Here is a 56,627-nt window from a genome sequence, read left to right on the forward strand (position 1 = left end):
ACGCCAGCGCGGACTGGCCGGACCGGCTGCACGGCGGCCTGGTGCTCGGCCCCGGGCTGGGCATCGGATTCTGCGCTCCCGGGCAGTGCGCCACCTGGCAACTGTGGTGGGCGCTCGCCCTGCCGCTGCTGCTGGCCATCGCCGCCGTCACCGCCTGGCGGGCCCTGCGTACCGGCGAACCCGATCTCGCCGGCTCTGCCGCTGCCGGCCCCGACACGGTGTCGCCTCGGGTGGCCGCGGCGGCGCGGCTGGCGCTCGTGCTGGCCGCGGTGGCCACCCTCGGCGCGTACACAGTGAGCAGTTCCGCCGGGCTCACCCCGGTGGAGAGTTCCCGCTACCTGTCCTGCCTGCTCATCTCCCTGCCGGCGCTGCTCTGGCCGGTGTGGACGGTGGCCCGGCACGGGCTGCGTCCGGCGGCGACCGGCCGACGTGGCGTCGGGCCGACGCTGGCCCGGTCGGTGGCGGTGGTGGTGCTCGCCGCCACGCTGGGCACCGCGGCCCACGCCACCTGGTGGGCGGCGGAGACCGTCCCGGCGACCCGGGCCGCCGAGTCCCGGCACACCGAGCTGGTGAGCACCCTGCGTCAGCTCGGCGTACGGCACGTGCGCGCCGGCTACTGGACCTGCAACCGGCTCACCTTCGCCAGCGCCGAGCAGGTGGTCTGCGCGGTCGTCGACGACACCCTGCGCCCCGGTTTCGACCGCTACCCCGCGTACCGGCGGGAGGTGGACAGGGCGGCGGCGCCGGCCTGGGTCGCGCCGGCCGGCTCACCCCTCGCGGAGGTGCTCGACGAGCGACAGCGAACGACGCCGGGCAGCCTCGACCTGGTCACCATCGAGGGCTGGCGCATCTACCTGCCGCGCTGACCCCGACGGCCCACGTCAGCGCGGCGGTCCCGGCGCGCGCCAGCGCGGCGGTCCCGGTGGGCGGCCTGGCGGTCCCGGTGGGCGGCCTGGCGGTCCCGGTGACGCGGTCCCGGCGCGCGTCAGCGCGGCCCGGCGGCCTCGGTGAGCAGGCCGAGGCGGTGGGCCAGGGCGGCGGCCTCGACCCGGTTGGTCACACCCAGCTTCGCGATGATCCGGGAGACGTGCACGCTCGCGGTCTTCGGCGAGATGAACAGCCGCTCCGCGATCCGGCTGTTGCTGTGCCCCTCGGCGACCAGGCGCAGCACCTCCCGCTCCCGGGCGGTCAACAGGTCCGCTCCGGCCCCGCCCCCGGCGCGCAGCCCGACCCGCCGCGCCAGGGTGGCGGCCGCCTCGACCAGCGGGGTCGCGCCCAGCCGCCGGCCGATCTCGGTGGCCTCGGTGACCGCCGCCGCCGCCTCGTCGCGCTCCCCCGCTGCGGCCGTCGCCTCGCCCAGCGCCAGCAGCGCCCTGCCCAACGGGTAGGGCTGCCCGTCGGCCCGCCACGCGTCGACCGCCGCACGCCACGCCGGCAGCGCCTGGTCGCCGACCGCGAGCAGCGCGGTGACCTGGGCGGCGTGCGCGCGGGCGGCCGGGTGCCGCGCCGGCAGGTCGGTGGCGAGCGCCGCCACGGCCGCGGCCAACTCCCGGTCACTCACCCGCGCCGCGGTACGCGCGGCGGCGCTGAGCACCGGCCAGCCCTCCCGGGGCAGGCGCGGCAGGCTCTCGTCGGCCACCGCTACGCGGGCCGCCCGTACCGCCTCGACCTTGTCGTCCGCGGCCAGCGCCGCCTCGATCGCCAGCTCGCGCAGGGGCAGGCGGTGGTTCGGCCACAGGTACGGTCGGTTGAGGAAGGTGAGCGCCCGCTCGACCAGCTCGTCGGCGCCGGGATGGGCACGGGCCAGCCGCAGCCCGGCGCCCAACTGGATCCAGTGCAGACTGGTGACACCGGACAGGTCGATCCGGGCGGCCTCTCCGCAGACCGCCTCGGCCTCGTCCCACCGACCCAACGCGATGAGCGCCTCGGCCCGGTTGGAGAGCAGGTACGCCCCGGTGGAGCGGCTGATCCCCACCCGTCGCGCCTCGGCCACGCCGGCCTCGGCGGCCTGCGCGGACTCGGCGTAGCGGCCCAGCTCGCACAGCACGTCCGACTGGTACACCCGGGCGAGCACCAGAGCCGTGGAGTCCCCGGACTCGCGGACGACGGCCTCAGCCTGGCTCAGCTCGGCCAACCCCCGCTCCAGGTCCCGCTCGCCGTGGCAGAGCAGGGCGATCCGGGTGTGCAGCAACGCCAGGTCCTCACCGAGCGCCCTGCCGTCCACCGCAGCCTCGGCAGCCACCCGGGCCGCCTGTCCGGGGTCGATCTTGACCATGTGCGCGGCGATGTCGGCCAGCAGCCGAACCCGCGCCACGTCACGGGGGCCGCCGGCCGCCAGCCGGTACGCCTCTTCCAGCTCGCGGCGACCGTCGCTCTTGCCGAGCAGGGCCATCAGCCGACCCCGCTGGTTGAGCAGGCGGGCGGCGCGCAGCGGTGCGGCGTCGGTGTCCACCTCGGCCAGTCCGGCCCGGGTCAGCGTGATAGCCCGGCTGAAGTCGCCGGCCGTGACCGCCGCGGCCAGCGTCTGCTCCAGCAACGCCAGATGGTCCATGCCGAGTAGATCGGCGGCGTCCGGCACCAGTTCCCACAACTCCAGCGCCCGCTCCAACAGTCGACGCTGCTCGGCGTACGCGTAGCGGTCGGCGGCGGCGCACGCGGCGGCTCGTGCGGCGACGAGGGCGCGCGGGTGGTCGTGCGCGGCGTACCAGTGGTGGGCGATCTCGGCCGGGGCCCGGCCGGCGGCGACCAGATGCGGTTGGGCCTCGATGGCGGCGGCGAAACGGGCGTGCAGCCGGGCGTGCTCACCGGGCAGCAACTCGTCGTGTACGGCCTCGCGGACCAGCGCGTGTCGGAACTCGTAGTCACCGTCCCGGTCGGCCACCACCAACTGGGCGGCGACGGCGGCGCGTAACGCGTCCTCCAGCTCGGTTTCGGGCAGCCCGGCAACCTCGGCGAGCAGGTCGTGGGCGAACCGGGTGCCGCCGGCGGCGGCGATCCGCAGCACCCGCTGCGCCGGCTCCGGAAGCCGGTCCACCCGGGCCAGCAGCAGGTCACGCAGCGTCTCGGGCAGCGCCGCACAGCCGATAGGGTCACCGGCGACGGCCAACTCCTCGATGAAGAAGGGGTTGCCCTGGGTGCGGCGGTGGACATCGTCGACGGCCCGGGCGAGCGGCTCGCCGCCGAGCAGGTCGGCGAGGATCGCGGCGGTACCGTCGCGGTCCAGGCGGGCCAGCTCGACCCGCTCCACACCCCGGGCCCGATCCAGCTCGGCGAGGAACGGGCGCAGCGGGTGCCCGCGCTGCAACTCGTCGGTGCGGTAGGTGCAGACCAGCAGCAGCCGGCCCGGCCTCGCCGCCCGGACGAGGAAACCGATCAGATCTCGGGTGGAACGGTCGGCCCAGTGCAGGTCCTCGATGATCAGGACCAGCGGGCGCGCATCGGCCAGCCGCTGGAACAGCTCGGCGACCAGGTCGAACAGGTAGCCGCGCGGGGCGTCGCCGAGCGGGACCGCGCGCGGGGTGGTCAGCGCCGCGGAGGCACGGCCCAGCTCCGGCAGGAGCGGAGCGAACTCCGCCTCGTAACCGGCGAAGACCTCGGGGCCGTCGGCGCGGAGCACCGCCCGCAACGCGGCGGCGAACGGCGCGAACGGCAGACCCGCCTCGCCCAGCTCCAGGCACTGACCGACGAGCACCCGCGCCGCGCCCTCGGTGGCCCAGCCCGCGAACTCCTCCAGCAGCCGGGTCTTACCCACCCCAGCCTCGCCGCCGACCAGCACGGCGGTCGGCTCCCCGGCCCGCGCCCGGCCCAGCGCGTCTCGTAGTGCCACGGTCTCGCGGTGACGCCCGACGAGGACGGAGCTGGCGGCGCGTACGGTCACGTGTTCGAGCATGCCATGACGGCCCGCCCCGCCGGCCCCGCCGATCGGCCGGCGGCCGGGCGGCGGGGTCGGGTCGGTTCGAGCGGCCAGCCCGACGGGCGCGGTAACCGTGACGGCCCCGTCGGGCGCGGTAACCGTGACGGCCCCGTCGGGCGCGGTGGACGTGGCGGCCACGCCGAGCGCGGTCACCGGCGGGCGTCGCCGGTGCGACCGGCCTGCCTGCGCCGGCCCAACCACCCTCGGCTGATCGGACGGGACAGGGACCGGGCGAGCCGATCCGCGGCAGCGTCGGCGCGCAGCTCGGCGGCGTGGGTACGGTGCAGGGTGAGCAGGAAATCTGCGTCGTTGCCGAACATGTCGGGCTCCTTCGTGGCGTCGTCGTCTTCTGCTGACGACTCTTCGCGCGAAGGCCCCACCCGGGCATGGGCACGGTGCCTCATCTTCCGCGCCCACCGCCTCCTTAGCCGGCCACTCAGGGCGCTCGCGGCGACGTAAGGTACTCAGCTGCCCCGGCACCCGGACGCGGATCAACCGGGCCGGCGGCGACCACTAGACTCTGCGGCATGGCAAAGCCCCAGGAGAAGGTCTCGTTCGGCCAGCGGCTGAAGCAGATCGGGATGGTGTTCCAGTTCACCGCCAAGCAGGACCGGTGGTTCGCGCCGTTGGTCGCCGCCGCGGTGCTGCTCCCGCTCGCGCTCACCGTGGTCGCGGTCATCCTCTGGGGCTGGATCTGGCTGCCGCTGGGCATCCTGTTCATCCTGCTCGCGGTGCTGATCGTGCTCAACCTGCGGTCAAACAAGGCGATGATGAACGCCGCCGAGGGGCAACCCGGCGCGGCGGCGCAGATCATGGAGAACATGCGCGGCGACTGGCGGGTGACCCCGGCGGTCAGCTCGACCACCCAGATGGACATGATCCACCTGGTGATCGGCCGCCCGGGCGTGATCCTACTGGCCGAGGGCAACCCGCAGCGGGTGCGCGGCCTGCTCGGCCAGGAGAAGCGGCGGCTGTCCAAGGTGATCGGCTCCGCTCCCCTGCACGACTACGTGATCGGGCAGGAGGAGGGCGAGCTGCCGATCCGCAAGCTGCGGACCACGCTGCTGCGCCTGCCCCGCGCCCTCTCCGGCAAGGACGTCAACTCGCTGGACAAACGCCTCAAGGCGCTCACCGCCCGGCCGCAGATGCCCAAGGGCGCGATCCCGAAGAACATGCGGCCGCCAGGCGCCTTCCGCCAGTCGCGGGGCCGCTGACCCCCGAGGTGTACGCGTAAAAGAGCCGGGCCCACACGGGTCCGGCTCTTTCGCGTCTGGCGTCGAACGCGCCCCGCCTATCCCGCCCGGGTGCCCTTCCAAGATCGTGCTAGATCTCGACGTCAACCCGTTGCGTCAAACGGAGCGACCCTGCATTCCCACGCCCTGCCCCGTCGATCATGGAGTTGTGGTGGGTGACAAAGTGCCTGCCCCAGAGCAAACCGGGCACCGCAACTCCATGATCAACGAGGCCCAGCTCCCCCTCCTCCGCGATCTTGCACTTTCTATTGCGACATAGGCGGGCATCTCGTGCATATCGGCGACAGGAATTGCAAGATCGACGCAGGCGAGGGGGGGTTCCGGAGTGGCGATCCTGGGTTCGGAACTCGCCGTGTCACCTGGGCCAGGGGTCGATTGCGATCTTGCCGGGAGCCGTGGTGGCGGGAGCCGTGGTGCCGAGAGCCCGGTGGCGGGAACCGGGTGGCGGGGTGGCGGGGTGGCGTGGAGCAGGCTCGGCGTGGGTTGGGTCAGGCGCGGGGGGCATCGACGATGACGGAGCCGGCGATCCGGTCGTGCAGGCCGCGTCGGTGCTCGTCCATGATCAGTGCGGGGACGACGAGGGCCAGCAGGAGGCCACGGATCAGCCCCCGGAGCACCCCGATCCGGCCGCCGTCGTGCCAGTTCACGCAGCGGACCTTCGTGATGAACATGCCCGGAGTCTGGGCGAACAGGCCGAGGAAGATGCCGTACACCAGGACCAGCACCAGCACCGGGGCCCAGCCGTCGCGTACCGGGTCGGCGAAGAAGTTGGACACCAGCAGGCAGAGCACCCAGTCGATGATCAGCGCTCCGAACCGCCGACCGAGGCTCGGCGCGGTGAAGCTGGGGTCGGTGGCCGGCGCTGCCGGGAGGTGCGGATTGGTCACAGCGGTCAAGGGTATCCGCGCCGGGATGAGGGCTTGCCGGGTGCCGCCGCCACTGCGTGCCGATTCAGGCCAAAGCGATCAGATGTTATTACAATGGCACAGTCGGTACGGCGTCCCTGGCGGGCCTGAGGCGTGGACGGGGCGTGCCTGACGCTCTGCGAGGGACGTAACACGGCAGAAACAACGGAGACACGGCCGGGCAACCCCCCGGCCCTAGCGTCGCCAGAAGCCTAGCCACCCCGTGGACGTGCCAGGAGGATGTGTGTTCGCCAATCCCGAGGAACTGCTGCGATACCTCAAGAACGAGGACGTGAAGTTCGTCGACGTTCGTTTCTGTGACCTGCCCGGCGTGATGCAGCACTTCAACCTGCCGGTCGAGTCCGTCAACGACGACCTCTTCACCGACGGCCTCGCGTTCGACGGTTCGTCGATCCGCGGTTTCCAGGCGATCCACGAGTCGGACATGCTCCTGCTCCCGGATGTCGCCACCGCGTTCATCGACCCGTTCCGCGCGCAGAAGACGCTCGCGCTCAACTTCTTCATCCACGACCCGTTCACCCGCGAGGCCTACAGCCGCGACCCGCGCAACGTGGCGAAGAAGGCCGAGGCGTACCTGGCGGCGAGCGGCATCGCCGACACCGCTTACTTCGGCGCCGAGGCGGAGTTCTACATCTTCGACTCGATCCGCCACGAGACCTCGGCGCACCAGTCGTTCTACTACATCGACTCGATCGAGGGCGCCTGGAACACCGGCCGCGAAGAGCCGGGCGGCAACCGCGGTTACAAGACCGCGTACAAGGGCGGCTACTTCCCCGTCCCGCCGGTCGACCACTACGCCGACCTGCGTGACTCGATCGTGCGCCGCCTGGTCGACACCGGCTTCAACGTGGAGCGCTCGCACCACGAGGTGGGCACCGCCGGCCAGTCCGAGATCAACTACCGGTTCTCCACCCTGCTGCACGCCGGTGACCAGCTCCAGCTCTTCAAGTACATCGTGAAGAACGAGGCCTGGGCCAACGGCAAGACCGCGACGTTCATGCCCAAGCCGCTGTTCGGCGACAACGGCTCCGGCATGCACACCCACCAGAGCCTCTGGCTCAACGGTGAGCCGCTGTTCTACGACGAGACCGGCTACGCCGGCCTGTCCGACATGGCCCGCTGGTACATCGGTGGTCTGCTGCACCACGCGCCGTCGCTGCTGGCCTTCACCAACCCGACGATCAACTCGTACCGTCGCCTGGTGCCGGGCTTCGAGGCGCCGGTCAACCTGGTCTACTCGCAGCGCAACCGGTCCGCCTGCACCCGCATCCCGGTGACCGGCGCGAACCCGAAGGCCAAGCGCGTCGAGTTCCGCGTCCCGGACCCGTCGGCGAACGTCTACCTGGCCTTCTCGGCCATGATGATGGCCGGCCTCGACGGCATCAAGAGCAAGATCGAGCCGCCGACGCCGATCGACAAGGACCTCTACGACCTCCCGCCGGAGGAGTGGGGCGACGTCAAGCAGGTGCCGGGCTCGCTGTCGGCAGTGCTCGACTCGCTGGAGGCCGACCACGACTACCTGCTCGACGGCGGCGTCTTCACTCCCGACCTGATCTCCACCTGGGTCGACTGGAAGCGCGCCAACGAGGTCGACCCGGTGCGTCTGCGCCCGACCCCGCACGAGTTCGCCATGTACTACGACTGCTGAGCAGTCGCTCGAAACACCGGCCGGGCCGGCTCCGCTCACCGCGGAGCCGGCCCGGCTCGCTGTGCGCCACCCCCGACATACCTTCGCGTCCGATATATTGCTCCGGTGGACACACCTCTACGCGAACCGACCTTCCTGATCCTCACCGCGCTGGCCGCCCAGCCGATGCACGGCTACGGGCTGATCGGTGAGGTCGCCGCCCTCTCCGACAACCGCGTGTCGCTACGCCCCGGGACGCTCTACGGGGCGCTCGACCGGCTGGTCGACGCCGGCCTCGTCGAGGTCGACCGGGAGGAGGTGGTGGACGGCCGACTGCGCCGCTACTACCGCCTCTCCCCCGCCGGTGAGACCACGTTGAGCACCGAGACCGAGCGGCTGCGCCGCAACGTCGAGGCCGCCACCGCCCGGCTGTCCAAGCGGACTCGCGCCGCCCTCCCGACCACCCCGCGCACGGCCGGAGGCTTGGCATGAACGACCTGGAACGCCGTTACCTCCGGCTGCTGCGCGCGTACCCCGCCGACTACCGGCGCGCCCGCGGCGCCGAAATCGTCGGCACCTACCTCGACCTGGCCGCCCTCGGCCAACGCTGGCCGACGCCGGCGGACGCCGCAGACCTGGTGCGCGGCGGCCTCCGCCAGCGGCTGCGGGCCGCGGGCGTCACCGACCTGATCCCCGGGGTACGCCTCGCGGCGCTGCTGGCCCTGGTCACCGCGAGCGCTCTGGCCGGAGTCTGGGGTACGGCAGAGCTGCACCCGCCGCCCGTGGAGTGGGGCGTCCCCCACGTCGGCCCGTTCGTCTCGCTCGGTGTCGTCGTGTGGGCGGCATGGCTGCTGGCGGCGGTGGTGCTCGCCGTCGCGCCGGGTCGGGTCGCCCGGTGGGCCATCACCCTCGCGCTGGTGCTCACGATCGCGTTGCCACCGGTGGCCGCAGCGCTCGACGCAATCCGACCGCCGCTGATGGTGCTGCTGCCGCAGGTGGTCCTGGGCCTGCTGGGGCTCGCCCTGCCCGATCGACCGTCCCGGGCGATCCGCCTCGCGCCGGCGCTGTCCGCACTGTTGGCGATGCTGGGAACGGAATTCCTGGTCGGCTTGGACCCGGTTTTCATCTACTACGGTGCCGCCATGGAAGTCTTCCTGCCCACCGTCGGTGGACTGTTACTGGCCGTCGGGGCCCTGTTGGCCATGGGGCTGGCACTGGGCGGGGACGCCCGCGGCGGCTGGGCGCTCGTCACGCTGCTCACTCCCGCCGGCTTCCTGGCGGTGCCCGGCCTGGCTGACAACTTCGGCGCGGCACGAGGCGCCGTCACCTTCGCGGAGCTGGCAGTGAGCGCTGTCGCCGTCGCGCTCGCCGGTCCGGCCGTACTACTCCTGACCGTCCTGTTCCGCTCGCGCCGGACCTCCACTCTCAAGCCCTCAACCCAGCCCTGCCCCACCTGCGGCGCGCGAGCCTGACCCCCACCCCCTGACCCCACCGCCCCGCCCCGCCCCGCCCCGCCCCGCCCCAAGATCGTGCTCGATCCTGGATCGAGTGGTCTCAGTCTCGTCGGAGACCACTACATCCACGTTCGAGCACGATCTTGCGCAAAGGACGAGGGCAATCATGAGGTTGGCGAGGCGTTCCGCCCGGATTGCCCCCGTCAACCTCATGATCAACGGCGTCAGGGGCGTCAGTGGTGGACAGCGCGGGCGGCATGGGCGGCGCGGAAGGTGCGGATGAGGACGGTCAGGAGCAGGGCGGTCATCGCCAGGGCACCGGGTGCCTTGGTGACGCGGGCCAGGTTGGTGCCGTCGGGCAGGGCGAGGAAGGCTGCCGCAGCGGTGGGCAGCATGAACCAACTCGTGCGGGCGGCGGTGAGCGCGAGCAGCGCCAGCGGCCAGGTCGCGTACCAGGGGTGGAAGACCGGGGACAGGACGACGGTGGCGACCAGCGCCAACGCCGCGCCGTGCAGCGCCACCCGGGATCGCACCACCGCAGGACGCCCACCCTCAGGGCGCGCGAGCCCCGAGGGTGCGCCACCACCGGAAGACGCCCCCTCGCGAGCAGCCACCTCGCGACCCGCGACCCCGCACCGCCCCACCTCGCGACCCGCGACCCCGCAACGCCCCACCTCGCGACCCGCGACGTCGTTCAGCTCGCGGAGGGTCTGCCAGGCCCGCCACCAGAGCACCAGCAGGACCCCGACGAGCAGCAGCAGCGCGACCGCTCGGACCACCGGCACCGCCTGCGGGTCCCGGCCGACCAGCGCAGCGGCGTAGTCGACCACGAAGCCCACGGCGGTGGGTGGTGACGTCCACTGCTCCGAGTCGCCGCTGTGGGTCAGCCCGCCCACCCAGCCGAAGCCGAGGCCGGACACCGCAGCGGTGACCAACAGCGCGGCCAGCAGCCCGCCGGCCAGCCAACCAGCCTGGCGCAGCAGCGCCCGAACGGTGTACTGGTCGGGCATCCCGGCCAGTACGGCGAACGGCACCACCACCACGGCGCTGGCCTTCACCGTGACCGCCAGCCCGAGCAGCGCTCCGGCCAGCAGCAGCGCCGCCGGCCGACCTGGTCGCCGGACCACTACCAGCAGTCCGCACAGCAGCAGGCCCAGCATCACGGCGTCGTTGTGCGCGCCGGCCACCAGGTGTACGCCGACCAGCGGACCGGCCAGCGTCAACCAGACCGCCCGTCGGGCCGGCACCCCGGCCGCCCGGGCCAGAGCGGGCAGGCAGATCGCGGCCAGTAGCAGCCCCGCCACGGCGATCACGCGCAGCGCCACGATGGTCCCGGTGAGCCCGCCGCCGAGGCCGACGGCGAGGGCCGCCAGCAGGACGAAGACCGGGCCGTACGGTGCCGGGGTGTCCCGCCAGATCGGTGCCACGGTGTCCAGCCAGGGGCAGCCCGCCGCCGCCACCCCCACTGTGTACGGGTCGACGCCGTGCGCGTACGTCCAACCCTGGCAGGCGTACGAGTAGACGTCCCGGCTGCCCAGCGGTGGCGCGAGCAGTAGCGGTAGCGCCCACAGCCCGGCGGTGACGTACGCCCACCGGGTCGACGGCACACCGTCGCGCAGTGACCACCACGCCCCGACCAGCAGCACGGTGCCGATCAGCCAGCAGGTCAGCGTCGCCGGGCCGTCCGGGGTCCGCCAGATCGACGCGGGTGTCACGCCCAGCGGGGCGTCGGGCAGCGCCCCGCCGAGGTATCCGGCCACGGCGAGCAGAACCGCCCCGACCAGGCCGGCGTACCGGGAGCGAGAGGCACCGGGAGCGGTCACCGGCGCACCTTCCCTCAGTCGGCGGCGACCGGCTGACGGGCCGCCCGAGCCGACCGTACCAACCGGATGACCAGCACGATCACCAACAGCGTCATCAGCGGCGCCCCGACCGTCTTGGTGTACCGGGGCAGCCCGGTGCCGTCGGGCAGCACCAGGAACGACGCGACCAGGGCGAGCACTGTGAACCATCTGGTGCGCTGGGCGGTGGCCGCCAGCACGGCCAACGGCCAGATCCAGTACCAGGGGTGGAAAAGCGGCGCGAGGGCGACCGTGGCGGCCAGCGCGAGGCCGGCGTGCCAGAGCGGGTCCCGGGTGCGGGCTCGCCACCAGAGCCAGACCAGGAGCAGTGCCAGCACCGCCATGCCGATCCCCCGGGTCACCGGCAGCGCGTCGATGTGCCCGCCGAAGGGCACCGCCAGGTAGCCGATGGTCTGCCCGACAGCGGTGGACGGTGAGGTCCAGGCGATCACGTCGCCGCCCCGTTCCAGCCCGCCGACCCAGCCGAAGTCCAGCCCGGCCGCGTAGGTCACCCCGGCCACGACGGCGACCGCGCCGCCGACCACCCACCCGCCGTGTCGGATCAGAGCCCGGATCGAGTACCCGCCAGCGATGGCGGCCAGGGCCGCGAACGGCACCACGACCAATGCCGTCACCTTGATCGCAGCGGCCAGCCCGAGCAGCATGCCGCCAGCGAGTAACGGCCCGGGGCCGCCGGGCCGGGAGGCGATCACCGCCAGCCCGGCGACCAGGAGCCCGACCATCAGCGCGTCGTTGTGGGCACCGGAAACGAGGTGTACGGCGACCAGCGGGCAGCCCAGCGCCAGCCAGACCGCCCGACCGGCGGGTACGCCGGCCCGCCGGGCCAGCACCGGCAGGCTGACGGCTGTCAGCGCCACCCCGGCCACCGCGATCAGCCGGAACGCCACGATTGCGCCGGTGAGCGAGCCGGTGGCCTTGACGATCGCACCGGAGAGCACCACGAACAGCGGCCCGTACGGTGCCGGGGTGTCCCGCCAGATGTACGAGATGGTGTCCAGCCAGGGGCAGGGCAACGCCGAGACGCCCTGCTCGTACGGGTTGATCCCAGCGGCGTAGCTGGCTCCCTGACAGGCGTACGCGTAGACATCGCGGCTCGCCAGCGGCGGCGCGATCAGCACCGGCAGCAGCCACAGCCCGACGGTGATCAGCGCCCAGCGGGTCGACGGCACCTTGTCCCGCAGCGACCACCACGCGTACGCCATCAGCCCGGTGCCGACCAGCCAGGCAGCGATGACCAGCGGTCCGTGTGGGCCCTGCCAGATGCTGACCGGGGTGGGACGCAGGGGTGACCCGGGGAGAGCGCCGCCGAGGAACGCGGCGACGGCGAGCAGCGCCGAGCCGGCCAGTCCGGTCCAACGCGCGAGGTGGTGAGGCACGCCGGACATGCTGCCAGTACGGTGGTCGCGGTACGGAGGTGGGCATGCGGCGCAGTCGGGTGGTGGCGGTGTCCACCGGTTCCGCCATCGTGCTCAGCGCGCTCTGGCTGGCCCTGCCGCTGATGGGCTCGGACCTCTCCGCGCAGGTCGCCCGGGCGGGCTTCTTCGCCGCCCACGGTCCGACGCCGGTGGACCTGCGCTGGTACGGCGGGGTACAGCAGTTCGGCTACAGCCTGGTGTCCCAGCCGGTGATGGCGTTGCTCGGCGTGCGGGTGACCGGAGCGTTGGCTCTGGTGGCGTCGGCTGCCGCGCTGGCCGCACTGTTGACCCGCAGCGAGGCGCCCCGGCCGCTGCTGGGCAGCCTGGTCGGGGTGGTCACGCTCACCGGCAACCTGGTCTCCGGCCGGGTCACGTACGCCCTGGGGGTGGCGTTCGGGCTGGCCGCACTGCTGGCGCTCACGCTTGGCCGCTCCGACGCGTACACCAGACAAGGGCGGACGGACGGACGGACGCTGCTGCGGCTCGGGCTCGGCGCGGCTGGAGCGCTGCTTGCCTCCGCGACCAGCCCGGTGGCTGGCCTGTTCGTCGGTCTGGCCGGCGTCGCGCTGCTGCTCAGTCGCCGGTACGCCGACGGCCTGGCTCTCGGCATCGCGGCGGCCGTGCCGCTGGCCGTGACAGCCCTGTTGTTCGGCGACGGCGGTTGGATGAACATCAGTCGGACCGACACGCTGCGCGCGGTGGTGACCAGTCTGGTGGTGGCCGCGCTGGTGACGTACCGACCGGTGCGGTTCGCGGCGCTCCTCTCCGCCGCCGGGGTGCTCGCCGCGGCGCTGGTGCACACCCCGGTGGGTTTGAACGCGACCCGGCTGGTCACGATGTTCGCGCTGCCGGTGCTGGCCGCCGTCGCCTGCCCGCCGGCCTGGCTCACCACCCGGATGGCTCACCGGTCCGCCACGCTCGCCGCGCCGTCCGGCGGCACCCGTCGCGCCCGGCTGCTGGGCGGGTTCGGCTTGGTCGCGCTGCTGATGGCGGTGTGCGTCTGGCAGCCGCCGGTGGTCCCCGCCGATCTGCGCAGCATCGGCGACCCGACCAGCGCGCAGGGCTACTACGCGCCACTGCGCACGTTCCTGGGCGAGCAGCGGCTCACCGGCAGGCTCGAGGTGCCACCGACGCGCAACTACTGGGAGGCAGCCCGGCTCGGTGAGGTGCCGCTGGCCCGGGGTTGGCTACGGCAGGCCGACATCGAGCGCAACGCGCTGTTCTTCACCACCGTGCCCGGCGCGTCCGGCACCGGCGTACCGCTGAACCCGGCCAGCTACCGAGCCTGGCTGAACGACAACGCTGTGCAGTACGTGGCGCTGCCGGACGCCCCGCTGTCCTGGGTGGGGCGGGCCGAGGCGGCGCTGGTCGAGAGCGGGCTGCCCTACCTCATCCCGGTCTGGTCCGGCCCGCACTGGCGGGTCTGGGCGGTCACCGACCCGACGCCGCTGGTCGGCGCCCCCGCCGAACTGGCCCGCGCCGACGGGGCCTCGGTGACCTTCTGGAGCCCTCGCGCCGCGACGGTGGCGGTACGGATCCGGCACAGCCGCTGGCTGTCCGCCTCGGGCGGCGCCACGGTCGCCGCCGCCGGCGACTGGATCACGGTCACCGTTCCGCGCCCCGGCGAGTACACGATCGGTAGCTGACGCCCCGCCGGGAGGACGCCCTACCCCTCCAGCATCCGCTCGGCGGCAACCCGGGACCGCCGGCCGGCTTGCCGTCATGACCCGGAGGTGAGACGACTCGGGCGGGCGCGTCAGGGCTGTGGCTCTACTCGTCCGGGGGCGGCGTCGGAGTGGCTACCGCAGAGAGCGGCGACTGCCCGAACAAACATCGACGGGCTTGACACATAAATAGCTCCTCCCGTAGGGTCAAAATCATAAAGCAGTTACACGGGGGTAAATGCTTATCGCCTTCCTGGCGGGTCGCTGAAATCGTTGCGATCCGGCATGGCGATCGCAGCTTACGCGCCCATGGCAGCACATCGAGTTGCTGCCCCGGGCGGGCTGGCCGCGCCGACTGTTGTCGGGCGCGCTCCCCCTGTCGCTGCGCACCCCACAGGAAGGAAGACCATGCGACGGATCGGAACGACGCTGGCCACCCTCGCCCTCGTCGGCACCGCGGTGCTGACCGGCGCCCCTGCACACGCCGCGACCTCCTCCACCGACGCCAGCCTGGCACTGAGCTGCCCCTCGTCGGGGGCACTGTGCCTCTACAACAACATTGGCCACACCAGCATCCTTGAAGTTCTCAACGGCAGCGCCAACCTGACCGGCCTGTACTCCGACGACAAGACCAGCTCCGTGCGGAACCGCTCAAGCTGCGCATACAGGCTCTACCGGAACAGCGACCGCTCGGACACGCCCATCACCGTGGGTCCGCGGACCGAGATCAGCAACCTCGGCACCTTCTGGGGCCAGCAATGGCAGGACTCAATCAGCTACGCGCAGATCTACTGCTGATTAATCGCCGAGCGGGGCGAATAAACATTTGACGTTGCCAGCATTGACAATTCTGTCAATTCTTGTGGCCGCCTTTTGGCAGCACCCAGTCCTCAACGCCGGTGCGCTCACGCATCGGCGTTGAGGACCCGCTCTGCCGCGGCTCGGGAACGGCGGCCGGTGCGCAGGTATTCGTCGAGGAACTCCCCCGGGTCGTCGCGGCCGAGCAGCCGGGCCACCCCGGCCAACTCCACCCCGTGCCGGGGCAGTTGGTCACCGGCCCGGCCTCGGACCAGCATCAACGCGTTGCGGACCTGCGCGGCCAGGGCCCACCCGGCGGCCATCTCCGCGGCGTCCGCCGGGTCGATCAGGCCGGCCCGCTCGGCCGCCGCGAGGGCATCGAGGGTACGCGTGCCGCGCAGCTCCGGGATCGCGCCGGCGTGCCGGAGCTGGACGAGTTGCACCGCCCACTCCACGTCGGCGAGCCCACCGCGCCCCAGCTTGGTGTGGGTGGCCGGGTCGGCGCCCCGGGGCAGCCGCTCGGTCTCCACCCGGGCCTTGATCCGCCGGATCTCGACGACCTGCTCGCGGCTGAGCCCGTCGGCCGGGTAGCGCACCGGCTCGATCATCGCCTCGAACTCGGCGCCCAGGTCGGCGTCGCCGCAGACGAACCGGGCGCGCAGCAGTGCCTGCGCCTCCCACACCCGCGACCAGCGGGCGTAGTACGCGGCGTACGCGGCGAGGCTGCGGACCAGCGGTCCCTGGCGGCCTTCCGGGCGCAGGTCGGCGTCGACTCCCAGCGGCGGGTCGGGGGCGGGTACGCCGAGCAGCCGGCGCAACTCCTCGGCGACGGCGTGCGCGGCGGCGCTGGCGGCGCTCTCGCTGGTGTCCGGCGGCGCGTCGTAGACGAAGAGCACGTCGGCGTCGGAGAGGTAGTTCGACTCGTACCCGCCGAGCCGGCCCATGCCGATCACCGCGAACCGCAGCCCCGCCGATGCCGGTTGGCTGGCCCGAGCGGCCCGCAGCGCGGCGGCCAGGGTGGCGTCCGTGACGTCGGCGAGCGCCGTACCCACCTCGGTGATGTCGGACAGTTTGCGGGCGGGCCGGTTCGCGCCGTCCGCCCGGGTGGGGCTGGGCGCGAGCGCGCCGGCCCGGCAGAGCAGGTCGGCGCAGGCCACCCGGACCAGTTCGCGACGTCGCAGCGCGCGCACCGCGCTGGTGGCCTCGACCGGGTCGGTGTGCCGGGCCGCCGCCGCCAGGAACCCCTCCCGCAGCACCTCGGGCGCGCGGGGCGCCAGCTCGTTCTCCTCGGCCAGTAGCCGCAGCGCCTCCGGGTCGCGGGCGAGCAGGTCGGCGACGTACCGGGACAGCGCGAGCACCCGGGCCAGCCGACGGGCGACCGGGCCGCCGTCGCGCAGCAGCCGCAGATACCAGGGGGTGCTGCCCAGCTTGTCGGAGACCTTGCGGTAGTTGAGCAGCCCCCGGTCCGGCTCCGGCGCGTCGGCGAACTCGCTGAGCAGCACCGGCAGCAGGGTGCGCTGGATGGCCGCCGTACGGCTCACCCCGCCGGTGAGCGCCTGGAGGTGACGCAACGCCCCGGCCGGGTCGGCGAAGCCGAGGATCTCCAGGCGGTTTCTGGCCGCCTCCGGGGTGAGCCGCAACCCGTCGGCCGGCACCCGGGCCACCGACTCCAGCAGCGGCCGGTAGAGCAGTTTGGCGTGCAGTCGGCGTACCTCGGTGGCGTGGGTGACCCACTCGGCCCGGAAGCTCTCCACGGCGCTGCGCCCCTGCGCGGCCGTGAAACCCAGCGCGGCGGCGAGCCAGCGCAGCGCGCCCGGCTCGGCGGGCACCGTGTGCGTACGACGCAGGCCCTGAAGTTGCAGCCGGTGCTCGACGCTGCGCAGAAAGCGGTAGCCGCGCAGCAGGGCCTCGCCGTCGGCCCGGCCGACGTAGCCGCCGGCGACGAGCGCGCGCAATGCCGGGATGGTGCCCGGCGGACGTAGCGTCTCGTCGCCGCGACCGTGCACGAGTTGCAGCAACTGGACGGCGAACTCGATGTCACGCAGCCCGCCCGGACCGCGCTTGATCTCGCGCTCCAGCTCCTTCGGCGGGATGTGGTCGATGATCCGGCGGCGCATGGCGCGGACGTCCTCGACCGCCTCGGGCCGCTCGGCCGCCCGCCAGACCAGCGGCGCGAGCTGGTCGATCCACTCCTGGGCCAGCGGCAGGTCCCCGGCGGCCGGGCGGGCCTTGAGCAGCGCCTGGAACTCCCAGGTGCGCGCCCACCGCCGGTAGTAGGCCAGGTGGCTGGCGAGGGTCCGTACCAGCGGGCCGCGGCTGCCCTCGGGGCGCAGCGCGGCGTCCACCGGCCAGGCGACCAGCCCGCAGATGGAGATCAACCGGGTCGCCACCTGGGTCGCGGCGGGCAGGTCGGCGTCCTCGGCGGCCACGAAGATGACGTCCACGTCGGAGACGTAGTTCAGTTCACCGCCGCCGCACTTGCCCATCGCCACGACCGCGAGTCGGGGGCGCTCGGTCCCCTCCGCCAGCTCGGTGACCGCGATCTCGTACGCCGCGGAGAGCGTCGCGTCGGCCAGCGCGGAGAGCGCGGCCATGGTCTGCTCCAGGCCGCGACCGCCGGTCAGGTCGGCCGCGGCGATCCGCAACAACGCCAGGCGGTACGCGGTCCGCAGCGCCGCCACCGGGTTGCCGCTGTCGGCCGGCTCCAGCCGCCCCTCGGCGACCGGGGCGAGCCCGTCCGGCGCGGTCCGCAGCGCCCGGTAGTGCTCGGGGTGGGCCACCAGGTGGTCGCCGAGCGCCGCCGACGCGCCGAGCACCGCGATCAGCCGCCGCCGCAGTCCGGGATCGGCGTGCACCTCCGCGAGCAGCGGCGATCCGGTGCCGCCCTCGGCGCTGCCTGCGGTGCGGCCCTTGGTGCCGGCTGTGGACGTTCGGCCCTCGGTGCCGCCTGCGGGCGTACGGCCCTCGGCCTCCACGATGCGGTGCAGTTGGCGCAGCGCCAGATCCGGGTCGGCGGCCCGGGACAGCGCGGAGAGCAGCTCCGCTGCGGCCTCGTCGACCGGTTCCTGCTCGACCGGCCGCCACAGTCGCAGCCCCTCCGGGCCGAGCAGGTCCGCGGCGCGCGCGCCACCATCGCCTTCGGCGGTGCCGAAGCCGTACCGGGCCAGTCGGCCCGACGCCCTGGTCGGCCGGCTCATCAGTGCCCGAGCAGCGGCAGGCTGCGCCGCGTCGTGCTGTCGTCCAACTCGCCGAGGGCCAGCGCGGCGAACCGCGCGGCGAACGGCTGCCAGACCTCCTCGACGTCGGCCAGCACCGAGGCGCAGGCCGCGACGACCAGCTCCGGGTCGTAGCCCAGCTCGGCGAGTTGGGCCGAGTTGGTGGCCCAGTCGGCGATCATCGCCGCGTCGCACTCGATGTGGAACTGCAACCCCCACGCCCGGTCACCGAGGCGGAACGCCTGATGCGGGTAGCGGGTGGAGGCGGCCAGCAGGGTAGCGCCCCGAGGCAGCTCGGTGATCTCGTCGGCGTGCCACTGGAGCACGTCCGGGATCAACGGCACGTACCGGAACAACGGATCGTTCTCGGCGGCGTCGCGCCGGCCGACCACGCCGGGGCCGATCTCCGGCCCGGACGGGCTGCGCTCCACCAATCCGGCGTGCGCGGTGGCGAGCAGCTGCGCGCCCAGGCAGACCGCCAGGGTCGGCACCCGGTAGCGGACCGCCTTGCGCAGCAGGCCCTCCACGGCGGGAAACCAGGGTGCGCCGGGCGAGCCGTCCGGCAACGGGTACGCCTGTTGGTCGCCGCCGAGCACCACCAGCGCCGCGTACCCCTCCAGGTCGGCGGGGAGTTCGTCGCCGGCGTGCGGACGCACCACCCACAGCTCCAGCCCAGCCTCGGTCAGCCACTCACCCAGCCGGCGCGCGTCGTCCGTCGGGTCGTTCTCGATCACCAGCGCGGTTGCCACCCGTCGAGGCTAGCCGGTACGCCGCACGGCACCACCCCCCGGCACGGGCCGCGCGGCCGGGTGGCGTTCCCGCCTCGGCCGGGTCGTTAGGCTCTGCGGTTGTGATCAGCGAGGACACCGCCGCCGTACGCCCGCCCGTGCTGCGCCCGGGTGACACGGTTCTGCTGGTGTCGCCGTCCGGGCCGACCTCGCCGGAGCGGGTGGCCAGGGGCATGGAACTGCTCACCGGCTGGGGCCTGCGCCCGGTGCCGGCACCGCACGCGTACGCCCGTCACGGCTACCTCGCCGGCACCGACGACCTGCGTGCCGCCGACCTGAACGCGGCCTTCGCCGACCCTGACGTGCGCGGGGTGATCTGCACCCGCGGCGGTTACGGGGCCCAACGGATCGTGGACGCCATCGACATGGCCGCCGTCCGCCGCGACCCGAAGGTGGTGGCCGGCTTCTCGGACATCACCGCGTTGCAGTTCGCACTGTGGCGGGGTGCCCGCCTGGCCGGGGTGCACGGCCCCGGGGCGGCCTGGCGCGACGAGCGGACGCCGCTGCGCTCCGCCGAATCCCTGCACGCGGCGCTGATGACGACCGAACCGGTGTCGATCACCGCGGTGCCCACCGAGGAGACCTTCGGCGTACGCGTCCCTGGTCGCGCCACCGGCACCCTGCTCGGCGGCAACCTGTGCATGATCGCCGCGTCGATCGGCACGCCCGACCTGCCCGACCTGACCGGTGCGGTGCTGTTGATCGAGGACGTGCAGGAACCCCCGTACAAGGTCGACCGGATGCTCACCCATCTGCGTCGGGCCGGCGCGCTGGACGGACTGGCCGGAGTGGCGGTCGGGCAGTTCACCGACTGCGGCGACGGGTGGGACACCACGATCGTCGACGTACTCACCGAACGCCTCGGCGACCTGGGCGTACCCGTCCTCGGCGGCCTCCCCATCGGCCACGGCCAAAACCAACTCACAGTCCCCATCGGCACCAAGGCAACCCTCGACACCACCACAGCCACCCTCACCGCAACCCCCGCAGTCCACTAACCCCGGCGGCGCTCCCGTGGGACTCCCAGGGCGCTCTCGTTGATCATGAAGTTGTTGTCGCTCGCCACGGCGTGTCGCAGCGATAACTTCATGATCACCAGGGGTCAGGGGGCTAGGTGGACTACTGCTCCGATTTCCAGGGCGGCCCATATGCCGGTGGGGGTGCGGGTGATGCCGTGCGGTTCGGCGTTGGGGGTGGGTAGGGCGTAGCCCTCGATCCGTCCGGTGGGATCGAGGTGACCGATCCGGTTCGCGCCCCACTCGGTGAACCACACGCCGCCGTCCGGGTCGGCCACGATCGCGTGCGGGCGGGCCGCTCGGTCCGGCAGCGGAAACTCGACGATCTCGCCGTCCGGGTCGAGGCGACCGAGCTGCCCGGCGGCGATCTCCACGAACCAGATGGCGCCGTCGACGCCCACGGTGATGCCGACCGGGCCCGCCTTCACTGTGGGTAGCGGATGCAGGGTCACCCTGCCGTCGAGATCGATCCGGCCGATCGCGTTCGCCTGGTTGAGGGTGAACCAGAGCGCCTGGTCCGTGCCCGCAGTGATCATCGAGGCGAACCCGCCGGTCACCGGCAGCGGAAACGCGGTGTGGCTGCCGTCGGTCTCCACCCGGCCGATGGTGTCGGAGCTCATCCCGGCGTACCAGAGCGCACCATCAGGCCCGGCCGCGATGCCGCCCGGCCCGGTGCCGGCCGGCAGGGCGGTGGTGCGCTGCTCACCGTCGACGGTGATCCGACCGATCCGGTCGTCTCCCGAACGGGTGAACCAGAGCGCCCCGTCCGGCCCGGCCGTGATGATCAACGGACGGCCGCCGGCCGGATCCAGCGGGTAGGTCCGGACCCCGCCGTCGGGCGACAACCGGGCGATGCCGCCGGCATGGGCCAACGTCAGCCACAGCGCGCCGTCCGGGCCAAACGCGATGCCGTACGGCCCGGCGTCCGGCTCGACGAGGGGAACCTCCCGAATCTTGACGGTCATGCCGCGGTGTCCTCTCCGTCGGTGGATCGTCCACCCTGACCGCTCGCCCAACGACCACACAACCGATTTCGCCCACGCCGCCTGGGCGGTCGGCCCGGTGAGCGGCGGGTCGAGGTGGTCTGATTGTCAGCTCGCTGACAGGCTCGCCACGGCTTCCGCCCAGACAGCCCGGTCACTGTCGGTGATGACAGTGCAGGATGACCGAACCTCTGGAGGACAGCATGTCCCGCACCATCCGCAGGAAGCACCTGCTGGCCGGCCTGGCCACCGCTGGCGTCCTCGGCGTCGGGATCGCGGCCCCGACGATCGCGTTCGCCGCCGACACCCCCACGCCGACACCGAACGCCAGCACCGCCCCGGCCCCCGACGCCGCTCCAGGCGCGAAGGCCGACCGGCAGGGCGAGTTCGCCGAGGCGCTCGCCAAGGAACTGGGCGTGCCCACCGACAAGGTGACCGCCGCACTGGAGAAGATCCGCGAGCAGCACCGCCCGGCCGACCGACCGCAGCGCCCGTCCGCCGAGGACCGTCAGGCCGCGCTCAAGCAGCGCCTGGACCAGGCGGTCAAGGACGGCAAGCTCACCCAGGAGCAGGCCGACGCCATCACCAAGGCCGTCGAGGCCGGCGTCTTCCCCGGCCCCGGCGGCCACCGCGGCATGGGCGGTCACCACGGCGCTGGTACGCCCGGCAAGTAGTTCGAAGAGCCCGGCCCCGGGCAGGCATCAGCAGGCCGGGGCCAGGCTCGTACACCACGGGCAGGCCGGTCCGGCCCCAGCCGGCCTGCCCGTGCCCGGGCCGCCCGGGCCGGCCTGCTCGTGCCGGGGCCGGCCTGCCGTGCCGGGGCCAGCCTGCTCATGCCGGGGTCGGCCTGCCGTGCCGGGGCCAGCCTGCCGTGCCGGGGCCGGCCTGCCGTGCCGGCCTGGATCGGGCCCGTCGCAGCTTGATCCACTCGGCTTCCGTGATGTCGCGGTGTCCCGCGCGCTCGGACACCCCGACACCATGAAATCCGAGTCGATCACGCGCGCGGATGCTGCCCGGCTGGCCCGGCCATCGCACCCGCTCAGGGTGACAGCCCCAGAGCCAAGCCACCCGGGGCCAGCCCCAACCCGGGGCCAAGCCAACCCGGGGCCAAGCCAGCCCGGGGCCAACCCAACGGGGCCAGCCCCAACTCGGGACCAAGCCACCCCAGGACCAAGCCAACCCGGGGCCAGCCCCAACTCGGGACCAAGCCATCCCGGGGGCCAGCCCAACACGGGAAGCCAGCCCAACCCGGGGGGGCATCAGCGGGAACCTGGAACAGGTCAGGGCTGCGGCGGCGGGGGCGTGAACACGCCCAGGTGGTTGCCGGCCGGGTCGAGTAGGTGGGCCGACCGGAGACCGCTCGGTGCCGTACGGGCCGGTACCAGGACCCGGCCGCCGGCAGCTTCGGCCTGTCGGCAGGTCTCTGCCACGTCGGCGACCTCGGCGTAGAACATCGCATAATTCGGCGACGTTCCGTCGGTCACCCGGATCGCTCCACCGATCCCGGTGTCCCCGCCGGCCCCGGTCACGCGGTAGGACCCGCCCTTGGGCGAGCCCTGCTCCTCGAAGGTCCAGCCGAACAGCTCTCCGTAGAACCGCTCCGCGTCCTCGGGCCGGTCGGTGCCGATCTCGAACCAGGTGATGGGCGTGGTGGAACTGGACATCTACTGCCTCCAGAATTTCCGTGCCGGCCGCTCGGCCGTCGTGCGGAGCAGTCTCTGGGCCGCTGGCGACAGCGTCCTGTCGGTGTTTCCGGATCACACAGCGGGGTTTCTCGTGACGAGACCCACCCGGGCCACCGCGCCGAGCCCGTTCGCGACCGTAGCGCCGCGCCGAATCCGCTTCAGAACAGACCGAAGCGCCGAGCCTGCTTCAGACCAGGCTCAGCGGGCGGACCCGCTCGTGCGGGATGTCGAGATCCGTCAGGCTCAGCTCCCGGGTCACCACGTCCGGCAGCGCCCACCCGCTCCGGATCCGGTCGGTACGGAAGCACCGCAGCTCATCGCGCAGACGGCACCAGGCGACCAGGTACCAGTGTCGGGAGTTACCGAGATAGCCGAGGGGCTCGACGTCACGGGTCGAGTCGGCGCCGGCGCGGTCGGCGTACCGGATGCGCAGCACACGCCGCGCGGTGACCGCGTCGGCGACGGTGGTCGGGACGGGCATGGCCGGCCCGTCGCCGATCAGGTGCACCCGGTCGGCGAGGCGGTGTGCCTCGGCGGCATCGGCGGCCGGCAGCACCGCCACCAGCTTGCGCAGCGCGGTAGCGGCCGGACCGGCGAACGGCGAGCCGGCAAGCCGGTGCAGCGCCACGGCCATCGCCACCGCCTCGGCGGCGGTCAGGTTGACCGGTGGCAGGGTACGGGCGCGGTCCAGGACGTAGCCGCCGGTGCGCCCGGGCTCGGCCCAGATCGGCACCCCGGCCTCCTGCAACGCGCCGAGGTCCCGTTCGATGGTCCGGCTGCTCACCTCGAAGCGCGCGGCCAGCCAGCGGGCGCTGCGCGGCCGTGGCGACACCGCCCGCAGCTCCTCGACCAGCGCGTAGAGGCGATCGGTGCGGTTCATGCCCGCACGCTACGACCGAGGTACGACGCCCGCGGTGCCTGACCGCCGGCGCGAGCGGCCCACCGGCCACAGATCTTGGACACTTTCCGTCACGAGATGACGGAAACTGTCCAAGATCTGCACGCCCACCCACGGACGCCCGCCCACGGACGCCCGCCACGGACGCCCACCCACGGACGCTCCGCCACGGAGGACCGGCCGGCCACTCACGACCAGGCACGCACGGCGGAACGCGGGCGGACCGCCCGCGTGGTGACGCCGAGGGCGGCTGTCAGGCGATGCAGGCGCAGACGATCAGCGCAGCCCCGAAGTGGGTGGCGGCGCTGACCCGGGCAGCCGGGTGCGGTTCGGGCGAACAGATGACCTCGCCGAGCTTGCCGGGGGTGAGCAGGTCCAGCACCACGAAGGCCAGCGCCATGATCGCCAAACCGACCAGTCCGAAGACCACGGTGGAGGCGAGCCCCTTGCCGAAGTCGCTGTAGCTGGTCAGGATCGCGGTGAAGACGATTCCGGCGATGCCGAGCTGGTTGGCGGCGAGCAGCAACCCCGCGTTGGAGTTGCGCTCGACCCAGATCAGGTCTCGCAGCCGGCCCGGGGTGAGCAGGTCGACGAGCCCGAAGCCGGCGGCCATCAGGCCGACGCCGACGAGCCCGAACACGACGCTCTGCCAGGCACCGCTGAACAGATCCTCCAGCACCGACTTGCCTCCCGACTCTCCGCCCGGAGGGGTACCGGCGCGGTGATCGAGACGATAGCGGCAGCGCGCAACGGCGTCAGCCCCTGCGCCTACAGGGCCAGGTAGCGCTGCCGCTCGTACGGGGTGACCTCACGGCGGTACTGCTCCCACTCGGCCCGCTTGTTGCGCAGGAAGAAGTCGAAGACGTGCTCGCCGAGCACCTCGGCGACCAGCTCGGACTCCGCCATGACGTCGATCGCCTCGGCGAGGTTCTCCGGCAGCGCCTCGTAGCCCATGGCCCGCCGCTCGGCGCTGGTCAGCGACCAGACGTCGTCCTCGGCGCCCGGTGGCAGCTCGTACCCCTCTTCGATGCCCTTGAGGCCGGCGCCGAGCAGCACCGCGAAGGCGAGGTACGGGTTGGTCGCCGAGTCCAGCGAGCGGACCTCGACCCGGGCCGAGTTGGGCTTGCCGTACGCGGGGACCCGGACCAGCGCGGACCGGTTGAGGTGACCCCAGCAGACGTACGCCGGGCTCTCGGTGATCCGGTCGGGCAGGTGCTGCGGGAAGAGCCGCTTGTACGAGTTGACCCACTGGTTGGTGACAGCCGTGTACTCCCGGGCGTGCACCAGCAGGCCGGCGATGAACGACTTCGCCACCTTGGACAGCTTCATCGGGTCGCCGCTGTCGTGGAAGGCGTTGCGCTCCCCCTCGAACAGCGACAGGTGGGTGTGCATCCCGCTGCCCGGCTGGTCGGTGAACGGCTTCGGCATGAAGCTGGCCTGCACACCGGTGGAGAGCGCGACCTCCTTGACCACGTGCCGGAAGGTCATGATGTTGTCGGCGGTGGTGAGCGCGTCGGCGTAGCGCAGGTCGATCTCCTGCTGGCCGGGCGCGACCTCGTGGTGGCTGAACTCCACGGAGATGCCGATGCGTTCCAGCGCGAGTACGCCCTGGCGGCGGAAGTCCCGGGCCACGGCGTGAGTGGTGTGCTCGAAGTAGCCGCCGGTGTCGACCGGGGTGGGCACCGTGCCGTCCTGCGGGCCGTTTTCGAGCAGGAAGAACTCGATCTCGGGGTGGGTGTAGAAGGTGAAGCCCTTCTCGGCGGCCTTGGAGAGCGCGCGGCGCAGCACGTGCCGGGGGTCGGCCCAGGACGGCCCGCCGTCGGGCAGCAGGATGTCGCAGAACATCCGGGCGCTCTCGCCGCTGACCCCGCCCTCGAAGGGGAAGACCTGGAAGGTGGTCGGGTCGGGCATGGCAACCATGTCCGATTCGAAGACCCTGGCGAAGCCCTCGATCGCCGAGCCGTCGAAGCCGATGCCTTCCTCGAAGGCGGCCTCCAGCTCGGCGGGTGCCACCGAAACGCTCTTGAGCGTGCCCAGAACGTCGGTGAACCACAGCCGGACGAACCGGATGTCCCGCTCTTCCAGCGTGCGGAGGACGAACTCCTGCTGACGGTCCACTTCCCCAACCCCTCGCGACACTCTTTTGTCCGCCTTGGCCGGGCTGCACCCGACCTGATCGCCCAGTGTTCCCGGGCCTGGTTACGCAGACGTTACGCGAACTGCCGCCGGCCGTCCCCTCGTGTCCCGCCGGACGAGCGCGGGGCCCACCGCTGCCGCCACGACAGCCGAACCACCACCGGCGGCCGGGCCGCCGCCGACGGCCACCACGACGGCCGAGCACCAGCCGCCGCGGCCTCGCGGGCGCCCGTCGCGGCGGGTGGCGGCCGTCTCGTCGGAGGGTACGGACTGACGCGACGAGGCTGGGGCAAGATGAAGGTATGCCCACCCTGCGTCTCGCCCTTTCCCAGGTCAATCCGAGCGTCGGCGACCTCGCCGGAAACGCCGAGCTGGTCCGCAGTTGGACTCGCCAGGCCGCCGACGCCGGTGCCCAGCTGGTGCTCTTCCCGGAGATGATGCTGACCGGGTACCCGGTGGAGGACCTGGTCTTCCGGCGTTCCTTCGTCGGCGCGTCCCGGGCCGCCGTGGAGCGGCTGGCCGCCGACCTGGCCGCCGACGGTCTCGGCGAGTTGCCGGTCGTGGTCGGCTACCTGGACGCCGACGGCCCGCCGCAGGTCAGCGGGGACGCCGAGCCGGGCCGGGGTGCCCGCAACGCCGCCGCGCTGCTGCACCGGGGCGTGGTGGCCGCCCGCTACTTCAAGCACCACCTGCCCAACTACGGGGTCTTCGACGAGGACCGGTACTTCGTCTCCGGTGACGCGCTGACAGTGGTGCGGCTCGGCGGCGTGGACGTCGCGCTGACCATCTGTGAGGACCTGTGGCAGGCCGGCGGTCCGTTCGCCGCCGCCCGGAGGGCCGGCGTCGGCCTGGTCGTCAACATCAACGGCTCGCCGTACGAGCTGAACAAGGACGACATCCGGCTGCCGCTGGTCCGCCGCCGGGCCGCCGAGGCGGGCGCCGCCATCGCGTACGTCAACATGACCGGTGGCCAGGACGAGCTGGTCTTCGAGGGCGACTCGATGATCGTGAGCGCCGACGGTGAGCTGCTCACCCGGGCACCGCAGTTCGTCGAACACCTGCTCGTGCACGACGTCGAGTTGCCGGCCGCCGCCACCCCGCCGCCCGCCGAGACGCTGGCCGACGGGATGCGGATCGTGCACAGCACGCTGGACGGCATTCCGCCCACCCCGTCCGGCCCGGCCGCCACCGGCGGGCTGATCGAGCCGGTGGCCGACGAGGCCGAGGTGTGGCAGGCGCTGGTGCTGGGTCTGCGCGACTACGTCAACAAGAACCGGTTCCCGTCGGTGGTGCTCGGTCTGTCCGGGGGCATCGACTCGGCGGTGGTGGCCGCGCTCGCCGTCGACGCGCTCGGGCCGGACCGGGTGGTCGGGGTGTCGCTGCCCAGCCAGCACTCCTCGGAGCACTCCCGGGAGGACGCCGCCGACCTGGCCAAGCGCACCGGCCTGGACTACCGCGTCGAGCCGATCCAGCCGATGGTCGACGGCTTCCTGGCCAACCTGTCGCTGTCCGGTGTGGCGGTGGAGAACCTGCAGGCCCGGGTGCGTGGCGTGATCCTGATGGCGCTGTCGAACCAGGAGGGCCACCTGGTCCTGACCACCGGCAACAAGAGCGAGCTGGCGGTCGGCTACTCCACCCTGTACGGCGACTCGGTGGGCGGCTTCAACCCGGTGAAGGACGTCTGGAAGACGCTGATCTGGCGGCTCGCGAAGTGGCGCAACCGGGACGCGGCCCGGCGTGGTGAGACCGCACCGATCCCGGAGAACTCGATCGGCAAGCCGCCGAGCGCCGAGCTGAGCCCGGGCCAGCTCGACAGCGACAGCCTGCCCGAGTACGACGTCCTGGATCCGATCCTGATCGGCTACGTCGACGGTGACCTCGGCCGCGACGGGCTGATCGAGTCGGGTCACGACCCGGCCGTGGTGGACAGGGTGCTGCGGCTGGTGGATACCGCCGAGTACAAGCGCCGGCAGTCCGCGCCGGGCACGAAGATCTCCATGAAGGCGTTCGGCCGGGACCGCCGTCTGCCGATCACCAACCGGTGGCGCGAGCACGGCTGAGCCGTACCCCCGGGGGTGCCGGGTCGTTGGCGCGGCCCGGCGCCGCCACGCGGGGCGGGCCCGGGTGGCCAGCTGGGCGGCTTCGCGCTGGTGGAGTGACATCTTGCACTGGGCCCTGCCGTCAGCCCGTCTCGCGGTGCGACGATCGCGACGGAACCCGGGGACCGCGCAGGCGGCCTCGAGGAAGGGAGACAGAGATGATGGAGTCCACTCCGAGCGAGGTGACCGCGTTGTACGGCGGCCCCGCCACCCGACGGGTCCGCACCCGCGACCTGATGGCCGCCAAGGAGCGCGGCGAGCGCTGGCCGATGCTCACCTCGTACGACCAGTACACGGCGTCGATCTTCGACCAGGCCGGTATTCCGGTGCTGCTGGTCGGCGACTCGGCCGCGAACAACGTGTTCGGCTACGAGACCACCCTGCCGATCACCGCCGATGAGCTGCTTCCGCTGGTCCGGGCCGTGGTGCGGGCGACCCGGCAGGCGCTGGTCGTCGGTGACCTGCCGTTCGGCTCGTACGAGGAGGGTCCGGCCCAGGCGCTGCGCACCGCCGTCCGGTTCATGAAGGAGGGTGGCTGTCACGCGGTGAAGTTGGAGGGTGGCCGCCGCAACGCCGCGCAGATCGCCGCGATCGTCGGTGCCGGCATCCCGGTGATGGCGCACATCGGTTTCACCCCGCAGAGCGAGCACACCCTGGGTGGCTACCGCGTGCAGGGTCGCGGCGACGCCGCCGACGAGGTGCTGGCCGACGCACGGGCGGTGGCGGAGGCGGGCGCGTTCGCCGTGGTGCTGGAGATGGTGCCCGGCGAGGTGGCCAAGCGGATCACCCACGAGCTGCCGATCCCCACCGTGGGCATCGGCGCGGGCCCGGACACCGACGCGCAGGTGCTGGTCTGGCAGGACATGGCCGGTTTGCGGACGGGCAGGGCGCCACGGTTCGTGAAGCGGTACGCGGACCTGGCCGGTGCTCTCACCGACGCCACCCGCCGTTTCGCCGACGAGGTCCGCGGCGGCGAGTTCCCGGCCGCCGAGCACACCTTCTAGACCGGTCGACGGGCCGGCCGCCGGACGGCCGGCCCGTTCACGGTTCGTGGAGCGCCGGCGATTACCAGCCCTTGTGGAACATCGTCCAGGCGACCCCCGCCGCGGTCATCAAACCGATGACCGCGGCGATGGCGATGGACCCTGATCCGAAGTCGGAGGACCTGCCGATGCCGGATTGGTAGACGAGGGCGCCGAACGCCAGGCCGGTCACCAGACCGATCACGATGGCCAGGGCGGGCCGTCGCGCTCCCTGCGGTCGTGACGGTGTCCCTTGCACGCTGCCTGACTCCCTGTCGATGGACATGGTCGGTCTGGTGCCCCGGTCGGTTCAACGGCAAACCGCGTGCCCGACGGGTTGGTCAGAGGTCGGTGACGCGGATGCCGGCGTGCGCCTTGTAGCGCTTGTTGATCGCGATCAGGTTGGCGGTGAACGCCTCGATCTGGTGGGCGTTGCGCAGCCGCCCGGCGTAGATGCCCCGCATGCCGGGGATCCGGGCGGCGAGCGCGCCGACGATGTCGACCAGCTCACGGTCCTCGGTGCAGATCAGCACGTCCAGGTCGATCCGGTCGACCTCGGGGTCGGCCAGCAGCGGAGCGCTGACGTGGTTGAACGCGGCGCAGACCCGGGAGTCGGGCAGCAGCGCGGCGGCCTGCTGCACGGCGCTGCCCTCGGCGACGGTCAGCGCGTACGGGCCCTGCTTGTCGAAGCCGAGCGGGTTGACGCAGTCGACGACGATCCGGCCGGCGAGCGGCTCGGCGAGGGAGGCGACGGTGGCGGCGTGCCCGTCCCACGGCACCGCGATGATCACCACGTCGCTGCGTCGGGCCACCTCGTCGTTGGCCGTGCCGGTGACGCTGCCGCCGGCCGGCACCCCGGGCAGGGCGGCGATCTCGGCCGCGGACTCGGCGGCCCGCTCGGCCGACCGGGATCCGATCAGCACCGTCTGGCCGGCCCGCGCGAACCGGTAGGCGAGGCCCCGCCCCTGGTCGCCGGTGCCACCGATGATGCCGACCGTCAGCCCGGACACGTCGGGCAGCGTGCTCGCGTCGTATGCCATGGCCTCATCCTCGCAAACCGCCCGGTCCGTCAGCAGCGCCGAGCGCTGTGAGAATCCCCGCTGCCGTCGGTGACCGCGCCCACAGGCCGGCGACCGCGCCCACGGGCGCGGACCAGGCCCGCGACGGCGGCCCGGTCAGGCCAGCTCGAACAGGACGGTACGGGCCGCCGGGTCGGCGGTGACCAGACGGACCCGGACCCGTTCGCCGAGCGGCAGTTGGCCGAGGCAGCGGGCGCGGACCGGCGGGGCGTCCAGCGCGACGGTGCCACCGGGCGGTCGGGGCCGGGACTTGCCGTTGGGCGGGGCGTCGACGTCGAGGACGGCCGCGTCGAAGGTCTCGCCCACCCGGTGCTCCAGCACCGCCGCCTCGGCCAGGTCGACGGTGCCGCGCGCCGCCGCCGAGGCGACCCGGTCGGTGCTCGCCATCACCTCGGGCAGCCGGGGCAACGCGGCGCGGGCCCAGTCGGGCACCGCCTGGCCGGCGTGCAGGGCCAGGCAGACCTCGGTGGCGTACCGGTCGGCCAGCCGCCGCAACGGTGCCGTCACGTGGGCGTACGCGGCCGCCACGCCACCGTGCTCCGGATGCTCCGGAAGCTCCCCGTCGAAGGCGGTGTACGCGGCACCGCGCATCAGCTCGGCCGCCTGGTCGATGAACGCGGCGGCGCGCGGCTGGGCGGCGTCCAGACCGGCGATGACCTGACCCGGGCCCACGTCGTCCGGCCAGTGCACGCCCAGCGGCGCGGCGGCGGCCCGGAGGCGCTGCACCGCTTCCGGCTTGGGCCCCGGCATCGTCCGCAGCAGACCCACCCGGCCGGCCAGCATGATGTCGGCGGCAGCCATTCCGGTCAGCAGGGAGATCTGCGCGTTGTGCTCTTCCATCGGCACCGGCGCGCGCAGCACCAGCCGCCAGCCCTCACCGTCGGGTTCCAGATCCTGCTCGGGCAGCGGCAGGTTGATGGCGCCCCGGCTCAGCCCACGGGCGGTCAGCCGGTCGCCGATCTCCGGCAGCAGCGCGATCGGGTCGGGTAGCCGCCCGGCCTCGGCTGCCGCCTGCACCCCGGTGTAGTCGAGTTTGGCGCGGCTGCGGACCAGGGCGCGTTCCAGCTCGACGGCGACGGTGCCGCCGTCGGCGTCCAGGTCGATGGTCCAGAGCACCGCGGCCCGGTCGTCGTCGGGCAGCAGGCTGGCCGCACCCTCGCTGAGGGTGCGCGGGTGCAGCGGCACGTTGCCGTCGGGCAGGTAGATGGTCTGCCCCCGCCGCCAGGTCTCCGCCTCCAACGCCCCACCCGGGGTGACGTGCGCGGCGACGTCGGCGATCGCGTACCGCACCCGGTAGCCCCCACCGGAGCGGCGGGCGAGGTGCATCGCCTGGTCCAGGTCCCGCGAGCTGGCGGGGTCGACGGTGACGAACGGTATGTCGGTGCGGTCGACGGGCGGCTGCGGCGGTGCCGCAGCCGCCTCGTCGGCTTCACGCTGGGCGTCGGCCGGGAACTCCTCGGGCAGGCCGAGCTCCCGGCGCAACGCGCCGAAGTCGATGCGGGGCGCGAGTACGCGTCGGATGACCACGGGTCAATCCTGACAGCGCCACGGGTGATCCGCTTCCGGTGACCGGCCGGAAATCCGACCGGTCAGGGGACGCTCCGCGCTCAGCCGGTCGCCTTGCGGGCGGCGCTGCGGGCCCCCTTGGGGGCGGTGGCTCGGGCGGCGACCGGGCGGGCCGGCGACTTACGGGCGGTCACCTTGCGGGCCGGGGCCTTGGCCGCGACGGTCTTCTTCGCCGGGGCCTTCTTCGCCGCCGCCTTACGGGCGGTGGTCGACGAGGTACCCGACACCTTCGCGGCCGGGGCCTTCTTGGCCGGAGCCTTGCGCGCGCCGCCGCTGGGGCGGGTCGACGCCGTCTTCTTCGTCGCCGTCTTCTTGGCGGCGGACGCCGTGGTCGCCACCTTCCGCGCCGGGGCCTTCGCCGCGCTGGTGGTCCTGCGGGCCGGGGCCTTCGCCGCGCTGGTGGTCTTGCGCGCCGAAGCCTTCGCCGCGGTGGTGGTCTTGCGCGCCGAAGCCTTGGCGGCGGCGGTGGTCTTCTTCGCCGCGCTCACCGTCTTCTTCGCCGTACCGGTGGTCTTCTTCGCGGCGGTGGTCGTCTTGCGCGCGGTGGACGCCGGGGCCCGCTTGGCGGCGGCGGTCGTCCTGCGGGTGGTGGTCGAGGCCTTCGCGGGGGCCTTCTTGGCCGCCGCCGTGGTCTTGGTGGCGGCCTTCTTCGCGGGGGCCTTCGTAGCCGCCGTGGTGGTCTTCCTGGCCGGGGCGCGGCCCGCCCCGCCGGCGGCCTTGCGGGCCGGTGCCTTCGTGGCAGCCGTGGTGGACTTGCGCACGGGGGTGGTCCGGCTCGCCGCGGTGTTCCGCTCCGCCGCGGCGGTCTTCTTCGCGGTGGTGCGTCGGGCGGCCGGGCGCTTGGTGGCCTGCTGTGCTTCGGCCATCGTGGTTCCCTCCTCGGGGGACGTGCTCTCGCGTGCGTCCTCGCGGAGCACGAAAACCTCGGCGCGAGCCGTCCCGCGCCGCCTATCTGTCGTCCCCGGCCCAACGAGCGTCCTCGGCATCCCACGCCTCGTTCCGCTCCTGCACTCGTTGCAGGGCGTTCTCCGCGTCGGCCGCCGAGTCGTACGGGCCGAGAACGTGCTTCGCCGGACACACGTTGGAGTCCGTCTCGACCCGGTGATGCCGGGTGCACCAGTAGAACTGCCCACCACGTCCGCTGTCGCTCATGGGAATCACTGTGCACCGCGAACCGGCCGGCCGCCACCGGATCGCACAAGTCGCCGACGATCTCCACAGTAGATATGCATGGCGTTCGTCGGGCCGAAATGGCGAAACGCGTGGGACTGGAACACCAGAAGATGCGCAGGTGAGCCCCGCTGTGGGCACCTCTATGATCGCGGGATGGCGATACCGGACTACATCGTGGGGCTGCGCAAACACGTCGGCCACGATCTGCTCTGGCTGCCGAGCGTCAGCGCGGTGGTCCGCAACGAGGCCGGCGAGCTGCTGCTCGGTCAGCGCGCCGACGACGGGCGGTGGTCGGTGATCAGCGGTTTCGTCGAGCCGGGCGAGCAGCCGGCCACCGCGCTGGTCCGCGAGGTGCGCGAGGAGACGGGCGTGGAGGTGGCGCCGGTGCGGATGTCCAGCGCCGTGTCGCACCCGCACACCTACCCGAACGGGGACCGCTGTGAATACCTGAACATGGGGTTCCTGTGCCGGGCGATCGGCGGCACCGCCCGGGTCAACGACGACGAGTCGTTGGCCGTGCGGTGGTTCCCGTTGGACCGGCTGCCCGAGTTGGACAAGCACGCCCTGCTGGTCATCGCGTACGCGTTGCGCGAGAAGCAGGTGGCCGGTTACCTGGAGCCGGGTACGACGTGGGACGACGTACCCGACTGAGGTTCACACCGGGGTCGGCGCGAGGGCGACCGGCTCGGCGGGCGCCGACCGGGCCGCCCGGATGGTGTAGGCGAGCGCGTACGGCGTGCAGGCCAGGTAGAGCATGGGTTCCGCCCGCACCTCGTTGCTGACGATGTGGAAGATCTCCCATGAGATGGTGGGTCTGGGCAGGCTGATGTTCCATTCCGTCCAGGCGGCGAGGAGCCACAGCGGCGAGGAGATCCAGTCGACGCCGCCCAGTGGCGTCGGACTGCTGACGGGGCCGGCGCGACGGCCCGCCGCGACGACGTCGACGACGGTGAGGATCACCGCGAGGTCGGCGGCGGCGAGCGCGCCGAGGATGCCCACCCACCAGGCCACACGGAGGCGATCGCGGGCGGCGAGGCTCGCCGCGGCCCAGAGGGCCAGCGTCAGGCCGGCCGACCAGAGCAGCAGCCCGGGTACGAAGGTGACCGGGTCGTCCGGGGAGATGGCAGCGAGGAACACGACGCCGACCGCGCCGATGGGAAGCACCACGCCGAGTGCGGTGCGCAGCGGGCCGTCGAGTGCGGTGTGCCGGGCCCAGCGCGCGGCGAACACCGCCAGCAGCACCGCCAACCCGATGGTGAGCGCCGTCCAGATCGGCTTCTGCACCCGCTGGGACCAGTCCGGGGTCATCCGCTCGATCGGCATGAGGGCGAAAGCACTGGCCAGCACGATTCCGACGCAGGCGATCGGGGAGAGCAGCAGGGTGGCGGCGGTGCGTCCGATCCGGCCGCGTATCAGGCGGCGGTCGACGATCGGGGCGCCGCTCCGACTGACGGCCAGGCTCACCGCGAAGCCCAGCATCCTCGTCCGGTGACCGCTCTCGGCCAGCATGTGCAGCTCGGCGGCCCACTCGCGGCGCAGGTCGTCGCGAATCTGGGCCGGCCAGCGGCGCGCAGCCAACGTCAACAGCAGCTCGGCGGCCCGGCGGGTCACCACGCCGGCGCTCCGGTGGGCTCGGTGCCGCCCCACGAGCGACGCCCGTCGGGGATCGCGGCCCGCAGGTCGGCGAGCGCCTGGCGGGCCTGTGTCACCCCGACGGCGGTCAGTCGGTAGTAGCGGCGGGCCGGCCGGCCGGCCGCGACGGGATCGATCGCCTCCCAGTCGGCGGCCAGCCAGCCGGCCCCCTGCAACCGGTGCAGCACCGGGTAGAGGGTGCCGCTGGGCAGGCCGGTCAATCGCATCAGGTCGAGCCCGTAGCGCTGCTCGTCGGGCTCGGCCAGCAGCGCCGCGAGCACCTTCGCGACCGGAATGGTCATCCGCATCCGACCACTGTATCGGAACTCTACATAGGGGTGGGTACCCGTTCGACGGGAATCCACAGCTCGGCGTCCGCCTGGGTCCCGTCCGCCGACACCCGGACCCGGGAGATCTCCGGTCCAGGTCGGCTGCGGTACGGGTTGGACGGAAACCACTGGGTGAACACGTCACGCCACAGGAACTGCACCGCCTGCGGAAACGCGCCGGAGGTGGTGAACACCGCCCACGACCCCGCCCGCACCGGCAGCGCGTCCAGGTCCTCCGGCGGCTCGGTGCCGGTCACCACCCCGTGCCAGTAGTCGAGCTCGGTGCCCTCCTGCCGACTGTCGGCGAGGTTGTCGCTGACGTTGACGATCCCCTTCGGTTCCTGATCGGAGAGCGCCTCGATCCGCTCGGTCGTCTCCTTGTCGATGCTCCTGATGAACGCGACGATCGCCGGGTTCATCCCCTCGTGCACCAGCGGGACCCGGGCCTTGCGCCCCACCAGCGCGAACGCGTCCTTGTCGACGATCCGGTACTCCATGCTGCCGCTCCCTTCGACGGTGAGTCGGAAGGACATCCGGGGCTGGGCGCGCAGCGCTGCCCCCGTACGCCGCGCAACTCCGGGCCCCACGCCGTGCACGGCGTGGAACGCCCGGGCGAACGCCTCCGTCGAGCCGTAGCCGTAGTGCACGGCGACGTCGAGCAACGTCCGCTCCCCCGCCAGCACGTCCGCGCCGGCGACGGTGAGCCGACGCCGACGGATGTACTCCGACAGCGGCATTCCGGCCAGCGCGGAGAACAGCCGCCGGAAGTGGTACTCCGACGTCAGCGCGATCCTCGCCAGCTCCGCCACCTCGATCTTCCGGTCGAGGTGACGCTCGATGTACGCCATGGCCTCGTTGAGCCGATCCAGCACCCGGGCCTCCTTCCCTTTCGAACACCGACGTTAGGTCGCAGGGTCGGTCGCCCACCCGACATCCGATGCCCGCGTCGGTCGGGTACGCCCGATGACCTGACGTCGCCGACCGGGGAGGTCAGTCTGATCAGCGCGGCGGTTGCTGCATCATGAGCCAGGTGGGGACGGGCTCCGGCAGGAAGTTCATCACCTCCCAGCCGGCCCGGCGGTACAGCTCGACGTTGCCCGGCTTGCTGGTCTCCAGGATCGCCGGCCGGCCGTCGGCGGCGGCGCGGTCCAGCCCGGCCCGCATGACGGCACGGCCCCAACCGCGTCCGGCGTTGTCCGGGTGGGTGCCCAGGACACCGAGGTACCAGAACGGGAAAGCCGGCAGGGCGTCGTGCACGATGTCGTCGTAGCGCTGCACCCGGGCCAGCACGTCGGTCGGGTACGGAGAGACCTCCGGCACCCCGTGCGCAGGGGCCGGCACGGCGGCCGCGCCGGCAGCCGGTTGCCCGGCCGGCGGGTCCCAGAGGGCGACCGCCGCACCCCCGCCGATCGTCCAGATCGACTTCTGGTGCACCCGCTTGTCGAAGAGGTGCCCGAAGAAGGCGGCGCAGTACCGGGGATAGGTCTCCTCGTCGGGGAACAGCCACCGCAGGATCGGATCCTTGACGAACGCGGCGACGAGCGTGTCGACAACTGTGGCGCGGTCGGCGGGCGTGGCGATGGTGATCTCGGGCGTCGTCACAGCAGCCGACACTAGCGCCTTGACCCTGACACGGTGGCGGACCGGAGACTGCCCCCATGGACCTTGATGACTATCGGAAACACTCCCCGTACAGCGACCCGGGTCGGTACGGCGGGCTCCTCGACGACGTGGCGACCGACTTCCCCGCCGTGGCGGCGACCGCCCGCAACGTGATCGTCCACTACCGGGCCGGCGGCGTCGAGTTGCCCGACGACCGGCTCGACGAGGTGAACCGCCGCTGGGTGGACCGCATCCTCGACACTGACCAGTCCCGCTTTCCGCTGCCTCTCGCGGCGCAGCGTCCGGCCGTCGACCGGGTGGCAGGCTGCTGTCGGGACCACACGCTGCTCTCGGTCGCGGTGCTGCGTCAGCACGGCATTCCCAGCCGCAGCCGGGTCGGTTTCGTCTCGTACTTCGCGCCCGACTGGCACCACGACCACGTGCTGGTGGAGTACTGGAACGGCGACCGGTGGGTCTGGGCCGATCCGGAGCTCGACCCCGCCGGCGACTGGGGGTTCGACGGCTACGACATCGACCCGGAGGCAGGGCTCTTCGACTCGGCGGCGCGGGTGTGGTCGGCGTACCGGGCCGGGACGATCGACCCCGAGCGCTACGGCGTCAGCCCGGAGCTGCCGATCCGGGGCAACTGGTTCATCCACGACTACGTCCTAATCGAGCTGGCCCACCGACAGAAGGACGAGCTGCTGCTCTGGGACCGCTTCGGCGCGATGACCGAGGACATCGCCACCGCCGACCTCACGCTCGTGGACGAGATCGCCGCGTTGTTGCTCGCCGCCGACGACGGTGACGAGACGGCGGAGAAGACCCTCGCCGACCGGTACGCCGGCGACGCCCGACTCCGCCCCCGCCCGCAGGTGCGCAGCATCTCGCCGGTCTCCGGCACCGTCAGCATCGTCGACCTGCGCCGCTGAGCGACCCGGGCGTGTGTGTCGACGTCCCCCCGGATCCGACACACACGCCCTACCCGAAGGTGAAGGCGTACGCCTCGGCGCCAGGCTCACCGAACGTGATCTCCAGGGTCCGCTCCCGGACCGCGCCGTCCTGGCGGACGAGCTGGTGGAGCCGGCCGTCCTGGAGTACGCCGTTGCCGTCGGCGTCGACGTCGACGCCGTGGGACGGGCCGGGCGCCTCGCCGTCGAGCAGCACGCGGAACGGGATCGGCCGACCCGCCCCGGGGGCCAGCACGAGATGCGCGTCGCGGGCGTGGAATCGGAAGGCGATACCGCCGCCGGCCTGGTCCAGTACGACGTTCTCCGACCCGATCGTCCACTCTCCTGCCAGCGCCCACTGGTTGAGGCCGAGGCTCTCCGGCACCTGGTAGGCGCGACGTTCGTCGAGCGCCGGGCCGTTCGGCGACGCGAAGTGTTCACCGCGACCGAAACCGAGGTACGTCTCGGGCGTGCGCAGGCTGGTCCAGTCGGCCTCCGCCTCCGGGCCGAGCCCGTTGACGGGTACGGGTTCGCGCTCGACGCCGAGCAGTTGTTGGAGCACCCGCTCGGACTGCTCGTAGCGTCCCTCGCCGAAGTGCTCGTCGCGGATGACGCCGTCGGTGTCGACGAAGTAGAGCGCGGGCCAGTAGTGGTTGTCGAAGGCGCTCCAGATCGTGTAGTCGTTGTCGAGCGCCACCGGGTAGTCGATCGAACGGGCCGCCACCGCCCGCCGCACCCAGTCGGTCTCGTGCTCGAACCCGAACTCCGGGGTGTGCACCCCGACGACGACCAGCCCGTCATCGCGGTACGCCTGCGACCAGGCCCGCACGTACGGCTCCTGGCGCAGCCAGTTGATGCAGGTCAGCGTCCAGAAGTTGACCAGGACGACGCGTCCGCCCAGATCGGCGGGGCCGAGTGGCTCGGAGTTGAGCCACTCGGCCGCCCCGCTGAGCGGGGGCAGGTGCACGGCCATCTAGCGCAGCGACCGGAAGGCGGTGCGAAGCTCTTCGGAGAAGATCTTCGGCTGTTCCCAGGCGGCGAAGTGCCCGCCCACGTCGAGCTTGTTGTAGTAGATGAGGTTCGAGTACGCCTGCTCGGCCCAACTCTGTGGTGCCTCGTACAGCTCGTCGGGGAAGACGCTCACGGCGACCGGCACCTTCACGCCCTTGGCGGCGAAGAACGAGAGTTTGTTCTCCGCGTACAGGCGGGACGCGGAGACCGCGGTGTTCGTCAACCAGTAGAGCGAGATGTTGTCCAGGATGTCGTCGCGGGTGAGGCCCGCCGTGGCCCCGTCGAACACCTGCGAGATCAGGGCCAGACTCTTCGAGTCGTGGTCGAGCAGGAAGGACGCCAGGCCGACCGGAGAATCCGCCAGCCCGGTCAGTGTCTGCGGACGTGTCGCCATCATGAGGGCGTAGGCGACGTGTTTCCACACGTAGTTGGCTTCCTCGGCGGCCCGCATCTCGTCGTCGGAGAGACCGGAGGGCAGCGAGCCCATGGCGTTGTTCGCGCCGGTGGTGTCGCCCTGGAACAACAGGTCGATCTCGGTGGGGATCGCACCGGGCATGTTGGTGTGGATGCCGAGCAGTTCCGGAGGCGCCTGGAGGCCCATCTGGTCGACGATGACCGCACCCCAGTCGCCGCCCTGCGCGACGAACCGGTTGTAGCCGAGCCGCTTCATCAGCTCCGTCCAGGCGGTTGCGATCTTCTGCGGGTTCCATCCCGGCTCGGTCGGCTTGCCGGAGAAGCCGTGGCCGGGCAGTGACGGAATCACCAGGTGGAAGGCGTCGGATGCGCTCGCGCCGTGCTTGGTGGGGTCGGTGAGCGGCTCAATGATCTTCATCTGCTCGATGACCGAGCCCGGCCACCCGTGGGTGACGATGAGCGGCAGCGCGTCCTCGTGTTTCGAGCGCACGTGGATGAAGTGGATGTCCACCCCGTCGATGGTGGTCATGAACTGCGGTACGGCGTTCAGCCGCGCCTCGACCTTGCGCCAGTCGTACTCCTTCTCCCAATAGCGGGCGACGGCCTGAATCGTCGCGAGTGGCACGCCCTGCGACTGGTCGTCCACCGTTTCCTTGTCCGGCCAGCGGGTGGCCTTGATGCGCCGCTTCAGGTCATCGAGGTCGGCCTGGGGAATGTCGACCGAGAACGGTCGGATTTCCGTGGTGCCCGGACGAGTCTTGGTTTTGACAGCCATGCCTGTTTCCTCTCCGTCTAGGTTTGCGCCTCGCGAGGAGAAATCATGGGGTGAAGGCTCTGCCCGGACTTATGTGCCAAAGGAATTGGGCACGCCGCCGCCATATCTCGGAGCCTAGAACGCCGGGCCTGCCGCCCGTGGCGATACGCGCAGCCCTCTCATTGGTGGGATCCGGGGGCCGCGACGGCCTTTTCGGCGGCTCGGCTGACCTGCTCCCAGCTCGCCCAGGTGTCCATCCGCCGGCGGGAGAGGTCGAACGCCAGGTCGTACACCATGCTGCCGAGCAGGAGCCGCAGCGGCGGGTCGTCGCTGTCGACAAGTCGCAGCAGCGCCTCGGCGGCCAGCCGGGGTTCGCTGTCGATCGAGCCCTGCGCCCACTGGCGCTCCAGCTCGGCGCGCAGTGGCGCGTAGGCGTCCATCGGGGTGGTGGCGCTCAGGCTGGTGTAGAGGTCGGTCCAGTAGCCGCCCGGCTGCACGATGCTGACGGTGATGCCGAAGGCCGCCGCCTCCATCGCCAGCGCCTCGCTCATGCCTTCCAGGGCGAACTTGCTGGCGCTGTAGAGGCCGGTGCTCGGAAAGCCGCCGAGCGCGGCGATGCTGGAGACCTGCACGATGTGGCCGGACCGCTGGGCGCGCAGGTGTGGCAGCACGGCCTGACTGACCCAGAGCGCGCCGAAGAGGTTGACCTCGAACTGGGCGCGCGCCTCGGCCTCGGTGAACTCCTCGATCATGCCCATGGACAGGGTGCCGGCGTTGTTGACGACGATGTCGAGCGGGCCGACGTGCTCGACGGCGGTGTCCACGGCGGCGGCAACCGCCGCGCGGTCGGTCACGTCGAGGGTCAGGGCCAGCAGTCGGTCGGCGTACTTCGGGTCGAAGTCGGCCTGGTCGATGGTCCGGGCGGCGGCGACCACCCGGTCGCCCCGGTCGAGTGCGGCGTCGGCGAAGGCGCGGCCCAGGCCGCGGCTGGCACCGGTGATGAACCAGGTACGCATGCGATTCTCCTCATTCCAAGACGAGACGGTCCGTCTCGTGATGGACCGAGACTAGGGTGCGACACCTCCGCCGTCAAGACGAGACGGTTCGTCTCGTGAGCTGATATCGTTCGGCCCATGACCCCCAATACGGCCCGACGCCGGGAGACCTCCCGCCGCGCCATCCTCACCGCGGCCTTCGACCTGCTCCAGGAGACGGGGTACGCGAAGCTCAGCATCGAGGGCATCGCCGCGCGGGCCGGCGTCGGCAAACAGACCATCTACCGCTGGTGGCCGTCGAAGGGCGCTGTCATCTTCGACGCCTTCCTCATGCTCAGCGAGGCCACCGAGGGTGGGCCGCCGACGCTGCCGGACACCGGCGACCTGGCGGCGGACCTGACAGTGGTGCTGCGCGCCACGGTCGAGGAGATGAACGACCCCCGGTACGAGCAACCGATGCGCGCGCTGGCCACCGAGATCGCGCTCGACCCCGAGCTGGCCGCGGCGTACGCGCAACGGTTGGACGGGCCGCTGAAGCAGGCCAAACGGCAACGCCTGCGCAGCGCCCAGCAGGCCGGGCAGATCGCCGACGACGTCGACCTCGACGTGGCGGTGGACATCATCTGGGGGCCCGTGCTCAACCGCTGGCTGCACCGCAGCGGACCGCTCACCGCCGAGTACGCCGACCTCGTCGTCAGCACCGCCCTCAACGGACTGCGCCCGCGCCGATCCGGCGAGTGACGATCGGTGGGACGGCTTTGCGCTGCCACAGCGGGGTGCGGCAACATCAGGCGCCGTGACGGCACCAGGCGCGGCCCCCGACCACGATCTCCCGGCCAGCGACACCGGCGGGCCCCGGTCGAGTCGGCGGGTCAGACACTGGTTGGCCGGTGCCGGGGTCACCGCTGTGGCCGCCGTTCTGGGCATCACCCTCGCCGTGCGCGGTGGCGCCACCCCGGCCTGCGCCGCACCACCGACGGGCAACACCGTCCACAAGGGAAAGGCGAGCTTCTACGACGCCGGCCGCTCGGGTGGCAACTGCTCCTTCCCCGGTCCACCGGCGGACCGCCTCTACGTGGCCCTCGGCGCGTCCCAGTACTCCGGATCGGCGGCGTGCGGCAGTTACCTGGAGGTGAGCGGCCCGAAGGGCAAGGTCCGGGTCATGGTCATGGACCAGTGCGGCGGCTGCGGACCCAGCAAGATCGACCTGTCCACCGAGGCGTTCACCAGGATCGCGGACCGGTCTCAGGGCATCGCGCCCGTGACGTACCGGGCGGTGGTGAACCCACCGCTCGACGGAGGGCTCACCTTCCGGATCAAGGGCGGTGCCTCGACATACTGGTTCGCGGTGCAGGTCGGCAACCACGGAAACCCGCTGCGCTCGGTCGAGGCGAAGGGGCGCGGCGGCTTCCGCAAGGCCGCCCGGCAGAGCGACAACCACTGGGCCATCGAAGGCGGGATCGGCCCCGGGCCGTACAGCATCAGGGTCACCGACGTGTACGGACGCCAGGCGACCGCCACCGGCATCCGCCTGGTCACCAAGCAGGTGCAACGCAGCGCGGCCACCCTCGCCAGCGCCTCCCCCACGCCCAGCACCTCACCATCGGCCCCGCCGAGCCCCACCATCGCGCCGTCGCCGACGGAGTCCACCGCGCCGACGGCGACGGTCGAAGCGCTCGCGGGTGCCGCCGCTCCGCTCGACCGCCCCCACTGCTGACCGGGCGGGCGGCCGCAAGCATCCTCAGCGAAACACCCGCCCGACAATCGTCAGTAGCGCCCTGAGCAGCACGTATACGCGGTACACCGCGTATGCCAGCCACACCAGGAACAGGACGAAGGCGGTGACGATGAGAGCGGGTCCCACGATGGTCGTCTCCTCGACCACCCAGCCGCCCGCGATCATCACGGTGACCACGACACCGAGCAGCACGACCGCACGTGCCACCCCCTTCGACGCGTCCCACAAGGCTGTCGCGGCTGATCGAGCTTCCGCTGCGGGCATGGTGGGCGACGCGACCGCTGCCGGCGCGCGCGACGCCAGCTCGTCGAGGTGCCGACCTGCGGCGCGATCCCGTTCGTCGGCCGAGCGCCGCAGGACAGCCTCCAGTGCCCGCAGGTCGTCCCGGCCACGAGGCAGGCCGGTACGTGGGTCGGTGAGGAGCAGCAGGGGAACGGGAGGTTTCTCGTCTGCCGTGCGGGCCAGCACCCACGCATCGCCGAAGCCCTTCAGTCGGCCCGGTCGCAGTACCGTGACGATCCCCGACAGCAGGCTGGTCCGGGGTGACTCCGCATCAGCACCGGTGACGAGGTCGCTCTCGTCGATCATCGCTCCGTCGTCGAGCAGGCCCCGGCACGTCTCGGTGAATCGCCGAACGACTCTGGTGACGATGCCGACCACCGACAGGGCCACGACCAGCACGATGACGCCGAGCAGCTCGTTGTGTTGTGTCGCGACGATGGTGAGCGACAGCGACGGAACGAGGACGAGCAGGTACCAGCCGACGAAGAGCACCGCCCTGCGCCGGTCCAACCACCGCTTGAGCCGGGCGCGGTCGGGCTGGTCCGGAAAATCCCGCAGGGGGACGCCGCTGACCGGCTCGATCGGTTGCCGGCTCAGCTGGTGGAAACGCTCACCCGCCAGCAGCGCCAGGTCCACCGCGAACTGCTCCTCGTCGTAGGCCACCTCGCCGAGCTCGAACAGTTCGATCGCCGGCTGGCCGTCCACCGGGCTCTCTTCGGGCAGCGGGACGCCCAAGCTCACCCCGGCCGCAGGCACCAGGAGCAGACGTGGACCCCGCAGCGTGCGTTGGACAATTGTCCCGGGAACGTCGGCGAGCACCACCGCGGCGACCTCGTCCCATCGCAGGTGGCGTTTGAGCTTCGGAATCCGCACCGACAAGCCGTGCGCGTCGACATCGACGCGGAACGGCATCACCGCGTCGCGCACCAGCCGGCCACCGGAAGCCAGGCCCAACGCCACGGCCGCCGCGCTCAGGAACAGGCCGATCCAGGCGATGTCCATCACCACGTACGCGATCGCGAGAGCACCGGTGAGCAGCAGGCTCCCGAACGCCAGGAGAACGAGACGGTCGACGTACCGTTGCCGTACCTGCATCAGCTCATCGTCTGGCACGAGGTCAAGCCGCAGGCCGAGTTGCCCGAGGTGGAGGAGCGCGACCAGGTCCTGCTCTTCTGGACCCCCCGCGTCGGCGCGGTCCTGCGCGCACTCGAGAAGCTGGGCTGGGACGCCGAGCAGCCCGAACCCTGGATTCCGTACGCCTGAACTGGTGGTCGTGCCGTCGCCAGTCACCGTGCGCTTCCGTCGCCTGCCGGATGAGTACGGCAGGCGACGAAAGAGAGAAGGTTCACCCGCCGAGCCCCGTTGACATGCGTTTCGAGCGAGTGACAGCGTTGTCATCGACTCATTTCCTCCATATGAGACGAGGAGCGCATCTTGCTCTATCGGAACTCACACCGTCGCCGCGCGACAGCAGCCGCCGCAGCCGGCATCCTCATCACGGGGCTGGCGCTCGCCCCGTCCGCGCCGGCCCAGGCGAGCCACCACCGGGCGCAGGACGACGCCGTACGCTCGGGTGACGCACGCTTCGAGGTGCTGTCCCCGACGCTGATCCGCACCGAGTACCAGAAGGACGGCAGGTTCACCGACGCCGCCACCTTCAACGCCGTCGGGCGCGACGACTTCCCCCGGACGCGTTTCACGAAGCGCGTCGACCACGGCTGGCTCACCATCGACACCGGCGCGATGACGGTGCGGTACCGGGTTGGCTCCGGCGCGTTCACCGCCGACAACCTCACCGTGCAGCTCAAGGCCGGCAAGCAGACCGTGCAGGGCCGACCGTGGGCCGGCCACACCGCCCCGGCCTGCGGGTTCGGCGCGCTCTGCGAGGCCGAGTCGTTGCAGCTCAACGGCCCCGGCGTGGCCACCGACCACCAGGGGTACACCGGGCGTGGTTTCGCGGCCGGTTTCGCCGCGGCCGGCGACTCGGTGACCTTCGCACTCGACGCCCCGGCGGCCGGCACGAAGCAGCTCACCGTCCGCTACGCCAACAGCACCGGCGGCGACGGCCAGAACGTGGACCGCACCTTGACTGTTCGGGTCGACGGCGACGCCGGCCACCCGCTGACGCTGCCGCCCACCGCCAACTGGGACACCTGGGGCCTGGCCACCGTGCCGGTCGACCTCACCGCCGGCCGGCACGAGATCAGCGTCGTGCGGGGTCCCGACGACTCCGGCAACGTGAACGTCGACAGCCTCGCGGTGGTCGACCCGGGTGATCCGTTCCCGGCGCCGACCCCGCCCGAGCCGCAGCCTTTGCGGTTCGGCACGTTGGGAGAGGCCGAGACCGGCGCGCTGACCGGCGGCGCACGGCCGGCGAACGACCACAACGGCGCATCCGGTACGGGATTCCTGGCCGGCCTGGAGAGCACCACCTCCGCCGTAGCGTTCACCGTCACGGATGTTCCGTCCAGCGGTGACTACCAGATGCAGATCCGGTACGCCAACGGTCAGGCCGGTGCCCAGCCGAGCCAGACACGCACCATGTCGGTCACCGCGGGAACGGCGGCACCGGTCACGGCGACCCTTCCGCCGACCAGCGGGTGGGACTACTGGAACACCGTCGCCGTGCCGGTCCACCTCGACCGGGGCACCAACACCGTGACGCTGGGCTGCCCCACCGACGCCAGCTGCAACGTCAACGTCGACACGGTCGCCGTCGCCAGCAAGGGCTCCCCGTTGCTCGCCCCGCACGCGCCGCTCGGCGGCTACCGCCGGGGCCTGGACGGCGTGACCGGTTCCGCGCTCACCGCCCCGGGCCTGCTCTACCAGGACGGTTGGTACCTGCTCGACGACTCGGCCTCGGCCCTGAGCACCACCAAGCCCCGGCCGGCACCCGAGCAGGACGGCTACGTCTTCGCGTACGGGCAGGACTTCACCCGTGGCCTGAAGGACCTGTCGACCCTGACCGGGCCCACGAAGCTGCTGCCCAAGTGGGCGTACGGGGTGTGGTACTCCGAGTACTACGACCGCACCGCCACCGAATTCCAGGAGCTGGTGGCCCGGGCGAAGGCCGAAGGCGTACCCCTTGATGTTCTTGTTCTGGACACGGACGTCAAGGCGCCGGACAAGTGGAACGGCTGGAGCATCGACCCCACCCGGATCCCCGACCCGAAGGCGTTCTTCGACTGGGCGAAGAAGCAGGGCCTGCACACCGGCATCAACATCCACCCGAGCATCCTCGGCTCGGACCCGAAGTTCGCCCAGGCGCAGGCCACCGCGAAGGGCAAGCTCCAGCGGGTCGGCTGCAACGGCGGCCCCGACTGCTACGCGTTCGACTTCGGCGACCCGGACCAGCTCAAGGCATACATGCAGCTGCACGACGGGATGATCCCGAAGGGCAGCAAGGGCCCGGACCTGTGGTGGCTGGACTGGTGCTGCGACAACACCAAGTCGTCGCTCGCCGGCGTGACCGGCGACGCGTGGATCAACCAGCAGTACGCCGACAAGACCGGCTTCGCGTTCTCCCGCGCGTACGGCTCGTTGCAGGCCGGCGGCTACAGCAGCCCGACCCCGGTGTCGACCGGCCCGTGGGCCGACAAGCGCACCACCCTGCACTTCACCGGCGACACCACCTCCGACTGGTCGACCCTCCAGATGGAGGTCGGCTACACGCCGGGCGAGTCGGCCGCGACCGGGCTCGCCGCGGTCAGCCACGACATCGGCGGGCACACCGGCGGCCTCCAGGAGCCGGGCACCGAACCGGGCAGCACCAAGCTGCCCGACGACCTCTACGCCCGGTGGGTCCAGTTCGGCACGTTCCAGCCCATCGACCGGCTGCACTCCAACCACAGCGACCGGCTGCCCTGGCAGTACGGCCCGGAGGCGAACGCGTCGGCCAAGAAGTTCCTCAACCTGCGCAAGGAACTACAGCCGTACACCTACGCCGCCGCGAAGGAGGCCACCCGCACGGGTACGCCCATCGTCCGCTCGATGTACCTCGCGTACCCGAAGGAACAGGCCGCGTACGCCACCGCCGGGTCCCAGTACCTCTACGGCCCGGACTACCTGGTGGCACCCGTGACGACGCCCGGCACCACCGCCACCACGTCGGTGTGGTTCCCGCCGGGCGACACCTGGACGGACATCTTCACCGGGAAGACGTACCGGGGCGGCACCACGCAGAACATCACCACCACGCTGGACACCATGCCGGTGTTCAAGAAGCACTGACGTTCCAGGGATCCGGACGCCGGTCGGGTGGGGTTTCCCACCCGGCCGGTTCTTTTCCTGGCTAGCGGTGTGGCCGGCGGGCCAGCGACAGCCAGCCGAGAAACCTGGCATGCATCGCGGCCGGGTTCGGGCGCAGCCCCAGGCCGTACATGTCGTCGGTCGCCTCCTGCATCGACGCGGCCAGGTAGAACGCCAACGCGACCGAATGACCGTAGAACTCGGTCACGAGCGCGAGCTGGGCCGGGCCGCACGGCCAGGGCGCGGCGCAGTTGCGGCACAGCCACGCCGGACGCATCGGCAAGTGCGGGATCATCCGACCCGCACCGCACGTCGCGGGCGTCTGGCCGGCAGGGCCTGCATCCGCACGCCTGCGCGCCGCACGTACAACTCGCGGTGCGCGACCGCGTCGCCCGCCGCGTTCAGCTGGTAACCCTCAATCCAGACCCAACCGTGGTACGTGTGCCGCTCGGGCAACTCGCGAATGACGCGTACGAAGATCGGGCGCAGGAACTGCACGCTCGCCGCGGTGGTCAGGTGGATGACGTCGCCGGCTTTCATCTTCTCGGGCTTGTCGTCGGGCACGGTCTTCCCCTTGGTGCCGTTGGGAAGGGGCCGCTCCCGTGAGTGCTCGCCCGTCGGGAGCGGCCCCGCTGCGAACGCGACCACCGGATCTCGTGGGCCTGCCAGCCGCGCCGCCTGGTGACACTCTGCTGTGGAGACCACTACGCTCGGAAGGCGTTCCAGGTGTCCGGGCCAGAGCTGGCAGAACAGGCGTGCGGTGTGGGGCACCTCGGGTAGTTGATCTCCGATTTGAGGAGCGTTGCGTGGCCGACGTACCGAGTCCCCTCGCGGACTTCATCGTGAGCGAGATCCGCCGCGCTCGTGGGGCGTCCGGGATGACACAAGATTCGTTCGGCCGGGCAGCGGGCTTCAGCGCCTCACACGTCAGCGCCGTGGAAAGCGGCACCCGAGCGCTGACGATGGACTTCATCCGCGGGGCGGACCGCGCGTTCAACAACGACGGATTGTTCGGACGCCTGGTGGTGAAACTCGGCGCACCGTCGTGGTTCCTACCGTGGCTGGACGCCGAGCGAGGCGCCCGACAGCTTCGTCTCTTCGAGCCACTACTGATCCCGGGCCTACTCCAGACCGAGAACTACGCCCGCGTTGTGATGCGCCTGAACGACCTCATGTCCGCCACCGAGGTAGACCAGCAGGTAAGCGCTCGGATGAGCCGACACAAGATCCTGACCGGTGACAGCCCGCCGCAGGTGGTGGCAGTGCTGGATGAGTCCACGCTCCGCCGCGCGGGCGACGAGCACGCCGGCATCATGGCCGAGCAGGTCGCCCACCTCATTACCGTCGCCGAGCTGCCCCACGTTCACATCCACGTGATCCCTGCCGGCGCTGGCCTGCACATCGGGCTGTCCGGTCCGTTCGCGCTGGCGCGGGCCGGTGACGGAGCCTGGGTCGGGCACCTCGAAAATCAGCTGGGCGGGATCGTGGTCGACACCGAAGATGGGCTACATACTCTTCAGACGAGGTGGGAGAACGTGAGGAACGAAGCACTCCCGCGCCGACAGTCCAACGAGCTGATGAAGGAAGTGCACAGCCACCATGGACCTCACTAACGCCATCTGGCGCAAGTCCCGACGCAGCGGTTCGTCCGGAGGCAACTGCGTCGAGGTCGCTGACAACCTGTCCGGCGTCGTCGGTGTACGCGATAGCAAAGATCCTGCCGGACCGGCCCTGACCTTCGGTCGCGCAGCTTGGCGGGCGTTCGTCGCTCAGGTGGCCGAGCGTCCGTAGCAGGTACCGAGGCGAGGAGGCTTCGCGCCGGTCCAAGGCGCTGCAATCGAACGCTAAGCCAGACGAGGCAATGTGAGCGAGCGCTCGGACCTAGGCGCAGCCAAACCAACATCCCATCGACCTGCTGAAGGAAGTTGAAGGCGATCATGGATCTCAGTAACGCCCGGTGGCGCAAGTCCACCCGCAGCGGCGCGAGTGGCGGGAATTGCGTCGAGGTGGCGAGCAACCTGCCCGGTGTCGTGGCCGTCCGCGATTCGAAGGACGTCGCAGTGCCCGCTCTGACGTTCGCCCCGGCAGCCTGGGCTGTGTTCGTCTCGCAGCTCACTAAGCAGTCTAACCGACCCACCACCGCGCGCTTCCCTCGGTAATCGGGAACCCCAGCCCGCAATCGGCCCCTGCCATCTTCGGCACCAGGCAGCGAACCACCGGGACATCCACCCACTTGTCATCGCGCGGTCGAGGCGGCAGCTGACTCAGCCTGATCAGCGGCGCCAGCTCGCATCGCGGCGACTGCGTTGAGCTTGACCGGCACGCCGCCAATGCCACGGCACCGGCGCTAACCCAGCGAGGGATCGACCTGAACCCGCACCAAGTTGCCGTGACGGTCCCGATGCCATCGCCTTCCGGACATGTCGGTGAAGCGGAGCTCAATGACGTACCACCTACCCCGCAGCTCGGCAGGGAAGGGACGTGGGGCAACCGAGTCGGGTCGCCGATACAACTCCTGCCCGGCTACCAGGAAGTCACCGGGCGGGACAAGCTCGAAGACCACCGTCTGCTCTGCCTGGCCGTGCGGCGAAATCGGAACGTGGGTTACCTGCACCTGGTGGATAGGGAGCCCACTCCCATTGCGCAGGGCTACACCCCACCTAATCGGCGACTCCTGGTCGGTCGGCTCACTCAGAACAAGCGAGGGCCAGGCGGCAACACGGTCGGCCTGAGCCCGCGCGTCTAGACGCAGGCGTTCGTCGTCGCGTTCACGCTCGACGGAGACGATCCGCCAGGCGGCGCGGCTGGCCCAGAGCGCCGCAGCCAGAGCAGCCATCGCGCTCACTGCGCTGAGCCAAGTTGGGAGGTCGCCAAGGTCTATGTCCCGAAGGTTCATAGTCCGAGAGGCTGCCACCTCAGCCCAATAATCGCTGTCGCTGGTCGAATGGCCTGTTGTACCCGCCGGCTGCGGTTCCGCAGACGCCGTCGAACCAAAGTCGCTTCAAGGCACCGCGCTCCGCTAGGTACGGGCGGGCAGCACCGACAGTCGCCGCAATGCGGTCGTGTCAGCTTCCCGACAGATGGCGACAGCGATCACGCTAGAGACAATCCGTGCGTTGGTCTGTTGAACTGACCCCTCCGGCGGCCGAACGTTGCGTGGGTAGTAGTTCCACACCGGGTAGGACACCAAGGGAAGCTAACGACCCGAGGGAGGGCGCGCAGGAGGGCTGAAGCATTTCGGGGCCGTCCGGGCCGGCCACAGGGCCGTCGAAGGTCGACCACCAACGATTAGTGATGACCAGCAGCACCCAAAGAAGCAGCAGGTCAGCCACCGTGTGCCGGCGGCCGACCTGGCGGGCGACGGACGAGTCGACCTGTACGCCGAATTGTGAAGGGTACACGCACCCTGAACAGGCGTTTATCCTTCTGACACCGGCCCAAGGCGTCGCCAGGGCGTCAGACGCAGACGTCAGGTACCTGAACTCTCCGCCGCGCCGGCTGCCGGAGTCAAGCGCGCCTCCTGCCACTCGTCGAATGCTTTGAACAGCTCAGGCACTCCCGCGTGACCCGTGGTGGCCCATTTCAAGCGCTCCAATTCGCGGTTGGTCAGCACCGAACCGTAGGCCTGATCGTTGAGCTTTGCTGTTTCGAGAATCTTCGCTACGTGTTCTGCGGTCAAGGCTGGCGACATGGCGGTGAACCAGCCAGCAACGGCTGCGCAGTACGGAAAGCTCCCTGCGGTCCGGAACTCTTCCAGCAGCATGTCAAACAATCGAAGGTCAGGAGTGCTAGTTCCGCCCAGAATGGATGAATTGCTCTTCGAAATCGCCTCGGGGAGCCTGGCCAATAGATAGCCATCGTAGGGCCTCGGAGGGAGCACGGCGAAGAGCTCTTCCCTGGCAAGCAAGTCAAGAACTGGCCTACCTTGCACAAGAGACTCAATGCGATGCCGGGTGCCCGCCTCCAACAAAATTGGCACGCACGGAATGTAAAGTAGACTACCAACGAAACGGAGAAGCTCGTCTTCATTAAACCGAAGTTGCCGATCTCGCAGAAATTCCCGCAGCTCAGCCTCTACGTCACCAGGCCTAAAGTCGTAGAGAGCCCTCAAAGAACGCACGTGCCGCCACCGAAACTCCAGATCTTTGTCAGCCGACAACGCGGCCTTAGCAAGAACCTTGGTGAAGTTTCGAATAAAACTATCACTACCTCGCTGGACGTAACTCTCCCAAAGATAAGTTTTAAGCTTGGCATCATCTGACGGGAAGGAGTAGCCCAACACCTCGGCTTCGAAACGCTTAATGGCGATCTTGCCAACTACCGGGCCGTGCGAAAGAAGATTATCGACTGCGGTTTGCATGTGTAGGCGGACAAGCTCGGGCGACGGACTAAACAAGCTCTCCTCAGCAACGAAAGCGGGGTGAGCGCAGAGGTTCCTATCCTTTTTCAGCCGAGTTAGCTCTTCACACTCTCGCTTTCCAAATAGCTGAAGCTTTTCAGCTTCTTCTAGCAACTGACCCTCTAGCCGCTGAAGAGTGGGAACATCATTGTTGTCGATTGCCGCAGTAAGCGCGTCGCGCAGAACACAAGCGGCCTTCTCGCCCTGCTCCGCCATCGCCCGGATCTTATCGATGACATCAGCAACAACGGCGATCCAAAGCGCAATAACTGAAGAACGGTAAGCACCGCTGTTATATGCCCCGATAGCTTCGTCCACATAAGCCCTTGACTGGCTAGAGAGCACTCTGTTTCGGAGATCTTCGAGTGACCGCATGGGCAACCACGATAGTCGAGGCAGGGCCGCGTTGGCGTCCGCCGTTTGTCTAGTCAGGCTTTTCGACCCCGCTGCATCCGTCGCTTCGCTGGCACTCCGACTCCGGCCACGCAACACGCCCGGCGGCTGGCGCGGACAGCGGGAAGCCCGGAGGGGCCGCGAAATAGCGGCAGCAGCGTCGACCGGGTGGTCGTGGGCCGGCAGCCGGCCGGGTCGCGGCCACGTGCCCGCGCGGCGCAGGGGAACGCACGCCGACCGCGTTCGTGAGCTTGCTGTGGTCGCGGGATTGTGTTAGCGCCTCCGGCGGGGGCGCTCCGGCTCCAGGATGGCGAAGGCTTCGCCAGTGGGTCGCGGTGTGTGGGTGGTTGTGGTAGACCATCCCGCCTGCCACCGACCCGGGCAAGCCGAGCAGACCCGCCCAACCCGCCAGCGTCCGAACGAGCCGTCAAGGTCCGCTTGACGTGGCGGGCCGGGCGGCGGCCCGCTCCCCGGAGGGCGGGTCGACGACACACGGGATGGCAGGAATCGAGCGCTGTGGCATCCATGCGAGATGATCTGCATGTTGAGCTGGTCGTCTTATAGCAGCCACACTCGCCGAGAAGGGGTCCCCGCCTTGCCATACCAATATGGGAATCTGGCTTCCCATCAAGCCAAATTCGCGGCAACTGGAGTCTCGTATACTTATGCGTTCTCTCTTCCCGCAGGGACTGATGTGCATCGACTCGCCAATCAGCTGTTGAAGATTGGTATAGCGGAGACTGCCGAAGTGCCTTCCTCGCCGAAGGTGTATTTAGGTCGCCGGCAAATCCGCTATGACCTCAAGCGGCGGAAACTGTTGGAGGGCTTGGCTGAACTGACTGAAGTCATTGATGGCAAAACCAAGTTCATAACGTGGGCGGCTAGGCATCCGCGTACTGCCGCCTTCGCTATTCGGCGAGGATTGGTTAAGTGGAAGCCCTTTGCTGAGGAGGCGAGCGAAGAAGAGAGAGCCGAGGATCGCGCCAGTCTCCAGGGCTTAGCAGAAGCTGCAGACGCTATGGATGAAGAGGTTTTCGAAAGATCTAAGGTCATGGGAGCGCTTGCTGCGGTTGATCGATCGCTGCTTAGCCCAATCTATTTGCGGAAATCACCATTCGTTCGGCTTCAATTGAGGCCATTTTATGCGGAATCCGACTCACTGTCGGACCGTGAAGTAATGGTGTTGCTCCTGCTGCATCGATCTGGGACTGCGCTGCTAACCTTTCATACGGTTGCAGGTGATAGAACTACAGACGAGCTACTGAAAATCTCTTCAGGAAAAGGTGCGAAACTCAAATCCTGCGTGTTCGACGAGGCGATTGTCGGGCCGGAATTGGCTGACAAGGCGGTCGAGTCTCCCCTGAGTTCGGGAGATGGCATCAGCGTGACTGACGTATTCCTAATGCATCGCGACCGTATCGAGCGAGTTCTTAGACGGCAGGACCGGACTGGCGACTACTTCTGCTACACGACAGTCCTCGTGGGAGGAATTAGGTGCTGCCGGACGCGCCAGCGGTGGTTTAAACTGCATGCGCGGGAGTTGGCCGGACTCGTGATGAGATATCCGCCTTACGGGCGCATCAAAGATCAGATTGTGGCGGAGGTTCAACAGAAGGACAAGTCCGTAGGCTCTGAGACGTCAAGGTACTACTGCGGGGGAAACGCTTTCGTAATAGACTGGGACTACGACTATCAGGAGCCGTGCGTCTCTTTCGTGAACGTTGTTAACACTGTTGTCATCATCGAAAACGCGCTCCTTCAGTACTGGCAAATCAGCTCGCTCCACGAAACACTCTTGCTGGAAGGTCGTTCTCGGCGGTCACTTCTGCAAGCTCAGGAAGAACTCGCTCGTGGCCTTGAAGAATTTGGAGCTTCTTCTATCAGCTACGGAACGGCTCAAGAAATCTCGGCAGACATCCTGAGGCAGCTACATACCGATCGACTGCATCAACGCCTCACTGAGAGACTTGGATTGGCCCAGCAACTCCTGGATTCCGTACAGGTCCAGCAAGCCGCTAGGCGAAATTACCTTCTAGCGGGGATGGGGTCCCTTGCTACGCTGCTTTTTGGCATACCTGCCCTGAAGGAATCACTGGAGGTTATAGCATCCTGGCGACCCCCAGAAAATATCGGTTTTGCTGCCGAGCCTATAATAAATTGGGCCAAGGGTGGTCCCACCGCCATTATCTCTGCCTATACGGTGATCATTTTGTCGGCCTTTTTTGTTCTAGTCTTTGGGTTCTTGTTGCGAAAGCCCAGGGGAAGGGTCAAGGAGCCGAGCCAAGTCGGCGTAGAATGGACTCCCTTCTCGCCGGCGTGGAGCTCAAAAGAACCCCGCTACGTCGGCGGCCGGCCGATGCCAGAGCCGACCACCGAAGGCGATGGAGAGTGACATTAGTGTCGGGCGCGGCGGGATCTGTGGAGGATGATCCTTGAAGCCGATCATCCTGCTAGAGCAGCTCAACGAGCAGCGACCATTCCTTCGGGTCCCAAGGTTTCAAGCTCCCCGAGATGCGATGGTCGACCGGGCTTGGTATCCGAAGGAGCTTCAGGATGGGCGGGTGTCATTGAGGCAGCCGACGCTGATCCTCTGACATCTCATCGGGAACGTCGAGGGCGTCCATCTTCAAGCCGACAAACTGCACCAAGGTCGCTAACCCCGGAATCAGACTCGCGATGGTCCACGTCGTCAAGAGGGCGGTTGGAGTGCTGACGAGTGCGATCAGCGCTTCGGGGGCCTTCGGGCTGACGGCTGACATCACGATCAAGGCAAGCATGGAGGTCACACCGAGCACCGCCGTGAACAGGAAGGGCGCCAAGTAGTACACCGGCTCGGACTCGATGGCCCGTAGCTTCTTCAAGAAAGCTTGATCCATGAACGCAGCCTGGAAGGAGATTCCCGCGATGACGGCTCCCACGATGACGCCGACTACCCCGATCGCTCCAGGGGCAGCCCGAAGTACAGCGTCGGGGTGAGAGAACGACAAGGCGAGCGCGGCGATTCCGAAGGCGACGCCGACGCCGAGATCCACGCGCAGCACCTCGCTGAGCTTGAAATCGAGCGCTTCCCAGAGGTGCCGATTGATCCGACTCGCCATGCGCGTCACACCTCCCATGCGTTAGAACAAACGTACGCCCCGGGTGTGACAGGAGATCGAACATGACCAGTTAGGCGACGGGCCTTGGCGGCCGGGTGTCCGCATAGACGACGAGTGCCCGAAGCACGAGGTCCATGCCCCGCTCAAGATCCCTACCGTAGTCGTCGATCTGGGTGTCGTCGGTCTTGGTGTCACTGTCAAACGTGGCATCCACGCCTTGGGCCTCCCGTGACCTCATCTGCACCCTGCTGTCGCCTGTCTCTAGGCCTTGTAGCTTGTCCTGGAATGCTTCGGACTCAACATCCAGCACCTGCGAGTGGTAGGCGGCGAACTCCTCGGTCGCGCGTCGAGCCCTCATCGCCCGCATCTTGCTGCGAACGTCATCAAGGTCCCGTCCTGGGTTCGAGAACTTGACCGTGCGACGGAGGAGCTTCACGAACGGGTGTTGCTCGATCCACTCCTGCACAGTGTGCTGGGAGACCACAGGGTCGCATTCCCAGTCGGCCGGCAGCAGGTGGAGGTTCTGGGCCGCCGTAGAGAGCACCTGACCGAGCCCGGGCCGGAAGCTCGCTGGCTGAATTCGTCCCGTGGTTGCGAAAGCTACCCACCGGTTGTGTTCTCGCAGGTCAATCGCGAACGGGACCACAGTGTCTTGGGATGCTGCGTCAGAGTCCTCGGTTGGCCCTTTGATCCACGACCAACCATCGGGGTCGAAGAAACGCTTCTGGTCGGCGACTGAGTACCCCAAGATCCCGGTCATGAAGTCCTCGCCCATGGCTAAGCGCATGTCGGCGGCGTACCAGGTACGGGCTGGCCGCTCAGGCGTCGCGGGTACCAGGTATGAAGTCTGCCGACTCTCAGCGAGCGCCCGCATGTCCGCAGCGAAGGGACGCATGTCGAGGGTGTTGTTGCGGCGATTGATCCTGGCGAACACTACCCGGCGCTGCTTTATCACAGAGGCCCACCGTCCTGACAGGAACAGTCCTAATCCAAACAATCTACGGACTGGGGCGCGAGGCTGCGAACCTGGAAAGGTGTCCAAGATATGACACAGGCCTGCCGGAAGCTCCCGGCAGGCTGGGGCACACAGGGGCACAAGACACTGTCAAACGTGTCGACCAGCAGCCAGCCACGGCAACCTCGGACGCCGTGTGCACAGGGCGCGGATGCCACCACCGCTGGTGAGCAGATCGCGGCTAGCAGTTCCGCTTCAACTCACGCGAAGTCCTTGATGCCGGTGGCGATGGCCGAGACGGTCCCGACCAGACCCGTCACGGTCGCCAACCTGGAAGCTGGGGTCGCCCAGGTCCCGCGACTGAACTCAGCCCATCGGCGATTCCAAAAGAGCAGCTTGAACTTCTGCCATCTGTGCTCGCGTAGGTGGCATCCGAGCAGCAGTCCGTAGGAGTTGTTGCGGCAGAAGGCTCCCCGCTTGCGCGTACCGGCACCACACCACGCGGGTGCCTGAAGCAGCGACCATATGACCACTCCGGCGGACAGGAAGTAGAGAAGCTCAGGGCCGGCGTTGCCGGACCACCAGACGGCGATCAACGCCAAGAGAGCAAGCAGCCCCCAGTACCGCCGAAGGATCTTCATACAGGATCTGTAGTTGATCGACGACGAGCAGTAAATAGCATTGACAGATGTTGGTCGTTGAGTGGCCATCCGGTGGGTGGCTGCTCTTGGGCCGCCCCTCGGCCGTCTGGGCCGCCACCGGGCCGTCGAACGCTGACCAGAGATAACCGCCGACGACCATCAGCGCTTGAAGAAACAGCAGGTCAGCCACCATTTAGGGGTGGCTGGCCTGGTGGGCGACGGACGAGTCGACCTGTACGCCGGATTCTGTGCGCGGCGCGTACCCCGAGGGGTTTGCGCCGGCGGCGGCCATCCATCTCGGCCTGCCGTTGCCGGCAGGCTCCAGCGGCCTACCCGCAGACATCGGGCGGGCAGCCCTCAAGCGTCTGCGCCGGGTCGTCATCTTGCGGTGACGGCCCTTGCTTGGCCTTGCTCCGGGTGGGGTTTACCGAGCCACCCCGGTCACCCGGGGTGCTGGTGGGCTCTTACCCCACCGTTTCACCCTTACCGTCCCCGTTGGGGTCGGCGGTCTGTTTTCTGTGGCACTGTCCCGCGGGTCGCCCCGGGTTGCCGTTAACAACCACCCTGCCCTGTGGAGTCCGGACGTTCCTCGGCGGCGGGCCGAAGCCCGCCGA

Annotated in this window: 52 protein-coding genes and 1 other RNA gene (2 of these 53 running past the window's edge); 21 read left to right on the top strand and 32 right to left on the bottom strand. The window is 70.3% G+C overall.

Translation table 11 applies throughout. From position 1 onward, the window contains the following. Positions 1-866 carry the final stretch of a hypothetical protein gene (locus AB0877_RS13670; RefSeq protein ID WP_366608872.1) on the top strand. It extends 883 nt beyond the left edge of the window, so 866 of the gene's 1,749 nt are visible here — the last part of the coding sequence; its start codon lies off the left edge, out of view; it ends in the stop codon at positions 864-866. A gap of 119 nt (positions 867-985) precedes the next feature. Here the strand turns inward: AB0877_RS13670 and AB0877_RS13675 are convergent, their stop codons facing one another. Both AB0877_RS13675 and AB0877_RS13680 read right to left on the bottom strand, forming a co-directional pair. Further along, positions 986-3,877 carry an AAA family ATPase gene (locus tag AB0877_RS13675; protein ID WP_366608873.1) on the bottom strand — a complete coding sequence of 964 codons (2,892 nt, stop codon included), beginning with the start codon at positions 3,875-3,877 and terminating at the stop codon, positions 986-988. A 185-nt stretch (positions 3,878-4,062) separates the two neighbouring features. After that, positions 4,063-4,233: a hypothetical protein gene (locus AB0877_RS13680; protein ID WP_366608874.1), complete on the bottom strand. Its 171-nt coding sequence runs from the start codon at positions 4,231-4,233 to the stop codon at positions 4,063-4,065. Positions 4,234-4,440: 207 nt separating this feature from the next. Between AB0877_RS13680 and AB0877_RS13685 the strand changes: the two genes are divergently transcribed. Further along, the gene (locus AB0877_RS13685) at positions 4,441-5,127 is read left to right on the top strand and encodes a DUF4191 domain-containing protein (protein ID WP_347659390.1); all 687 of its coding nucleotides are present in this window, start codon (positions 4,441-4,443) and stop codon (positions 5,125-5,127) included. Between the two features lie 527 nt (positions 5,128-5,654). Here the strand turns inward: AB0877_RS13685 and AB0877_RS13690 are convergent. Next, positions 5,655-6,053, bottom strand: coding sequence for an RDD family protein (locus AB0877_RS13690; protein ID WP_366608875.1), 399 nt, complete (start codon positions 6,051-6,053; stop codon positions 5,655-5,657). Positions 6,054-6,315: 262 nt separating this feature from the next. Here AB0877_RS13690 and glnA (AB0877_RS13695) point away from each other — a divergent pair, with 262 nt between their 5' ends. From glnA (AB0877_RS13695) to AB0877_RS13705, 3 genes are all read left to right on the top strand, one after another. Beyond that, positions 6,316-7,740, top strand: coding sequence for a type I glutamate--ammonia ligase (gene glnA / locus AB0877_RS13695; RefSeq protein ID WP_112671701.1), 1,425 nt, complete (start codon positions 6,316-6,318; stop codon positions 7,738-7,740). A gap of 105 nt (positions 7,741-7,845) precedes the next feature. Then, positions 7,846-8,211, top strand: a complete 366-nt coding sequence (locus AB0877_RS13700) for a helix-turn-helix transcriptional regulator (RefSeq protein ID WP_357206601.1) — start codon at positions 7,846-7,848, stop codon at positions 8,209-8,211. Continuing rightward, positions 8,208-9,191, top strand: coding sequence for a hypothetical protein (locus AB0877_RS13705; RefSeq protein ID WP_366608876.1), 984 nt, complete (start codon positions 8,208-8,210; stop codon positions 9,189-9,191). Before AB0877_RS13700 ends, AB0877_RS13705 begins: the two co-directional genes overlap by 4 nt. 215 nt (positions 9,192-9,406) lie before the next feature. On the opposite strand, the gene mptB (AB0877_RS13710) is transcribed toward AB0877_RS13705, so the two are convergent. Then, positions 9,407-10,996, bottom strand: a complete 1,590-nt coding sequence (gene mptB / locus AB0877_RS13710) for a polyprenol phosphomannose-dependent alpha 1,6 mannosyltransferase MptB (RefSeq protein WP_366608877.1) — start codon at positions 10,994-10,996, stop codon at positions 9,407-9,409. 14 nt (positions 10,997-11,010) lie between these two features. After that, complete coding sequence (gene mptB / locus AB0877_RS13715) at positions 11,011-12,411, bottom strand: polyprenol phosphomannose-dependent alpha 1,6 mannosyltransferase MptB (protein WP_366608878.1); 1,401 nt, start codon at positions 12,409-12,411, stop codon at positions 11,011-11,013. A gap of 44 nt (positions 12,412-12,455) precedes the next feature. Between mptB (AB0877_RS13715) and AB0877_RS13720 the strand changes: the two genes are divergently transcribed. Both AB0877_RS13720 and AB0877_RS13725 read left to right on the top strand, forming a co-directional pair. Next, positions 12,456-14,096 carry a hypothetical protein gene (locus AB0877_RS13720; protein ID WP_366608879.1) on the top strand — a complete coding sequence of 547 codons (1,641 nt, stop codon included), beginning with the start codon at positions 12,456-12,458 and terminating at the stop codon, positions 14,094-14,096. Between the two features lie 426 nt (positions 14,097-14,522). Then, positions 14,523-14,912, top strand: coding sequence for a peptidase inhibitor family I36 protein (locus tag AB0877_RS13725; protein ID WP_366608880.1), 390 nt, complete (start codon positions 14,523-14,525; stop codon positions 14,910-14,912). Between the two features lie 107 nt (positions 14,913-15,019). On the opposite strand, the gene AB0877_RS13730 is transcribed toward AB0877_RS13725, so the two are convergent. Both AB0877_RS13730 and AB0877_RS13735 read right to left on the bottom strand, forming a co-directional pair. Beyond that, positions 15,020-18,109, bottom strand: coding sequence for a bifunctional [glutamine synthetase] adenylyltransferase/[glutamine synthetase]-adenylyl-L-tyrosine phosphorylase (locus AB0877_RS13730; protein ID WP_366608881.1), 3,090 nt, complete (start codon positions 18,107-18,109; stop codon positions 15,020-15,022). Further along, positions 18,109-18,876, bottom strand: a complete 768-nt coding sequence (locus tag AB0877_RS13735; protein WP_366608882.1) for a type 1 glutamine amidotransferase — start codon at positions 18,874-18,876, stop codon at positions 18,109-18,111. Before AB0877_RS13735 ends, AB0877_RS13730 begins: the two co-directional genes overlap by 1 nt. Before the next feature lie 101 nt (positions 18,877-18,977). Between AB0877_RS13735 and AB0877_RS13740 the strand changes: the two genes are divergently transcribed. Next, positions 18,978-19,913, top strand: coding sequence for an LD-carboxypeptidase (locus AB0877_RS13740; RefSeq protein ID WP_366608883.1), 936 nt, complete (start codon positions 18,978-18,980; stop codon positions 19,911-19,913). Positions 19,914-20,017: 104 nt separating this feature from the next. Here the strand turns inward: AB0877_RS13740 and AB0877_RS13745 are convergent, their stop codons facing one another. Next, positions 20,018-20,896: a virginiamycin B lyase gene (locus AB0877_RS13745; RefSeq protein ID WP_366608884.1), complete on the bottom strand. Its 879-nt coding sequence runs from the start codon at positions 20,894-20,896 to the stop codon at positions 20,018-20,020. A 221-nt stretch (positions 20,897-21,117) separates the two neighbouring features. Between AB0877_RS13745 and AB0877_RS13750 the strand changes: the two genes are divergently transcribed. Next, positions 21,118-21,588, top strand: a complete 471-nt coding sequence (locus AB0877_RS13750) for a hypothetical protein (RefSeq protein WP_366609038.1) — start codon at positions 21,118-21,120, stop codon at positions 21,586-21,588. A gap of 606 nt (positions 21,589-22,194) precedes the next feature. Here the strand turns inward: AB0877_RS13750 and AB0877_RS13755 are convergent. The 4 genes from AB0877_RS13755 to glnA (AB0877_RS13770) form a co-directional block, all read right to left on the bottom strand. Then, entirely contained in the window at positions 22,195-22,578 is a 384-nt protein-coding gene (locus AB0877_RS13755; protein ID WP_366608885.1) for a VOC family protein, read from the bottom strand. A gap of 208 nt (positions 22,579-22,786) precedes the next feature. Next, a complete protein-coding gene (locus AB0877_RS13760) occupies positions 22,787-23,479 on the bottom strand; it encodes a WYL domain-containing protein (protein ID WP_366608886.1) in 693 nt (230 codons plus the stop codon). A 271-nt stretch (positions 23,480-23,750) separates the two neighbouring features. Further along, positions 23,751-24,176: a DUF350 domain-containing protein gene (locus tag AB0877_RS13765; RefSeq protein WP_366608887.1), complete on the bottom strand. Its 426-nt coding sequence runs from the start codon at positions 24,174-24,176 to the stop codon at positions 23,751-23,753. A gap of 89 nt (positions 24,177-24,265) precedes the next feature. Next, a complete protein-coding gene (glnA, locus tag AB0877_RS13770) occupies positions 24,266-25,615 on the bottom strand; it encodes a type I glutamate--ammonia ligase (protein ID WP_355008887.1) in 1,350 nt (449 codons plus the stop codon). A 320-nt stretch (positions 25,616-25,935) separates the two neighbouring features. On the opposite strand from glnA (AB0877_RS13770), the gene AB0877_RS13775 reads away from it, so the two are divergent. Together AB0877_RS13775 and panB are read left to right on the top strand one after the other, a co-directional pair. Continuing rightward, entirely contained in the window at positions 25,936-27,693 is a 1,758-nt protein-coding gene (locus AB0877_RS13775; RefSeq protein WP_366608888.1) for an NAD+ synthase, read from the top strand. A gap of 197 nt (positions 27,694-27,890) precedes the next feature. Further along, complete coding sequence (gene panB / locus AB0877_RS13780) at positions 27,891-28,736, top strand: 3-methyl-2-oxobutanoate hydroxymethyltransferase (RefSeq protein ID WP_366608889.1); 846 nt, start codon at positions 27,891-27,893, stop codon at positions 28,734-28,736. 61 nt (positions 28,737-28,797) lie between these two features. On the opposite strand, the gene AB0877_RS13785 is transcribed toward panB, so the two are convergent. The 5 genes from AB0877_RS13785 to AB0877_RS13805 all read right to left on the bottom strand — a co-directional run bounded on the left by AB0877_RS13785 (position 28,798) and on the right by AB0877_RS13805 (position 32,551). Next, complete coding sequence (locus AB0877_RS13785; protein WP_366608890.1) at positions 28,798-28,959, bottom strand: hypothetical protein; 162 nt, start codon at positions 28,957-28,959, stop codon at positions 28,798-28,800. Between the two features lie 136 nt (positions 28,960-29,095). Continuing rightward, entirely contained in the window at positions 29,096-29,794 is a 699-nt protein-coding gene (gene npdG / locus AB0877_RS13790) for an NADPH-dependent F420 reductase (RefSeq protein ID WP_366608891.1), read from the bottom strand. A gap of 135 nt (positions 29,795-29,929) precedes the next feature. Beyond that, on the bottom strand, positions 29,930-31,360 hold the full coding sequence (locus tag AB0877_RS13795; protein WP_366608892.1) for an RNB domain-containing ribonuclease: 1,431 nt from the start codon (positions 31,358-31,360) through the stop codon (positions 29,930-29,932). An 80-nt stretch (positions 31,361-31,440) separates the two neighbouring features. After that, positions 31,441-32,265, bottom strand: a complete 825-nt coding sequence (locus AB0877_RS13800) for a histone (protein ID WP_366608893.1) — start codon at positions 32,263-32,265, stop codon at positions 31,441-31,443. Between the two features lie 82 nt (positions 32,266-32,347). Next, complete coding sequence (locus tag AB0877_RS13805) at positions 32,348-32,551, bottom strand: hypothetical protein (RefSeq protein ID WP_091409533.1); 204 nt, start codon at positions 32,549-32,551, stop codon at positions 32,348-32,350. A gap of 174 nt (positions 32,552-32,725) precedes the next feature. Here AB0877_RS13805 and AB0877_RS13810 point away from each other — a divergent pair, with 174 nt between their 5' ends. Continuing rightward, the gene (locus AB0877_RS13810) at positions 32,726-33,223 is read left to right on the top strand and encodes an NUDIX domain-containing protein (protein ID WP_366608894.1); all 498 of its coding nucleotides are present in this window, start codon (positions 32,726-32,728) and stop codon (positions 33,221-33,223) included. 3 nt (positions 33,224-33,226) lie between these two features. Here AB0877_RS13810 and AB0877_RS13815 read toward each other — a convergent pair whose 3' ends face one another. From AB0877_RS13815 to AB0877_RS13830, 4 genes are all read right to left on the bottom strand, one after another. Continuing rightward, entirely contained in the window at positions 33,227-34,186 is a 960-nt protein-coding gene (locus AB0877_RS13815) for a hypothetical protein (protein ID WP_366608895.1), read from the bottom strand. Beyond that, complete coding sequence (locus AB0877_RS13820) at positions 34,180-34,512, bottom strand: helix-turn-helix transcriptional regulator (protein ID WP_355008881.1); 333 nt, start codon at positions 34,510-34,512, stop codon at positions 34,180-34,182. The genes AB0877_RS13815 and AB0877_RS13820 overlap by 7 nt, the downstream gene beginning before the upstream one ends. Positions 34,513-34,532: 20 nt before the next feature. After that, positions 34,533-35,405, bottom strand: coding sequence for an AraC family transcriptional regulator (locus AB0877_RS13825; protein WP_366608896.1), 873 nt, complete (start codon positions 35,403-35,405; stop codon positions 34,533-34,535). 127 nt (positions 35,406-35,532) lie between these two features. Continuing rightward, positions 35,533-36,135, bottom strand: coding sequence for an N-acetyltransferase (locus AB0877_RS13830; protein WP_366608897.1), 603 nt, complete (start codon positions 36,133-36,135; stop codon positions 35,533-35,535). 56 nt (positions 36,136-36,191) lie between these two features. Between AB0877_RS13830 and AB0877_RS13835 the strand changes: the two genes are divergently transcribed. Continuing rightward, on the top strand, positions 36,192-37,067 hold the full coding sequence (locus tag AB0877_RS13835; protein ID WP_366608898.1) for a transglutaminase domain-containing protein: 876 nt from the start codon (positions 36,192-36,194) through the stop codon (positions 37,065-37,067). Positions 37,068-37,116: 49 nt separating this feature from the next. Here AB0877_RS13835 and AB0877_RS13840 read toward each other — a convergent pair whose 3' ends face one another. From AB0877_RS13840 to AB0877_RS13850, 3 genes are all read right to left on the bottom strand, one after another. Then, complete coding sequence (locus tag AB0877_RS13840; RefSeq protein ID WP_366608899.1) at positions 37,117-38,058, bottom strand: redoxin domain-containing protein; 942 nt, start codon at positions 38,056-38,058, stop codon at positions 37,117-37,119. After that, a complete protein-coding gene (locus AB0877_RS13845; protein ID WP_366608900.1) occupies positions 38,059-39,285 on the bottom strand; it encodes an epoxide hydrolase family protein in 1,227 nt (408 codons plus the stop codon). It abuts the gene before it with no gap. Between the two features lie 158 nt (positions 39,286-39,443). Beyond that, on the bottom strand, positions 39,444-40,280 hold the full coding sequence (locus AB0877_RS13850; protein ID WP_366608901.1) for an SDR family NAD(P)-dependent oxidoreductase: 837 nt from the start codon (positions 40,278-40,280) through the stop codon (positions 39,444-39,446). 117 nt (positions 40,281-40,397) lie between these two features. On the opposite strand from AB0877_RS13850, the gene AB0877_RS13855 reads away from it, so the two are divergent. Together AB0877_RS13855 and AB0877_RS13860 are read left to right on the top strand one after the other, a co-directional pair. Further along, positions 40,398-41,000 carry a TetR/AcrR family transcriptional regulator gene (locus AB0877_RS13855; protein WP_366608902.1) on the top strand — a complete coding sequence of 201 codons (603 nt, stop codon included), beginning with the start codon at positions 40,398-40,400 and terminating at the stop codon, positions 40,998-41,000. 55 nt (positions 41,001-41,055) lie between these two features. Further along, complete coding sequence (locus AB0877_RS13860) at positions 41,056-41,976, top strand: expansin EXLX1 family cellulose-binding protein (RefSeq protein WP_366608903.1); 921 nt, start codon at positions 41,056-41,058, stop codon at positions 41,974-41,976. 24 nt (positions 41,977-42,000) lie between these two features. Here AB0877_RS13860 and AB0877_RS13865 read toward each other — a convergent pair whose 3' ends face one another. Further along, positions 42,001-43,374, bottom strand: coding sequence for a hypothetical protein (locus tag AB0877_RS13865; RefSeq protein ID WP_366608904.1), 1,374 nt, complete (start codon positions 43,372-43,374; stop codon positions 42,001-42,003). On the opposite strand from AB0877_RS13865, the gene AB0877_RS13870 reads away from it, so the two are divergent. Both AB0877_RS13870 and AB0877_RS13875 read left to right on the top strand, forming a co-directional pair. Continuing rightward, positions 43,360-43,542: a hypothetical protein gene (locus AB0877_RS13870; RefSeq protein ID WP_366608905.1), complete on the top strand. Its 183-nt coding sequence runs from the start codon at positions 43,360-43,362 to the stop codon at positions 43,540-43,542. The two genes, AB0877_RS13865 and AB0877_RS13870, sit on opposite strands and share 15 nt — an antisense overlap. Positions 43,543-43,713: 171 nt before the next feature. Continuing rightward, the gene (locus tag AB0877_RS13875) at positions 43,714-46,509 is read left to right on the top strand and encodes a TIM-barrel domain-containing protein (protein WP_366608906.1); all 2,796 of its coding nucleotides are present in this window, start codon (positions 43,714-43,716) and stop codon (positions 46,507-46,509) included. A gap of 61 nt (positions 46,510-46,570) precedes the next feature. Here AB0877_RS13875 and AB0877_RS13880 read toward each other — a convergent pair whose 3' ends face one another. Both AB0877_RS13880 and AB0877_RS13885 read right to left on the bottom strand, forming a co-directional pair. Further along, positions 46,571-46,822: a hypothetical protein gene (locus AB0877_RS13880; protein ID WP_366608907.1), complete on the bottom strand. Its 252-nt coding sequence runs from the start codon at positions 46,820-46,822 to the stop codon at positions 46,571-46,573. Continuing rightward, on the bottom strand, positions 46,819-47,091 hold the full coding sequence (locus AB0877_RS13885; protein ID WP_366608908.1) for a hypothetical protein: 273 nt from the start codon (positions 47,089-47,091) through the stop codon (positions 46,819-46,821). The genes AB0877_RS13880 and AB0877_RS13885 overlap by 4 nt, the downstream gene beginning before the upstream one ends. 242 nt (positions 47,092-47,333) lie before the next feature. On the opposite strand from AB0877_RS13885, the gene AB0877_RS13890 reads away from it, so the two are divergent. The 3 genes from AB0877_RS13890 (at position 47,334) to AB0877_RS13900 (ending at position 48,686) form a co-directional block, all read left to right on the top strand. Beyond that, positions 47,334-48,140, top strand: coding sequence for a helix-turn-helix transcriptional regulator (locus AB0877_RS13890; protein WP_366608909.1), 807 nt, complete (start codon positions 47,334-47,336; stop codon positions 48,138-48,140). Continuing rightward, the gene (locus AB0877_RS13895; RefSeq protein WP_366608910.1) at positions 48,127-48,318 is read left to right on the top strand and encodes a DUF397 domain-containing protein; all 192 of its coding nucleotides are present in this window, start codon (positions 48,127-48,129) and stop codon (positions 48,316-48,318) included. Before AB0877_RS13890 ends, AB0877_RS13895 begins: the two co-directional genes overlap by 14 nt. Positions 48,319-48,464: 146 nt before the next feature. After that, on the top strand, positions 48,465-48,686 hold the full coding sequence (locus tag AB0877_RS13900) for a DUF397 domain-containing protein (RefSeq protein ID WP_366608911.1): 222 nt from the start codon (positions 48,465-48,467) through the stop codon (positions 48,684-48,686). A 1,310-nt stretch (positions 48,687-49,996) separates the two neighbouring features. Here AB0877_RS13900 and AB0877_RS13905 read toward each other — a convergent pair. Then, positions 49,997-51,244: a hypothetical protein gene (locus AB0877_RS13905; protein WP_366608912.1), complete on the bottom strand. Its 1,248-nt coding sequence runs from the start codon at positions 51,242-51,244 to the stop codon at positions 49,997-49,999. Positions 51,245-52,037: 793 nt separating this feature from the next. Here AB0877_RS13905 and AB0877_RS13910 point away from each other — a divergent pair. Beyond that, positions 52,038-53,711, top strand: a complete 1,674-nt coding sequence (locus tag AB0877_RS13910; protein ID WP_366608913.1) for a hypothetical protein — start codon at positions 52,038-52,040, stop codon at positions 53,709-53,711. A gap of 172 nt (positions 53,712-53,883) precedes the next feature. Here AB0877_RS13910 and AB0877_RS13915 read toward each other — a convergent pair whose 3' ends face one another. The 4 genes from AB0877_RS13915 to rnpB all read right to left on the bottom strand — a co-directional run. Beyond that, positions 53,884-54,417, bottom strand: coding sequence for a hypothetical protein (locus AB0877_RS13915; protein ID WP_366608914.1), 534 nt, complete (start codon positions 54,415-54,417; stop codon positions 53,884-53,886). Positions 54,418-54,487: 70 nt separating this feature from the next. Continuing rightward, the gene (locus AB0877_RS13920) at positions 54,488-55,372 is read right to left on the bottom strand and encodes a hypothetical protein (protein WP_366608915.1); all 885 of its coding nucleotides are present in this window, start codon (positions 55,370-55,372) and stop codon (positions 54,488-54,490) included. A gap of 260 nt (positions 55,373-55,632) precedes the next feature. After that, the gene (locus AB0877_RS13925; RefSeq protein WP_366608916.1) at positions 55,633-56,013 is read right to left on the bottom strand and encodes a hypothetical protein; all 381 of its coding nucleotides are present in this window, start codon (positions 56,011-56,013) and stop codon (positions 55,633-55,635) included. A gap of 219 nt (positions 56,014-56,232) precedes the next feature. After that, positions 56,233-56,627, bottom strand: an RNA gene (gene rnpB, locus AB0877_RS13930) — RNase P RNA component class A; it runs 21 nt beyond the window's last position.

The sequence above is a fragment of the Micromonospora sp. NPDC047644 genome (assembly GCF_040704315.1).
Classification (GTDB): Bacteria; Actinomycetota; Actinomycetes; order Mycobacteriales; family Micromonosporaceae; genus Micromonospora.

Coding starts and splice junctions, on each gene's coding strand:
- AB0877_RS13680 (WP_366608874.1), bottom strand. CDS start 4,233: ATGTTCGGCAACGACGCAGATTTCCTGCTCACCCTGCACCGTACCCAC.
- AB0877_RS13685 (WP_347659390.1), top strand. CDS start 4,441: ATGGCAAAGCCCCAGGAGAAGGTCTCGTTCGGCCAGCGGCTGAAGCAG.
- AB0877_RS13705 (WP_366608876.1), top strand. CDS start 8,208: ATGAACGACCTGGAACGCCGTTACCTCCGGCTGCTGCGCGCGTACCCC.
- AB0877_RS13720 (WP_366608879.1), top strand. CDS start 12,456: ATGCGGCGCAGTCGGGTGGTGGCGGTGTCCACCGGTTCCGCCATCGTG.
- AB0877_RS13725 (WP_366608880.1), top strand. CDS start 14,523: ATGCGACGGATCGGAACGACGCTGGCCACCCTCGCCCTCGTCGGCACC.
- AB0877_RS13730 (WP_366608881.1), bottom strand. CDS start 18,109: ATGAGCCGGCCGACCAGGGCGTCGGGCCGACTGGCCCGGTACGGCTTC.
- AB0877_RS13745 (WP_366608884.1), bottom strand. CDS start 20,896: ATGACCGTCAAGATTCGGGAGGTTCCCCTCGTCGAGCCGGACGCCGGG.
- AB0877_RS13750 (WP_366609038.1), top strand. CDS start 21,118: ATGTCCCGCACCATCCGCAGGAAGCACCTGCTGGCCGGCCTGGCCACC.
- AB0877_RS13755 (WP_366608885.1), bottom strand. CDS start 22,578: ATGTCCAGTTCCACCACGCCCATCACCTGGTTCGAGATCGGCACCGAC.
- AB0877_RS13760 (WP_366608886.1), bottom strand. CDS start 23,479: ATGAACCGCACCGATCGCCTCTACGCGCTGGTCGAGGAGCTGCGGGCG.
- AB0877_RS13775 (WP_366608888.1), top strand. CDS start 25,936: ATGCCCACCCTGCGTCTCGCCCTTTCCCAGGTCAATCCGAGCGTCGGC.
- panB (WP_366608889.1), top strand. CDS start 27,891: ATGATGGAGTCCACTCCGAGCGAGGTGACCGCGTTGTACGGCGGCCCC.
- npdG (WP_366608891.1), bottom strand. CDS start 29,794: ATGGCATACGACGCGAGCACGCTGCCCGACGTGTCCGGGCTGACGGTC.
- AB0877_RS13800 (WP_366608893.1), bottom strand. CDS start 32,265: ATGGCCGAAGCACAGCAGGCCACCAAGCGCCCGGCCGCCCGACGCACC.
- AB0877_RS13805 (WP_091409533.1), bottom strand. CDS start 32,551: ATGAGCGACAGCGGACGTGGTGGGCAGTTCTACTGGTGCACCCGGCAT.
- AB0877_RS13810 (WP_366608894.1), top strand. CDS start 32,726: ATGGCGATACCGGACTACATCGTGGGGCTGCGCAAACACGTCGGCCAC.
- AB0877_RS13820 (WP_355008881.1), bottom strand. CDS start 34,512: ATGCGGATGACCATTCCGGTCGCGAAGGTGCTCGCGGCGCTGCTGGCC.
- AB0877_RS13835 (WP_366608898.1), top strand. CDS start 36,192: ATGGACCTTGATGACTATCGGAAACACTCCCCGTACAGCGACCCGGGT.
- AB0877_RS13840 (WP_366608899.1), bottom strand. CDS start 38,058: ATGGCCGTGCACCTGCCCCCGCTCAGCGGGGCGGCCGAGTGGCTCAAC.
- AB0877_RS13845 (WP_366608900.1), bottom strand. CDS start 39,285: ATGGCTGTCAAAACCAAGACTCGTCCGGGCACCACGGAAATCCGACCG.
- AB0877_RS13850 (WP_366608901.1), bottom strand. CDS start 40,280: ATGCGTACCTGGTTCATCACCGGTGCCAGCCGCGGCCTGGGCCGCGCC.
- AB0877_RS13855 (WP_366608902.1), top strand. CDS start 40,398: ATGACCCCCAATACGGCCCGACGCCGGGAGACCTCCCGCCGCGCCATC.
- AB0877_RS13865 (WP_366608904.1), bottom strand. CDS start 43,374: ATGCAGGTACGGCAACGGTACGTCGACCGTCTCGTTCTCCTGGCGTTC.
- AB0877_RS13880 (WP_366608907.1), bottom strand. CDS start 46,822: ATGATCCCGCACTTGCCGATGCGTCCGGCGTGGCTGTGCCGCAACTGC.
- AB0877_RS13895 (WP_366608910.1), top strand. CDS start 48,127: ATGGACCTCACTAACGCCATCTGGCGCAAGTCCCGACGCAGCGGTTCG.
- AB0877_RS13900 (WP_366608911.1), top strand. CDS start 48,465: ATGGATCTCAGTAACGCCCGGTGGCGCAAGTCCACCCGCAGCGGCGCG.
- AB0877_RS13915 (WP_366608914.1), bottom strand. CDS start 54,417: ATGGCGAGTCGGATCAATCGGCACCTCTGGGAAGCGCTCGATTTCAAG.
- AB0877_RS13925 (WP_366608916.1), bottom strand. CDS start 56,013: ATGAAGATCCTTCGGCGGTACTGGGGGCTGCTTGCTCTCTTGGCGTTG.